The organism is Pseudomonas sp. B21-035 (assembly GCF_024748945.1).
GTDB lineage: Bacteria > Pseudomonadota > Gammaproteobacteria > Pseudomonadales > Pseudomonadaceae > Aquipseudomonas.
Window position 1 is genome coordinate 5449199 of sequence record NZ_CP087179.1, and the last position, 57198, is coordinate 5506396.

At 61.9% G+C, this 57198-nt stretch carries 55 protein-coding genes and 2 tRNA genes (2 of these 57 only partly in view); 33 read left to right on the plus strand and 24 right to left on the minus strand.

Features of this window, described 5'->3' with window-relative positions; translation table 11 throughout:
• Both hisB and LOY22_RS24965 read right to left on the minus strand, forming a co-directional pair.
• Positions 1-541: the 5' portion of an imidazoleglycerol-phosphate dehydratase HisB gene (gene hisB / locus LOY22_RS24960; protein WP_028942262.1), read on the minus strand. 53 nt of this gene lie to the left of the window's left edge; the window shows 541 of its 594 coding nt (coding positions 1-541); it begins with the start codon at positions 539-541; its stop codon lies beyond the left edge, outside the window.
• Positions 542-736: 195 nt separating this feature from the next.
• On the minus strand, positions 737-2398 hold the full coding sequence (locus LOY22_RS24965; protein ID WP_195885213.1) for an OFA family MFS transporter: 1662 nt from the start codon (positions 2396-2398) through the stop codon (positions 737-739).
• Positions 2399-2737: 339 nt separating this feature from the next.
• Between LOY22_RS24965 and LOY22_RS24970 the strand changes: the two genes are divergently transcribed.
• The 5 genes from LOY22_RS24970 (at position 2738) to LOY22_RS24990 (ending at position 7001) form a co-directional block, all read left to right on the plus strand.
• A complete protein-coding gene (locus LOY22_RS24970) occupies positions 2738-4978 on the plus strand; it encodes an AsmA family protein (RefSeq protein ID WP_093378616.1) in 2241 nt (746 codons plus the stop codon).
• Positions 4975-6042, plus strand: coding sequence for an A/G-specific adenine glycosylase (mutY, locus tag LOY22_RS24975; protein ID WP_093378613.1), 1068 nt, complete (start codon positions 4975-4977; stop codon positions 6040-6042). The genes LOY22_RS24970 and mutY overlap by 4 nt, the downstream gene beginning before the upstream one ends.
• Positions 6039-6311, plus strand: coding sequence for an oxidative damage protection protein (locus LOY22_RS24980; protein WP_045202346.1), 273 nt, complete (start codon positions 6039-6041; stop codon positions 6309-6311). Before mutY ends, LOY22_RS24980 begins: the two co-directional genes overlap by 4 nt.
• A gap of 91 nt (positions 6312-6402) precedes the next feature.
• Positions 6403-6478 (plus strand) — tRNA-Phe (locus LOY22_RS24985).
• 118 nt (positions 6479-6596) lie between these two features.
• Positions 6597-7001: a hypothetical protein gene (locus tag LOY22_RS24990; RefSeq protein WP_045202348.1), complete on the plus strand. Its 405-nt coding sequence runs from the start codon at positions 6597-6599 to the stop codon at positions 6999-7001.
• Here the strand turns inward: LOY22_RS24990 and LOY22_RS24995 are convergent.
• Positions 6977-7531: a TetR/AcrR family transcriptional regulator gene (locus LOY22_RS24995; protein ID WP_093378611.1), complete on the minus strand. Its 555-nt coding sequence runs from the start codon at positions 7529-7531 to the stop codon at positions 6977-6979. The genes LOY22_RS24990 and LOY22_RS24995 overlap by 25 nt on opposite strands.
• A gap of 109 nt (positions 7532-7640) precedes the next feature.
• Between LOY22_RS24995 and LOY22_RS25000 the strand changes: the two genes are divergently transcribed.
• The 5 genes from LOY22_RS25000 (at position 7641) to LOY22_RS25020 (ending at position 10468) form a co-directional block, all read left to right on the plus strand.
• Positions 7641-8129, plus strand: coding sequence for an HPP family protein (locus LOY22_RS25000; RefSeq protein ID WP_258595233.1), 489 nt, complete (start codon positions 7641-7643; stop codon positions 8127-8129).
• A 98-nt stretch (positions 8130-8227) separates the two neighbouring features.
• Complete coding sequence (ppk2, locus tag LOY22_RS25005; protein WP_045202354.1) at positions 8228-9271, plus strand: polyphosphate kinase 2; 1044 nt, start codon at positions 8228-8230, stop codon at positions 9269-9271.
• Positions 9272-9362: 91 nt separating this feature from the next.
• Positions 9363-9800, plus strand: coding sequence for a hypothetical protein (locus LOY22_RS25010; protein WP_045202356.1), 438 nt, complete (start codon positions 9363-9365; stop codon positions 9798-9800).
• A gap of 151 nt (positions 9801-9951) precedes the next feature.
• Positions 9952-10209 carry a CopG family ribbon-helix-helix protein gene (locus LOY22_RS25015; protein WP_045202358.1) on the plus strand — a complete coding sequence of 86 codons (258 nt, stop codon included), beginning with the start codon at positions 9952-9954 and terminating at the stop codon, positions 10207-10209.
• A complete protein-coding gene (locus LOY22_RS25020) occupies positions 10184-10468 on the plus strand; it encodes a type II toxin-antitoxin system RelE/ParE family toxin (protein ID WP_258595236.1) in 285 nt (94 codons plus the stop codon). The genes LOY22_RS25015 and LOY22_RS25020 overlap by 26 nt, the downstream gene beginning before the upstream one ends.
• Before the next feature lie 96 nt (positions 10469-10564).
• Here the strand turns inward: LOY22_RS25020 and gabP are convergent, their stop codons facing one another.
• Complete coding sequence (gene gabP / locus LOY22_RS25025) at positions 10565-11959, minus strand: GABA permease (protein ID WP_258595238.1); 1395 nt, start codon at positions 11957-11959, stop codon at positions 10565-10567.
• Between the two features lie 609 nt (positions 11960-12568).
• On the opposite strand from gabP, the gene LOY22_RS25030 reads away from it, so the two are divergent.
• From LOY22_RS25030 to LOY22_RS25050, 5 genes are read left to right on the plus strand one after another with little or no spacing between them, the layout of a single operon-like run.
• Positions 12569-13342 (plus strand): ABC transporter ATP-binding protein, encoded by a 774-nt coding sequence (locus LOY22_RS25030; RefSeq protein WP_093378597.1) that lies wholly within the window; start codon positions 12569-12571, stop codon positions 13340-13342.
• Positions 13343-13355: 13 nt separating this feature from the next.
• Complete coding sequence (locus LOY22_RS25035; RefSeq protein WP_093378594.1) at positions 13356-14117, plus strand: ABC transporter substrate-binding protein; 762 nt, start codon at positions 13356-13358, stop codon at positions 14115-14117.
• A 57-nt stretch (positions 14118-14174) separates the two neighbouring features.
• A complete protein-coding gene (locus LOY22_RS25040) occupies positions 14175-14870 on the plus strand; it encodes an ABC transporter permease (protein ID WP_045202307.1) in 696 nt (231 codons plus the stop codon).
• Positions 14867-15556: an ABC transporter permease gene (locus LOY22_RS25045; RefSeq protein ID WP_093378590.1), complete on the plus strand. Its 690-nt coding sequence runs from the start codon at positions 14867-14869 to the stop codon at positions 15554-15556. The genes LOY22_RS25040 and LOY22_RS25045 overlap by 4 nt, the downstream gene beginning before the upstream one ends.
• A 45-nt stretch (positions 15557-15601) precedes the next feature.
• Positions 15602-16822, plus strand: coding sequence for an SAM-dependent methyltransferase (locus LOY22_RS25050; RefSeq protein WP_258595241.1), 1221 nt, complete (start codon positions 15602-15604; stop codon positions 16820-16822).
• A gap of 230 nt (positions 16823-17052) precedes the next feature.
• Here the strand turns inward: LOY22_RS25050 and mdtI are convergent, their stop codons facing one another.
• Together mdtI and LOY22_RS25060 are read right to left on the minus strand one after the other, a co-directional pair.
• Entirely contained in the window at positions 17053-17382 is a 330-nt protein-coding gene (gene mdtI / locus LOY22_RS25055; protein WP_038998274.1) for a multidrug/spermidine efflux SMR transporter subunit MdtI, read from the minus strand.
• Positions 17376-17735 carry a multidrug/spermidine efflux SMR transporter subunit MdtJ gene (locus tag LOY22_RS25060; protein ID WP_093378584.1) on the minus strand — a complete coding sequence of 120 codons (360 nt, stop codon included), beginning with the start codon at positions 17733-17735 and terminating at the stop codon, positions 17376-17378. The genes mdtI and LOY22_RS25060 overlap by 7 nt, the downstream gene beginning before the upstream one ends.
• Positions 17736-18231: 496 nt before the next feature.
• On the opposite strand from LOY22_RS25060, the gene LOY22_RS25065 reads away from it, so the two are divergent.
• The 9 genes from LOY22_RS25065 to LOY22_RS25105 all read left to right on the plus strand — a co-directional run bounded on the left by LOY22_RS25065 (position 18232) and on the right by LOY22_RS25105 (position 25093).
• Entirely contained in the window at positions 18232-18810 is a 579-nt protein-coding gene (locus LOY22_RS25065; protein ID WP_010221300.1) for a hypothetical protein, read from the plus strand.
• A 9-nt stretch (positions 18811-18819) separates the two neighbouring features.
• On the plus strand, positions 18820-19026 hold the full coding sequence (locus LOY22_RS25070) for a helix-turn-helix transcriptional regulator (protein ID WP_010221299.1): 207 nt from the start codon (positions 18820-18822) through the stop codon (positions 19024-19026).
• Between the two features lie 18 nt (positions 19027-19044).
• Positions 19045-19425, plus strand: a complete 381-nt coding sequence (locus tag LOY22_RS25075; RefSeq protein WP_093378578.1) for a hypothetical protein — start codon at positions 19045-19047, stop codon at positions 19423-19425.
• Positions 19426-19449: 24 nt separating this feature from the next.
• On the plus strand, positions 19450-19656 hold the full coding sequence (locus LOY22_RS25080) for a hypothetical protein (RefSeq protein ID WP_093378575.1): 207 nt from the start codon (positions 19450-19452) through the stop codon (positions 19654-19656).
• Between the two features lie 24 nt (positions 19657-19680).
• Positions 19681-19947 carry a hypothetical protein gene (locus LOY22_RS25085; RefSeq protein WP_093378572.1) on the plus strand — a complete coding sequence of 89 codons (267 nt, stop codon included), beginning with the start codon at positions 19681-19683 and terminating at the stop codon, positions 19945-19947.
• A gap of 97 nt (positions 19948-20044) precedes the next feature.
• A tRNA-Thr gene (locus LOY22_RS25090) sits at positions 20045-20120 on the plus strand.
• 581 nt (positions 20121-20701) lie between these two features.
• Positions 20702-21919, plus strand: a complete 1218-nt coding sequence (locus LOY22_RS25095; RefSeq protein ID WP_258595245.1) for a YcaO-like family protein — start codon at positions 20702-20704, stop codon at positions 21917-21919.
• A gap of 128 nt (positions 21920-22047) precedes the next feature.
• Positions 22048-23298: a PLP-dependent aspartate aminotransferase family protein gene (locus tag LOY22_RS25100; protein ID WP_093378566.1), complete on the plus strand. Its 1251-nt coding sequence runs from the start codon at positions 22048-22050 to the stop codon at positions 23296-23298.
• Between the two features lie 415 nt (positions 23299-23713).
• On the plus strand, positions 23714-25093 hold the full coding sequence (locus LOY22_RS25105) for an NAD(P)-binding domain-containing protein (protein ID WP_258595248.1): 1380 nt from the start codon (positions 23714-23716) through the stop codon (positions 25091-25093).
• On the opposite strand, the gene rfaD is transcribed toward LOY22_RS25105, so the two are convergent.
• The 18 genes from rfaD to tagH form a co-directional block, all read right to left on the minus strand.
• Positions 25094-26086: an ADP-glyceromanno-heptose 6-epimerase gene (gene rfaD / locus LOY22_RS25110; RefSeq protein ID WP_258595250.1), complete on the minus strand. Its 993-nt coding sequence runs from the start codon at positions 26084-26086 to the stop codon at positions 25094-25096.
• A 70-nt stretch (positions 26087-26156) separates the two neighbouring features.
• Positions 26157-26591: a hypothetical protein gene (locus LOY22_RS25115; protein ID WP_213603010.1), complete on the minus strand. Its 435-nt coding sequence runs from the start codon at positions 26589-26591 to the stop codon at positions 26157-26159.
• Positions 26588-27496, minus strand: a complete 909-nt coding sequence (locus LOY22_RS25120; RefSeq protein ID WP_213603008.1) for an NAD synthetase — start codon at positions 27494-27496, stop codon at positions 26588-26590. The genes LOY22_RS25115 and LOY22_RS25120 overlap by 4 nt, the downstream gene beginning before the upstream one ends.
• 164 nt (positions 27497-27660) lie before the next feature.
• Positions 27661-28134 (minus strand): hypothetical protein, encoded by a 474-nt coding sequence (locus tag LOY22_RS25125; protein ID WP_258595254.1) that lies wholly within the window; start codon positions 28132-28134, stop codon positions 27661-27663.
• An 18-nt stretch (positions 28135-28152) separates the two neighbouring features.
• Positions 28153-28599: a hypothetical protein gene (locus LOY22_RS25130; protein WP_213603004.1), complete on the minus strand. Its 447-nt coding sequence runs from the start codon at positions 28597-28599 to the stop codon at positions 28153-28155.
• On the minus strand, positions 28599-29501 hold the full coding sequence (locus LOY22_RS25135) for an NAD synthetase (protein ID WP_213603002.1): 903 nt from the start codon (positions 29499-29501) through the stop codon (positions 28599-28601). The genes LOY22_RS25130 and LOY22_RS25135 overlap by 1 nt, the downstream gene beginning before the upstream one ends.
• A 76-nt stretch (positions 29502-29577) precedes the next feature.
• On the minus strand, positions 29578-30531 hold the full coding sequence (tagQ, locus tag LOY22_RS25140) for a type VI secretion system-associated lipoprotein TagQ (RefSeq protein WP_093378542.1): 954 nt from the start codon (positions 30529-30531) through the stop codon (positions 29578-29580).
• Positions 30532-30612: 81 nt separating this feature from the next.
• Positions 30613-32352 carry an SUMF1/EgtB/PvdO family nonheme iron enzyme gene (locus tag LOY22_RS25145; protein ID WP_213603000.1) on the minus strand — a complete coding sequence of 580 codons (1740 nt, stop codon included), beginning with the start codon at positions 32350-32352 and terminating at the stop codon, positions 30613-30615.
• Positions 32345-33547 carry an FtsX-like permease family protein gene (locus LOY22_RS25150; protein ID WP_045202330.1) on the minus strand — a complete coding sequence of 401 codons (1203 nt, stop codon included), beginning with the start codon at positions 33545-33547 and terminating at the stop codon, positions 32345-32347. The genes LOY22_RS25145 and LOY22_RS25150 overlap by 8 nt, the downstream gene beginning before the upstream one ends.
• Positions 33547-34263, minus strand: a complete 717-nt coding sequence (locus tag LOY22_RS25155; RefSeq protein WP_283817212.1) for an ABC transporter ATP-binding protein — start codon at positions 34261-34263, stop codon at positions 33547-33549. The genes LOY22_RS25150 and LOY22_RS25155 overlap by 1 nt, the downstream gene beginning before the upstream one ends.
• A complete protein-coding gene (locus LOY22_RS25160) occupies positions 34263-37205 on the minus strand; it encodes a serine/threonine-protein kinase (RefSeq protein ID WP_258595259.1) in 2943 nt (980 codons plus the stop codon). Before LOY22_RS25160 ends, LOY22_RS25155 begins: the two co-directional genes overlap by 1 nt.
• A gap of 11 nt (positions 37206-37216) precedes the next feature.
• Complete coding sequence (locus tag LOY22_RS25165; RefSeq protein WP_093378531.1) at positions 37217-37936, minus strand: PP2C family serine/threonine-protein phosphatase; 720 nt, start codon at positions 37934-37936, stop codon at positions 37217-37219.
• On the minus strand, positions 37937-38587 hold the full coding sequence (gene tagF / locus LOY22_RS25170; RefSeq protein WP_258595262.1) for a type VI secretion system-associated protein TagF: 651 nt from the start codon (positions 38585-38587) through the stop codon (positions 37937-37939).
• Positions 38587-42090 (minus strand): type VI secretion system membrane subunit TssM, encoded by a 3504-nt coding sequence (tssM, locus tag LOY22_RS25175; protein WP_258595264.1) that lies wholly within the window; start codon positions 42088-42090, stop codon positions 38587-38589. The genes tagF and tssM overlap by 1 nt, the downstream gene beginning before the upstream one ends.
• Positions 42087-43397, minus strand: coding sequence for a DotU family type VI secretion system protein (locus LOY22_RS25180; protein WP_258595270.1), 1311 nt, complete (start codon positions 43395-43397; stop codon positions 42087-42089). Before LOY22_RS25180 ends, tssM begins: the two co-directional genes overlap by 4 nt.
• Positions 43398-43403: 6 nt before the next feature.
• Entirely contained in the window at positions 43404-44738 is a 1335-nt protein-coding gene (gene tssK, locus LOY22_RS25185) for a type VI secretion system baseplate subunit TssK (protein ID WP_093378512.1), read from the minus strand.
• Between the two features lie 15 nt (positions 44739-44753).
• Complete coding sequence (gene tssJ, locus LOY22_RS25190; RefSeq protein ID WP_093378507.1) at positions 44754-45251, minus strand: type VI secretion system lipoprotein TssJ; 498 nt, start codon at positions 45249-45251, stop codon at positions 44754-44756.
• A 36-nt stretch (positions 45252-45287) separates the two neighbouring features.
• Positions 45288-46619, minus strand: a complete 1332-nt coding sequence (gene tagH, locus LOY22_RS25195; RefSeq protein ID WP_258595273.1) for a type VI secretion system-associated FHA domain protein TagH — start codon at positions 46617-46619, stop codon at positions 45288-45290.
• A gap of 390 nt (positions 46620-47009) precedes the next feature.
• Between tagH and tssA the strand changes: the two genes are divergently transcribed.
• The 9 genes from tssA to LOY22_RS25240 all read left to right on the plus strand — a co-directional run.
• Entirely contained in the window at positions 47010-48044 is a 1035-nt protein-coding gene (tssA, locus tag LOY22_RS25200; protein WP_408980952.1) for a type VI secretion system protein TssA, read from the plus strand.
• A gap of 95 nt (positions 48045-48139) precedes the next feature.
• On the plus strand, positions 48140-48655 hold the full coding sequence (tssB, locus tag LOY22_RS25205) for a type VI secretion system contractile sheath small subunit (RefSeq protein ID WP_010221277.1): 516 nt from the start codon (positions 48140-48142) through the stop codon (positions 48653-48655).
• Positions 48656-48670: 15 nt separating this feature from the next.
• On the plus strand, positions 48671-50164 hold the full coding sequence (gene tssC / locus LOY22_RS25210) for a type VI secretion system contractile sheath large subunit (protein ID WP_258595276.1): 1494 nt from the start codon (positions 48671-48673) through the stop codon (positions 50162-50164).
• A gap of 81 nt (positions 50165-50245) precedes the next feature.
• Positions 50246-50734, plus strand: coding sequence for a type VI secretion system tube protein Hcp (locus tag LOY22_RS25215; RefSeq protein WP_038998241.1), 489 nt, complete (start codon positions 50246-50248; stop codon positions 50732-50734).
• A gap of 106 nt (positions 50735-50840) precedes the next feature.
• On the plus strand, positions 50841-51356 hold the full coding sequence (tssE, locus tag LOY22_RS25220) for a type VI secretion system baseplate subunit TssE (RefSeq protein ID WP_258595278.1): 516 nt from the start codon (positions 50841-50843) through the stop codon (positions 51354-51356).
• Positions 51353-53212 carry a type VI secretion system baseplate subunit TssF gene (tssF, locus tag LOY22_RS25225; RefSeq protein ID WP_258595280.1) on the plus strand — a complete coding sequence of 620 codons (1860 nt, stop codon included), beginning with the start codon at positions 51353-51355 and terminating at the stop codon, positions 53210-53212. Before tssE ends, tssF begins: the two co-directional genes overlap by 4 nt.
• A complete protein-coding gene (tssG, locus tag LOY22_RS25230) occupies positions 53176-54225 on the plus strand; it encodes a type VI secretion system baseplate subunit TssG (protein ID WP_258595282.1) in 1050 nt (349 codons plus the stop codon). The genes tssF and tssG overlap by 37 nt, the downstream gene beginning before the upstream one ends.
• Complete coding sequence (tssH, locus tag LOY22_RS25235; RefSeq protein ID WP_258595284.1) at positions 54218-56896, plus strand: type VI secretion system ATPase TssH; 2679 nt, start codon at positions 54218-54220, stop codon at positions 56894-56896. Before tssG ends, tssH begins: the two co-directional genes overlap by 8 nt.
• A gap of 23 nt (positions 56897-56919) precedes the next feature.
• On the plus strand, positions 56920-57198 hold the start of the coding sequence (locus tag LOY22_RS25240; protein ID WP_195885249.1) for a type VI secretion system tip protein VgrG. Its footprint extends 1665 nt past the window's final position; only the first 279 of its 1944 coding nucleotides appear in the window; the start codon lies at positions 56920-56922; its stop codon lies beyond the right edge, outside the window.

Below are 57198 nucleotides of genomic sequence, written 5' to 3' on the forward strand. Positions count from 1 at the left end.
CGATGGCCATGCGCAGCGCGCGGCCGAAGGCCTTGAACACGGTCTCGATCTGGTGGTGGGTGTTGTGCCCACGCAGGTTGTCGATGTGCAGGGTGACGTTGGCGTGGTTGACGAAGCCCTGGAAGAACTCCTGGAACAGGTCGACATCAAAGCCGCCCACCGAAGCGCGGGTATACGGTACGTGCATCTGCAGGCCGGGGCGGCCGGAGAAGTCGATGACCACCCGCGACAGCGCTTCGTCCAGCGGCACGTAGGCATGGCCGTAGCGGCGGATGCCCTTTTTGTCGCCGATGGCCTGGTTGAAGGCCTGGCCGAGGGTGATACCGACGTCTTCGACAGTATGGTGATCGTCGATATGCAGGTCGCCCTTGCACTCGATATCGAGGTCGATCAGCCCATGTCGGGCGATCTGGTCGAGCATATGTTCAAGGAAAGGCACACCGATATCGAATCGGGCCTTGCCGCTGCCATCCAGGTTGATCGAGGCCTTGATCTGGGTCTCCAGAGTATTGCGCTCGACGGAAGCCTTACGTTCGACCATCACCAGCTCCGCAAAATCATTGGGCGAAAAAGGTGACCATTATAGGCCCAGAAGCACGCGGCTTGAAACGCAGATGACGCGTGGCAGGGAATTTACCTGCGATCCGGCAATTTTCAGCTACTTCTGTAGGAGCGGGCTTGCCCCGCGATCGAATGCGGGTTCATCGCGGGGCAAGCCCGCTCCTATAGGGCAGACCTAGTTGAACAACACCGCAGTCTTCTGCAACGTCACCCAGATCCCCCAGGCCAGCGGCACCCCGACCACCAGCCAGGCCGCCAGCACCAAAGGCTTGCTGGCCGGGTCGGCCTTCCACTCCAGTACGCGCTCGCTGGCGCTGCCCTGGTCGTGGCTCAGGGCCCGCTCGGCGGCAAGCTCGGCATCGGTCATGAAGTACTTGTCGGCCACCGGCCGCACCAGCGCATTGCAAACAAAGCCCAGCACCAGCAGCCCGGCGAGGATGTACAGAGTGATGTCATAGGCCGCCGCCCGCGGCACGCCCAGCGCCAGCTGGTACTCTCGCAGGTAGGTGATCAGCACCGGGCCCAGCACCCCGGCTGCGGCCCAGGCAGTCAGCAGGCGACCGTGAATGGCGCCGACCATCTGCGTGCCGAACAGGTCGGCCAGGTACGCCGGCACCGTGGCAAAACCGCCGCCGTACATCGACAGGATGATGCAGAACGCCGCCACGAACAGGGCGATATTGCCCAGGTGGCCCATGTTCGGCACCAGCGCATACAGAGCCACGCCCAGGGCGAAGAAGGCGAAATAGGTGTTTTTGCGCCCGATATAGTCGGAGAACGACGCCCAGAAGAAGCGCCCGCCAATGTTGAACAGGCTGAGCAAACCGGTAAAACCGGCGGCAATCGCGGCGATCTGGCCCAATTGCGCGGCGTTGAGCTGGCTGAAACTCAGGTCATTGCCCAGCAGCTTGCCGGCAAAAACCTCCTGCAGCAGCGGCGAAGCCATGCCGAGAATGCCGATACCTGCCGAAACGTTCAGGCACAAAACCAGCCAGATCAACACAAACTGCGGGGTTTTCCACGCCACACTGACATGCACATGGCGATGGGTGATCATCGCGTTGCCGGCTTTTTTCAGCGGCGCAGTCCAGCCTTCAGGCTTCCAGCCGGTAGGCGGCACGCGATAGGCCAGGGCGCCGCCGAGCATGAACACGAAGTAGATCACCGCCATGACCACAAAGCTCTGCCAGACCCCAACGTCGCCGGGCGTAGCGAAGTGGTTCATCAGCGCTGCCGCCAGCGGCGCGCCGACCATGGCGCCGCCGCCAAAACCCATGATCGCCATGCCGGTGGCCATGCCGCGTTTGTCCGGGAACCACTTGATCAGGGTCGAGACCGGGGAAATATAGCCAAGCCCCAGGCCAATACCGCCGATCACCCCGGAGCCCAGCCACATCAGCCACAGTTGGTGGGTATAGACGCCGAAGGCGGAAATCAGCAGGCCGCCGCACCAGCACAGGGTCGAGACCACCCCGGCCTTGCGCGGCCCGGCGTGCTCCAGCCAGCCGCCCCAGATGGCCGCCGAGCACCCCAGGAAGACAAAGAACAGCGTGTAGATCCAGCTGAGCATCGAGATCGGCCAGTCGCACTCGGTGGTGAACATGCGCATCAGGAAGTGGGTCTGTTCCGAGCAGACAACCGGCGCACTGATGCCGATGGCCTGCGACAGCGGCAACCAGAACACCGAAAAACCGTAGGCCATGCCGATGCACAGGTGGATGGCCAGGGCCGCTGGCGGTACCAGCCAGCGGTTGAAGCCCGGACGGGCGATGATCCGCTCCTTGGACAGGAAGCCGGGCGCGCTGGCGACGGTTCCGGCCGTGATGCTGCTGCTCATTGTTGTGTTCCCCTCGTAGGAATGAAGCGCTTACCGCCCGCGACCTTGGCGCTTTGGCAACTGGTCGTTGTTATTGGCGAACGGCCCCGTTTGCGCGACAAATGGCCGCAGCAGGGCCTGAGAGCGGCGAGAGAGTAGCATTTGCCGTGGTCACTTAGCGCTAACTGATACCGTCGTTTGTTCTGCAACTGATCCCCCCGGCAAGGAACTGTCATGCCATGTGTTGTCGAATCCGACACTTATGCAGGACTAAACCTTCGCCCCATATCACCCAGCGGTGATAACCGCAGCGCTATACTCTGCGGCTGAATTTAGAAATCGGACTACAAGGACTCGCCCATGAAAGCGTTCGGCAAAATCCTGGGGCTGGTGCTTCTCGGGTTGTTGCTGATCATTGTGGCTCTGGGCTTCGCCCTGACCCACCTCTTCGATCCCAACGACTACAAAGACGAGATTCGCCAGCTGGCACGCGACAAGGCCCACGTCGAGCTGACGCTCAATGGCGACATTGGCTGGAGCCTGTTCCCGTGGCTGGGCCTTGAGCTGCATGAAGCCAGCATCGCCACCCTGAACAACCCGAAAGTGCCGTTTGCCGACCTGCAGATGCTTGGCCTGTCGGTACGCGTGCTGCCGTTGCTGCGCCGTGAAGTGCAAATGAGCGATGTGCGCGTCGAGGGCCTGAACCTGACCCTGAGCCGTGACGAAAATGGCCACGGCAACTGGGAAGACATCGGCAAGCCACTGCCCGCTGCCACCCCGGCCCCGGCCCCGGCCGAAAGCGCCGGCACTGCCCCGGCCCAGGCTAGCAGCGACAGCGCCAGCGAGCGCCCGGTCAAGCTCGATATCGACAGCCTGACCGTCAACAACGCCCGCGTGCAGTACAACGATGCCCGCAGCGGCCAGAGCTTCGGCGCCGAAAGCATCCAGCTGAGCACCGGCGCGGTGCATGAAGGGGTGAACATCCCGCTGAAGATGACCGCCTTCCTCAGTTCCGGCCAGCCAGTGGTCAAAGCGCGCACCGAGCTTAACGGCGAGCTGCGCTTCGATCGCCGGCTCAAGCGCTACCAGTTCGAAGACATGAAACTCAGCGGCGAAGCCTCGGGCGAGCCGCTGCAAGGCAAGACCATGACCTTCGCCGCCCAGGGCCAGTTGCTGGTCGATCTGGCGGCCAACGTCGCCGAATGGAACGGCCTCAAGCTCTCGGCCAACCAACTGCGCGCCCTCGGCGAGCTGAACCTGCGCGACCTCGACAAAACCCCGCAACTGAGCGGCGGCCTGTCGATTGCCCAATTCGACCTGCGCAACTTCCTCGACAGCATCGGCCACCCGCTGCCGGCCTCGGCCGACGCCAGCACCCTGGGCAAGGTCGAGCTGGTCACCCGCCTGCAAGGCACGCCGAACAGCCTGGCCCTGGAAGACCTGGCGATCAAGCTCGACGACAGCACCTTCAGCGGCCGCCTGGCCATTGAAGACTTCGCCAAGCAGGCCCTGCGCGTGCAGCTCAAGGCCGACAAGTTCGACGCCGACCGCTACCTGCTGGCCAAGAGCGAGGCAGCCCAGGGCGCCAAGGCCGCACGCCAGGCCGAAGTGCAGAGCAAAGAGGCCGGTGCCCTCGCCGGTGCCGGTACCACGCCGCTGCCCGACGCGCCGACCCAGGTGGCCTGGAGCAACGACAAGCTGCTGCCGGTTGACCGCCTGCGCAAGGTCGACCTGCAGGCCGACCTGACATTTGGCCAGCTGACTCTGGACAAGCTGCCGATCGAAAACGCCCACCTCAAGGCCCAGGGCCAAGGCGGCCTGATCACCCTGGAAACCCTGCGCGGCGGCTTGTACAACGGCGACTTCGAAAGCAAGGGCACCCTCGATGTACGCCCAGCCGTGCCGCAGATTGGTCTTAACACCCGCATCAACCGGGTGCCGGTCGAGCACTTCATCAAGAGCGAAACCGGCACGCCACCGGTCAAGGGTCTGTTGACCCTCAACAGCGACCTGACCGCCACTGGCAACAGCCAGAAAGCCCTGGTCGACACCCTCAACGGCAACGCCAGCTTCGTCATCAACGACGGTATCCTGGTCAACGCCAACCTCGAACAGCAACTGTGCCAGGCCATCGCCACCCTCAACCGCAAGGCCCTGAGTGGCGAGCCACGCGGCAAGGACACGCCGTTCCAGGAGCTCAAGGGCAGCCTGGTAATGCGTAACGGCGTGGCCAGCAACCCTGACCTCAAGGCACGCATTCCCGGCCTGACCGTCAACGGCCATGGCGACCTCGACCTGCGCGTGCTGGGCATGGACTACCGCATTGGCGTGATCGTCGAGGGCGACAAGCGCGATATGCCCGACCCAGCCTGCCAGGTCGGCGAGCGCTATGTCGGCCTCGAACTGCCGCTGCGCTGCCGTGGCCCGCTGGAGCTGGGCGCCAAGGCTTGCCGCCTGGATAAAGACGGCCTGGGCAAGGTCGCGGCCAAGCTGGCTGGCGACAAGGTCAGCGAAAAGCTCAGCGAGAAGATCGACGAGAAGCTCGGTGACAAGGTCAGCCCGGAACTCAAGGACGCGCTCAAGGGGTTGTTCAAGCGATGAGCCCCGAGCAGTTTTCCAGCGCCGTGCTGGATTGGTACGACCGTAACGGCCGCCACGACCTGCCCTGGCAACAGGGCATCACCCCCTACCGGGTCTGGGTCTCGGAGATCATGTTGCAGCAGACCCAGGTGAGCACCGTGCTCAACTACTTCGACCGCTTCATGCAGGCGCTGCCGACGGTCCAGGCCCTGGCCGAAGCGCCCGAGGATGAGGTGCTGCACCTGTGGACGGGCCTGGGTTACTACACCCGGGCGCGCAACCTGCAAAAGACCGCGAAGATCGTTGTCGAGCAATATGGCGGAGAATTCCCCCGCGATGTCGAGAAACTCACCGACCTGCCCGGCATTGGCCTGTCCACTGCCGGCGCTATTGCCAGCATCAGCATGGGCCTGCGTGCGCCGATCCTCGACGGCAACGTCAAGCGCGTGCTGGCCCGCTACACCGCGCAAGAGGGCTACCCCGGCGAGCCGAAAGTGGCCAAGGCGCTGTGGGCCAATGCCGAGCGCTATACCCCGCACAGCCGGGTGAACCACTACACCCAGGCGATGATGGACCTGGGCGCGACCTTGTGTACCCGCAGCAAGCCCAGTTGCCTGCTGTGCCCGCTCAAGGTCGGTTGCGAGGCGCACATGCTCGGCCAGGAAATCCGCTACCCGGTGCCCAAGCCGCGCAAGGAGCTGCCACAAAAGCGCACGCTGATGCCACTGCTGGCCAACCACCAAGGCGCCATCCTGCTTTACCGGCGGCCTTCCACGGGCCTGTGGGGCGGGTTGTGGAGCCTGCCGGAACTGGACAACCTCGCGCAGATCGACGAGCTGGCCGACCAGCACGGCCTGAGCCTGGCCGGCAGCCAGGCGCTGGACGGCCTGACCCACACCTTCAGCCACTTCCAGCTGGCCATCGAGCCCTGGCTGGTGCGCGTCAATGCCACCAGCGACCACGTGGCCGAGGCCGACTGGCTCTGGTATAACCTCGCCACCCCGCCGCGCCTGGGCCTTGCCGCCCCGGTGAAAAAACTGCTTAAACGCGCGGCCGACGTATTGCTTACAGGAGAGTCGCGATGACCCGCACCGTAATGTGCCGCAAGTACAAAGAACAATTGCCAGGCCTCGAGCGTCCACCCTACCCGGGCGCCAAGGGCCAGGACATCTTCGAGAACATCTCGCAGCAAGCCTGGGCCGACTGGCAGAAAGAGCAGACCATGCTGATCAACGAGAAGCGCCTGAACATGATGAACGCCGAGGACCGCAAATTTCTCCAGGGCGAGATGGACAAGTTCTTCTCCGGCCAGGATTACGAGAAGGCCGAAGGCTACGTTCCACCTAGCGAATAACCCCGGAAAATCGTAAGCGACGGAATTAATTTAAAAAATTTTCAAAAAGTCGTTGACGTAAATCCGAAAAACCCTTTTAATGCGCCCCGTTGCCCAGATAGCTCAGTCGGTAGAGCAGGGGATTGAAAATCCCCGTGTCGGCGGTTCGATTCCGTCTCTGGGCACCACTAATACCGAAAAGCCCCAAGCGAAGTGATTCCTTGGGGCTTTTTTCATGCCTGCGATTTATCAACGAACGCAGGCCTGCTCGCGCACGGAAATGCCGCGAGCTTGTCGGAGCCAGGGATGAAATCGATTGCCGTCGCCGTCGCCATGCTGCTGAGCCTGACCGGCTGTGTCGGCGCCACCGTGGTGCTGCCGCACAAAGACACCTACCCCACCGCGGCCCATCGCATCCTGCGCCTGAAGAACATCACCCCCAAGGTCAGCAAATCGGAGAAATCCGACGTCACCCGCGAATGGTGCGGCGTCACCCTCTGGGCTGTGGTCGTGCCGGTGCCTTTACTACTGCCGGTGTGCAGGACCTACAGTGAAGTGGCCTATGGCCCGGACATCGATGGCGACCAGGTCGTGCTGTTCAACGCCAGGCAGACCATCAGCTCGCCCATGTACGCCTGTGGCCCGATGATGATCCTGGCGCCGATCATCCATGGTTACGAAGGCAATCAGATCTGCGGGATGCTGCGATAGGCCAGCGCAGCCACTATCAACCGCGCCGCTTCGAACAGCGGCACCTGCACCCCGCCGACCTGCGACGCAACAATCAACCCCTCGCCCAGCAAAAACAGCTGCTGCGCAGCGCCCTGCTTGCACCCCGCCTGCTGGCAGGCCTGCTCAAGTGCGGCCATGACCTTGTCCTTGTGCAACCTGGCCAGCACATGGGGTGGCTCGGCCGGCCCGGCATACTCGGCCGAGGCGTTGATGAAGGCGCAGCCGTAGAAGTCTTCAGAGCGCGCCCAGGCCTCGATGAAATCGATATAGGCCAGCGGCCGCGCTTTTGCCTCAACGGCCGCCAGAGCGCTTTGCAGGCGCGCCATGAAATCGTGATCGCGACGTTCCAGCGCCGCCTCGATCAACAGCTCCTTGCTGGGGAAATGCCGGTACAGGGTTTTCTTGGTCACCCCGGCCTCCTGGCTCAACTGCTCGACGCCGGTGCCGTGGTAACCCTGGCGGTAGAACAACTGCAGCGCCGACTCGGCGATTTTCTCGGACGTGCTCATGCCACACCTTCGATCAGGACAGTTGCCAACAGTGTATACCGATCGGTTGACCTGCAGGTAAACCGATCGGCATCCTCGGCGCAAATCGCCCACCCGGAGAACTGTACCCATGCCATTCAAATCCAAGGCGCCCGCCACCCCTTCCCTGCATTTCAGCCTGCTGTCACTGATCGGCGCGGCCCTGGCGATCGGCGCCACCGGCTGGCTCAGCCAGGTGTCCGGCGCGCTGTGGCTGATGGCCCCGTTTGGCGCCAGCTGCGTGCTGGCCTTCGGCATGCCCGACTCGCCGCTGGCGCAGCCGCGCAACATCATCGGCGGCCACGTAATTGCCACCCTGGTGGGCCTGGCAGTGCTGCATACCCTCGGCGACAGTTGGTGGAGCGCAGCCCTGGCCGTCGGCCTGGCCCTGGCTGCCATGCAGCAAACCCGCACCCTGCACGCACCAGCCGGGGCCAACCCGCTGGTGGTGATCGCCAGCCACGCACCACTGAGCTTCGTGATTACCCCGGTACTGGCCGGCTCGCTGGTGATCGTCGCCGTGGCCTGGTGCCTGAACAATGCGCGCCAGGCCAACAGCTACCCGAAATACTGGTACTGATGGCGCTATGCCAAGGGCTGTTGACCACCGTCAATATGCCCTTGGCCGGCGTCGATAAAATGCTCTGAGGATATTAGAAGGAACCAACAGGCCTCCCCATGAGCGAAGAATCCACTGCCCTGCCCCTGCCCTCGCCTGCCGCTGAAACACCTGCGAGCCCCAGCCCAAGCCCGGCACGCAAAGCTGCCACCCCCCGTCCACGGCGTCCACGCACGCCGCGCAAGCCTGCTGTCAGCGCCGCTGCCGAAAGCGAAATCAGCGCCATCAGCCAGCAACCGGCGGCCCTGAAAGTCGCCTCGGCGCCGCGCGGCTCCAACGAGGACAGCGCCTCGGCCAAGCTGCCGGCCAGCTACCCGTACAGCAACCGCATGCGCCGCGCCGAGTACGAAAAGGCCAAGCACGAACTGCAGATCGAACTGCTCAAGGTGCAAAGCTGGGTCAAGGAAACCGGTCAGCGCATCGTCGTGCTGTTCGAAGGCCGCGACGCCGCCGGCAAGGGTGGCACCATCAAGCGCTTCATGGAGCACCTCAACCCGCGTGGTGCGCGGATTGTCGCCCTGGAGAAGCCTTCCGAGCAGGAGAAGGGCCAGTGGTACTTTCAGCGCTACGTCCAGCACCTGCCCACGTCCGGTGAAATGGTCTTCTTCGACCGCTCCTGGTACAACCGCGCCGGGGTCGAGCGGGTCATGGATTTTTGCTCGCCGCTGCAATACCTGGAGTTCATGCGCCAGGCGCCGGAGCTCGAACGCATGCTGTGCAACAGCGGCATCCTGCTGTTCAAGTACTGGTTCTCGGTGAACCGCGAAGAGCAGCTGCGCCGCTTCATCTCCCGCCGCGACGACCCGCTCAAGCACTGGAAGCTGTCGCCGATCGACATCAAGTCGCTGGACAAGTGGGACGAATACACCGCTGCCAAGGAGGCAATGTTCTTCCACACCGACACCGCCGATGCACCGTGGACGGTAATCAAATCCGACGACAAAAAACGCGCGCGGATCAACTGCATCCGCCACTTCCTGCACTCGCTGGACTACCCCGGCAAGGACTTGAGTGTCGCCCACCAGCCTGACCCGCTGCTGGTGGACCGCGCCGCGCGCGTACTCGAAGAGGAAGACCGCGGCGAGCTGGCGCAACCAGCCTGAGCTTGCTCCAGGCCGTCGGCGGCACTTGGGTTTCCCGGCCAACTGCGATTCAATACGCAGAATTTATCCGGCTCAGCACAAGGGTTCACCGATGGCCTCCAGCAGCAAACAACAGAAACGCGCCAAGCGCGCCGCCAACAAGGCCCGCGAAAACCGCATGGTGCGTAGCGGCCAAGCGGTCAAGAGCTCGGGCGAAAGCTCCAGCGCCAGCGTCGAGCAGGTCTTCAACAAAGCCATGGAGTCGGGCAGCTATACCGCCCTGTTCGAAAAAATGAAGCAAGCCCAGGAAACCGGCCTGGTCGCGCTGATTTCGGTGTTCCTGGTCGACCCGCTGCTGACCCTGGTGCTCAAGGGCCACAAGGAAGAACACGCCACCGACTACATCGTCATGGTCTTCACTGCCTACCGCAAGTGGCTGGACGGCGCCGACGAAGCCACAACCATGGCCTGGCTCGAGAGCGACGAGTTCCAGGAAGCCTACATCAGCGCGTCCGAGGCGGTGGCCAAGCAGCAGAAGAAGTTTGGCTGACAGCTTGCCTGGCTCCTGATTCCTCGGGGGCCAGATCCCCTCAAAGAAAAATCCTACATCGACCACAGGTCCCTGGCCGATTGACCATCGCCTCGACGCCACCTAACCTTTGTTGACCGTTTACAACGTATACAAAGTCAGGAGCGTAGACATGGCTTCCCCGGTTCTGTCGTTTCGCGTCGAAGCATCCCTCGCCGAAAAGCTCGATCAACTGGCAGCCGCCACCGATCGAGATCGCCAATATCACCTCAAGCGCGCTTTGCTGCGCTATGTCGAAGCCGAGTCATGGCACGTGCAGGCGATTGCTGCCGGCATCAGCGATGCCGACACTGGCAACCTGACCGACCTCTCTGAGGTCAAGGCAAAGTGGGTGAAACGCGAAGATGATTGCACTGACGGCGAAGGCTGAAAGCGACCTGGATTCGATTTTCGAGCACCATCAGCTCAAGGCAGGCAGCAAAACGGCCTTTGCAATGGTTCAGGGCATATTGAGCAGCCTGGAAATACTCGAACACTTCCCAGGTGCAGGCCGCCCCTCGCCAGTGCCGGATGTGCGTGAGCTGGTGCTCGCCCACATCGCCTTTATTGCCCCGTACCGCTTGCTCGACGGACGGGTCCAGGTATTGCGATTTCTGCATCAGCGCAGTGAGCGACCTGAGCACTGGTAAAGCCCACCGCGTGAGCCGCGATGAGCCCGCTACGGCCAAAACAAAAAGGCCGCGATCCTCACAGATCGCGGCCTTTGTCATTGCATCCGCATCACATCAGTTGTTCAGCACCGCCCGCCCGGCCGCCTCGGCCTTGCGCTTGCGCGCCACCAGCAGCCCGGCGGCGACCACGGCAATCGACAACAAGCCGGTCGCGACGATTTCAATACGATGGTCCGGACGGATCAGCATCACCGTCAGGATGCCGACGATGAAGGCAATGGTCGCCCAGGTCAGGCCCGGGAACAGCCACATCTTGAAGGCGATCTTCTCGCCGCGCTGCATGCGCTGACGGCGCATGCGCAGTTGCGACACGGCGATCACCAGGTACACCAGCAAGGCAATGGCGCCGGAGCTCGCCAGCAGGAACTCGAATACCTGGGCAGGTGCCAGGTAGTTGGCGATCACGGTGAGGAACGCCGCCGCAGTTGACAGCACCACCGCCACGTACGGTGTGCCGCTGGAGGTGGTGCGCTGGGCCATGGCCGGCGCATCGCCACGCTTGCTCAGGGAGAAGAGCATGCGCGAGGAGGTGTACAGCGCCGAGTTCAGGCAGCTGGTCACAGCGATCAGCACGACGATGTCGACGATCAGCTTGGCGTTGGGGATGCCCATCAGGTTGAGCACGGTCTGGTACGAACCGACTTCGGCCAGGTCACTGTTGGTCCACGGCACCAGGGCCACGACCACGAAGATCGACACCAGGTAGAACAGAAAGATCCGCCAGATCACCGAGTTGGTGGCCTTGGTGATCTGCTTGCCCGGGTCTTTCGACTCGGCGGCAGCGATGGTGACGATTTCAGTACCCATGAACGAGAACATGGTGGTCAGCATCGCCGCCAGCACCGCGCCCATGCCGTTGGGCATGAAGCCCTGGGTGTCGAACAGGTGGCTGACGCCGCTGACCTGGCTGTTGGGCAGCAGGCCGAAGATCGCAGCCACACCAAGGATGATGAAGCCAATGATCGCCACTACCTTGAGCAACGCGAACCAGAACTCGAATTCACCGTAGTTCTTCACACTGAACAGGTTGGTCGCGGTCAGCAGCAAGGTGATCACCAAGGTAAACACCCAGATGCCGATATCGGGGAACCAGGCATGCAGAATGGTTGCGGCGGCGTTGGCCTCCAGCGGAATCACCAGAACCCAGAACCACCAGTACAGCCAGCCGATAGTAAAGCCGGCCCAGTGGCCGATGGCTTTGTCGGCATACGTCGAAAACGAACCGGTATCCGGCGAGGCAACGGCCATTTCGGCCAGCATGCGCATCACCAGCACCACCAGGGTCCCGGCCGCGGCATAGGCCAGCAAGACCGCAGGGCCGGCTTCGGCGATGGCGTGGCCGGAGCCGACGAACAGCCCGGCACCGATGACACCGGCAATCGACAGCATGGTCACATGCCGCTGCTTGAGCCCCTGAGCGAGGTCATTGGAATTGTGCGTACCGCTCATAAAACTACCTTTGCGAGAAATGGCGTTTTGATCCTGCTACTCGAGTCGCGCTCTTCAAAAAGAGTGCTACATCCTGTTGCCGATCGATAACGCAATTACCGCGCCAGGCCGATGACCGTTCGTTCGAAAATTCTCACAGCCCCGTTTAACAAGGCTTACAGGTCTTTCGGCCAAGACTTGACCGAAAGACCCTGAAAAACCGGCGGAATAGACCAATTACTGAAATACCCACTTACAAATGCCCCGGGTGCACCACACTTCGTCACCGGTAACACCTCATGCACTTCCTACGACCAAAAAGGTACAACCCAAAGGTACAACCAAAGCCGTAGATAAAGGTCCGAACCTGTGCACAAGGTCAGAAACGACTTCCCAGAAACGGCCAAAACTGGCACCATCGCGCCTTTTTTCATCAAGGCTCCGGCCCTGGAAACGAGGGTAGGCGGACATCTGCGCGACAGTCCACTGCAGCGATGCGACACCCGCCCTCCCACCAACCGATTGCCTCTCCCGACGTTATTGGCTGTCTTCGGACCGCTATGCTAGCTTGGCGCCTCGCCAGGAAGGCCGCTAACAGCAGGAGCGCACCAGAACACATGAGGACCGCACATGGCTGAGGCCACGCCCGCGCTGGAAATCCGCAACCTGCACAAACGCTACGGCGACCAGGAAATCCTCAAGGGAATTTCGCTGACCGCGCGTGATGGCGACGTGATCTCGATCCTGGGATCCTCCGGCTCCGGCAAGTCCACTCTGCTGCGCTGCATCAACCTGCTGGAAAACCCGCACCAGGGCCAGATCCTGGTGGCCGGCGAAGAGCTGCGGCTCAAGGCGGCAAAAAACGGTGAACTGGTGGCCGCCGACAACAAGCAGATCAATCGCCTGCGCAGCGAGATCGGCTTTGTCTTCCAGAATTTCAACCTGTGGCCGCACATGAGCATCCTCGACAACATCATCGAGGCGCCGCGCCGGGTGCTCGGCCAGAGCAAGGCCGAGGCCACCGAGCATGCCGAAGCGCTGCTGAACAAGGTTGGCATCCACAACAAGCGTCACAGCTACCCGGCCGAGCTGTCCGGTGGCCAGCAACAGCGTGCGGCCATTGCCCGCACCCTGGCAATGAAGCCCAAGGTTATCCTGTTCGACGAGCCGACCTCGGCCCTGGACCCGGAAATGGTCCAGGAAGTGCTCAACGTTATCCGTGCCCTCGCCGAAGAAGGCCGTACCATGCTACTGGTTACCCACGAAATGGGCTTTGCCCGCCAGGTGTCCAGCGAAGTCGTCTTCCTGCACCAGGGGCTGGTCGAAGAGCAAGGAACGCCGCAGCAGGTTTTCGAAAACCCGACCTCGGCGCGTTGTAAACAATTCATGTCCAGCAACCGCTAACGGAGCAACACGCATGCAGACCTATAAGAAATTCCTCCTGGCCGCTGCCGCCACGCTGGTGTTCTCGGCCAATGCCATGGCTGCCGAGAAACTGAAGATGGGCATCGAGGCGGCCTACCCGCCGTTCAACAACAAGGACGCCAGTGGCCAGGTCGTCGGTTTCGACAAAGACATCGGCGACGCCCTGTGCGCGAAGATGAAGGTCGAGTGTGAAGTGGTGGTTTCTGACTGGGACGGCATCATTCCCGCCCTGAACGCGAAGAAGTCCGACTTCATCATCTCCTCGCTGTCGATCACCGACGAGCGCAAGCAGGCGGTGGACTTCACCGACCCGTACTACTCGAACAAGCAGCAGTTCATCGCCCCGAAAAACGTCGACTTCAAGACTGATCCCAAGTCGCTCGAAGGCAAGACCCTCGGCACTCAGCGCGCCACCCAGGCAGCTATCTGGCTGGACGATAACGGCGGCATGGACAACAAGTTCAAGGTCAGCCTGTACGACACCCAGGAAAACGCCTACCTGGACCTGACCTCGGGCCGCGTCGACGCCCTGCTGGCTGACAAATACGCCAACTACGACTGGCTCAAGTCCGACGCCGGTAAAAACTACGAGTTCAAAGGCGATCCGGTGAACGAAAGCGACAAGGTTGGTATCGCTGTGCGCAAAGGTGACAACGAACTGCGCAACAAGCTCAACGCCGCCCTGAAAGAAATCGTTGCCGACGGCACCTACGAGAAGATCAACAACAAGTACTTCCCGTTCAGCATCTATTGATTCGCCCCGACCGGCATTGCCCTGCAGGCAATGCCGGTCCCTTGAACAAACCTGCCCATGAATATTGATCTTTACGGATTCGGTCCGGCCCTGATGGCCGGGACGCTGATGACCGTCAAACTCGCATTGTCGGCCCTGCTCCTGGGGCTGGTACTGGGACTGCTTGGCGCCCTGGCCAAGACCTCACCCTACAAACCCCTGCAATGGCTGGGTGGTTTCTACTCCACACTGGTTCGCGGCGTGCCGGAACTGCTCTGGGTGCTGTTGATCTACTTTGGCACCGTCAGCCTGATGAACCGGCTGGGCGAGCTTCTGAATATTCCCGGCCTTGAGCTCAATGCCTTTGCCGCAGGCGTGATTGCCCTGGGCCTGTGCTTCGGCGCCTATGCCACGGAAGTGTTCCGTGGTGCGCTGCTGGCGATCCCCAAGGGCCACCGTGAAGCCGGCCTGGCGCTCGGTCTGTCCAAGGGGCGGATCTTCTCCAGGCTGGTGCTGCCGCAAATGTGGCGCATCGCCCTGCCGGGGCTGGGCAATCTGTTCATGATCCTGATGAAAGACACCGCGCTGGTCTCGGTAATCGGCCTGGAAGAAATCATGCGTCATTCGCAAATCGCCGTGACCGTGAGCAAGCAACCCTTCACCTTCTACATGGTCGCCGCCATCATTTACCTGGGCCTTACCGTCCTGGCCATGACCGGCATGCACTTCATGGAAAAACGCGCCGGTCGCGGCTTCGCGAGGGCCAACCAATGAACTGGGAAGTCATCATCAAGTGGCTGCCACGCCTGGCCCAGGGCGCCACGCTGACGCTCGAGCTGGTCGCCATCGCGGTCATCGCCGGGCTGATCCTCGCCATTCCACTGGGTATCGCCCGCTCTTCGCGGCTCTGGTACGTACGGGCCCTGCCTTACGGCTACATTTTCTTCTTCCGCGGTACGCCGCTGCTGGTGCAGCTGTTTTTGGTGTATTACGGGCTGGCCCAGTTCGATGCCGTGCGCAACAGCGCCTTGTGGCCGTACCTGCGCGATCCGTTCTGGTGCACGGTGCTGACCATGACCCTGCACACTGCCGCCTACATCGCAGAAATTCTGCGTGGCGCGCTGCAGGCCATCCCCCGTGGCGAGATCGAAGCGGCGCGGGCCCTGGGCATGTCCCGGGCCAAGGCAATGCTCTACATCATGCTGCCGCGTGCCGCCCGCATCGGCCTGCCGGCCTACAGCAACGAAGTGATCCTGATGCTCAAGGCCAGTGCCCTGGCGAGTACCGTTACCCTGCTGGAGCTGACCGGCATGGCACGGACGATCATCGCCCGGACCTACCTGCCGGTGGAGATCTTCTTCGCGGCGGGACTGTTCTACCTGCTGATCTCCTTCTTGCTGGTGCAAGCCTTCAAGCAGCTGGAACGCTGGCTGCGCGTCGACGCCTGCCAGGGTCGATAAACCTGTATAACGGGGCTGATCTCAGCCCCGTTTTCGTATCCGCTCATGACCACTGCCCTCCCCCTCTGCGCCGACCAACTGCTCAGCCGCTTCCAGGCGCTGGACGACTTTCTGCGCGAGCATCAGGCGCTGTGGCGGCCACGGCCTTTCACCCAGTTGCAACTGCCGTGGGAAACCGAATACCGCGCCCTCGCCGACTGGTTGCGCCAGCGCTCGTTGAGCGAGGCGGAAGCGGCGCACAATCACCCCGAGCAACTCGCTGCACCGGCGCCTTTTCCTCAGCTGGCACGCCGGGCGGCAGCGCTGTCTGCCATCGGCGAGTTATCCACCGTTGCCCTGCCCCCTGCTGGCCCTCGCCTGAATGTCGACGTGCCGGGGCGCAAATGGCAGCAGATCGAAGCCTTCGCCAGCCACCTGGGTTTTATCCACAGCCCACGGCACTGGCTGGACTGGTGCGCCGGCAAAGGTCATCTGGGCCGGCGCTTGCTGCAGCCTCATAGTCAGCAACTGACCTGCCTGGAATACGACCCGGCGCTGGTCGAAGCCGGCAGCGCCCTCAGCCAGCATCACCAACTGCCCGCCGAGCACCGCCTGCAGGATGTACTGGCCGATAGCGCCGCCCAGCAACTGAGCGCCGAGCACACCGCAGTGGCCCTGCACGCCTGTGGCGACCTGCATGTACGCCTGATGCAACTGGCAAGCCTCAAGGGTTGCCGCCAACTGGCCATCGCGCCGTGCTGCTACAACCGCATCCAGGCGCCGCAGTACCAGCCGTTATCCACAGCCGCCAAGGCATCTGGCCTGCAGTTGTCGATTGATGATCTTGGCTTGCCGCTCAGCGAAACCGTTACCGCAGGTGCGCGGGTACGCCGCCAGCGTGACGAGTCCATGGCCAGGCGCCTGGGTTTCGATCTGTGGCAACGGCAGTTGCGTGGGGTAGATGAGTACCTGCCGACGCCTTCGCTGCCGGTCAGTTGGCTGCACAAGCCGTTCGCCGACTACTGCTGGGGCCTTGCCGAACTCAAGGAATTGCAGCCAGGTGCCGAGCCTGATTGGCCAGCATTGGAAGCGGCCGGCTGGCAGCGCCTGGCCCAGGTGCGCAACCTGGAATTGCTGCGCAATCTGTTCCGCCGCTCGCTGGAATTATGGCTGGTGCTGGATCGCGCACTGTTCCTGGAGGAACAGTCCTACCAGGTACAGCTCGGGGTGTTTTGCGAACAGCCTCTCACCCCGCGCAACCTGCTGCTGTTGGCCGAACGCCGGTAACGGCGCTCAGCCTGTGGATAAGTCTGTGCGCAACCTTGCGCCGAACCCCAGCAAATTCGTGGATCCAAGCGCTTTCACAGGCTGGTCATTTTTTGTTCACTGATTAATCGCCAGCAAAAACAGCCATTTGCGCAAAGACCAACGGCGGGCGTTGCTCCGATGCAATGCGCACCTGTTTGGCATGCGGCTTGTGCATAAGCCTTCGCGCGAATAGCACTAAGCAGGTTGAATCAGGCCAGTTTCAGCAGGCTCATGCCCACCAGCAACAGCGCCAGGCCCAACCAGCCGCGGCCTACCAGGCGCTGACCGAACAGTGCCCAACCCATGGCCACGGTGGCGAGGATGCCGAAGCCACCCCAGATGGCGTAAGCCAGCGACAGTTCGATATCTCGCACAGCCTGGGCTAGTGCGGTAAAGGCGGCCAGCACACAGAGAATCGAAGCAATGCCCAGGCCGCGCTTTTTAAAACCGTCGGAATACTTGAGCAGCAGGTTGGCGATCACTTCCAGCACGATCGCCAGGCCCAGCCAGGCGAAGGGAATCCAGTTCATGCTCAGCATGGCAGGGCCTCCATATTGCGCGGGGCAGGTGCGGCGCGGGTACCCGACTTGATCAGCAGGATACCGGCGATCATCACGCCCAGGCCGGCGGCTTTGAGCAGGCCCAGGCTCTCGCCCAGCCAGGTGACGCTGATCAGGGTGATCAACACGATGCCGATGCCTTCCCACAGGGCGTAGGCCACGCCCACCGGTACGCGTTTTACCGCCAGTGCCAGGAAAAAGTACGACAGGCCGATCATCAGGTACATCAACCCGTGACCAAGAATGGGGAAATGACTGGCGGCGAATTTCATCGACGCGGTGCCGACCACCTCGGCGGTGATGGCGATAAACAGATAGATCCAGGAACGCATGATGCCCTCCCACGGGCGACACAAACCGAGCGAAATCGCGCTGACGGCTACAGACAAAGAGAAGAAAAAGGCTGTTTGTCGGGGGAGGCGCTAGAGGTCGCCGGTCCAGTGACGTTCACGGGAAACCAGGCGGGAGGTTAGGAGCGGAAACGCTTTAGTGTTCAACATAATGAACAACAAATTAGCTCAAGGCATCGCTAAAGTCAAATCGATAGAAAATGACTAATTAATTTTCGCGTCTTTCAGTCCGTATTTAGGTGAAAGCCCTTAAAGGTTGCAGAAAGGTTCGTAAATTATATTACCCGGCCTGATAAAGGCATCGCGGGGCAAGCCCGCTCCCACCCTGTAGGAGCGGGCTTGCCCCGCGATCCCCCGTAAGATCCCACCTCACCCTCGTGTCAAAACGCCGCACCTTCGGCAAAATCACAATTAATTATTGTAATACGATAATTTTTCACAAATAATGCACCCCGCTCAACTAGCACGGAGGGAAACCATGAACAGTAAGACAGTGGCTTACGCGAGATCGCGTCTGCGAGTGATCGGTGCATTCGCCGCGGTACTCGCCTGGGGTACAGGGATCGTCGAGTTCGGCGGCAACGTACTATTGTGGGTGTTCGAAAAAGCCCAGGTGCAAGGCGCCTACCTGCAAAGCTTCGGTGAAAACATGCCGCTGCTGCTGGCCCCGGATTACCAGCCTTCGCACCTGGCCCTGGGCCTGGTGATCGGCCTGGAACTGATCCCCGCCAGCCTCTCGGCCTTTGCCTTGTACCTGACCGGCTTGTTCTTCCTGCGCCTGTCCCGGGGTGAAACCTGGACGACGCAAAACATCAAGATGCTCTGGTGGGTGGGCTTGCTGTGCATCGGCTTGCCGATGGTCTGGCCGATGATCGGCACCTTGCAGGGCCTGGCGTTCTCCATCGACCTGCCCAAAGGCGAGAGAAGCTTCAGCGTATCGATCGGTGTATCATCCCAGGCGGTTTACGAGATCATGAAAGGCATTTTCCTCTGCGCCTTCTCACTCCTCATGCGTGACGCCAAAACCATCAGCGATGAACACAACTGTTATGTCTAGCCTGCCCCTATGCCGATAATTATTCGACTCGATGTAGTCATGGCCAAGAACAAGATCCGCTCCAAGGATCTGGCCGAGATTATCGGTATTACGGAGGCGAACCTGTCGTTGCTGAAAAACGGCAAGATCAAGGGTTTCAAGATGGAAACCCTCGAGAAGCTCTGTCGCGCGTTGAACTGCCAGCCAGGTGACCTGCTGGAGTTCAGCGAGGAATGAACAAGGAACTGGCAACTCGTGAGCAATTCACTCAAATGGCGCGCTGCGCTAGTGCTGGCCGTCGGCCTGCTCGGCGGCTGCGGCCCCAGCTATACCTATAGATACTCCCCACCGCCCAGCATGGCGGGCATGAACTGCATCAACTCCTGCTCGATGGAACGCAACCACTGCAAACAGATGGCGCGCCTGCAGGAAAACAGCGACCACGCCCTGTACCAGGCCAACTACAGAAACTACCAGCTGTGCCAGGCCGGCAAGAGCAAAAAAGAAGCGCGCAAAAGCTGCTACTACCCCAGCTACCCGTTCAACAGCGGCTCCAGCTACTCGTGCGGCAGCGACTACGACAGCTGCTACCAATCTTGCGGCGGCACCATCCAGCGCATCCTCAACAAAGACTGACGCCTCGAATAAACGGAATTGACTGTGGATATCATCAGATCCATCGCCCTGCTTGCGTTCGCGTTTTACCTCAGCGGCTGCGCCTTCATGTCCGACTGGCAAGTCCCGCCACCCCGGTCCGACTGGCAAGTGCCGCCCATGCAGATGTACGGCAACCAGAGCTTCCCCGGGCCGGACTTCAGCAGAGACCGCCACGCCATCCAGCACTACCTCGACACACACAAACACTGACACTTCGACCAAACGGAATTGCCTGTGGCCATTATCAGATCCTTCCTCCTGCTGGCGTGCGCGCTCTACCTGAGCGGCTGCACCAGCGGCGACTACACCCCGATGTCTGGCTGGGAAATCCCGCAGATGCAGATATACGGCGACAAGGGCTACACCGGCCCGGCCTACAGCTGCAAGAAAAAGCACGGCTGCCGAGAGCACTGTAAAAAGCATGATTGCCGCTACAAACCGCTGATATTCGACCCCACCAAAGCCGAACCCAGCGCCACCACAATGCACCGCGGCTGGTAACAAAACACCCCGCGATGCCCGCTGAAACCGGGTATCGCGAGGAATGTTGCAGAAGTGGTTTACAGACGCAAACTGATCGCTATAATGACGCCCCTGTGCCGGTATAGCTCAGATGGTAGAGCAACTGACTTGTAATCAGTAGGTCCCGGGTTCGATTCCTGGTGCCGGCACCATACACAGTAAAAAAAGGCTCACCGCAAGGTGGGCCTTTTTTGTTTGCGTGGGCACACCCGCCGGTTGGGAGCAGGCTTGCCCGCAATGAGCTGCTGAAGGCGGCGTCTAAATCGCAACCGCAGTGCGCTTGATCACCTCCGCTGATCAACCCAGTTTGTCACATTCGCCACTGCACCTACCCCCTAAGAACTTGGCCCGATCCGGTGTCAACGCCGATGCCCCAAGCCAGAGTCTTATTTCTGAGTAGTGCAGAAATAAATAGCACCCTCAAAAAAACATAATCACTCATAGAATCGGGATTTTTCCTATGTGCAGCCAAAGCCATACGAACTAATCTCTCATTGCACCTGTTAAAAAGTGCACACTTAAATCAAATAAAAAAAGGATATTCCCATGGGTATGTGGTGCTGCATGTATATCAACGAATTCAAAGTCGACCAACCCACTGACGACGAAGTAGAGTCTGTCATAGCAGAAGAAGATTTCACCCCGGAAGAGCTCTCCATACTGGCTGAGTAACGAAAATGAATGAGGCGATTTTTTCGCCTCATTTTTTGGCTTATATGGAAACTTCCTGCCTATGAAAACAATTGCCCCAGAGCGTACGTTGTCACTGGACGATGCAGAAAGCGCAATCGATCAGCACTTTTCCAGCGAAGGAATTCATTTAACCCTACGCCGTTACGGTAGTCCGCTGTCCAGCACTGTTGCCACCCTTCACCTCCCCTATGACAGTAGCGGCATAGAATGTGTCGGTTGTGGCAAAGGCTATGAAGCAGAGGCTCGTGTGGGTGCGAAGTTCGAGGCTTATGAGCATTACATGGGCCCCTTTCAACTACGAAAGCATAGCGCACTGCATTGTTTTGATTCGGTTGTTTCTCAACCGTCCTTGCAAAACATACTGCCGATGCAAATGCTTCGCCACGCCGGCGCATCACAGATGGCTGTACTTTCCTTCGAGGCGCATGAAGCATCCGCAGGCGTTGAGTTACTCTATCCGTCATTTCTGATTAACCATCAGTATGCCAACGAGTCGCTTCCCGGCGATGATACCGACTATAGCGCTGCGCGCCGATACTCCTGCGGTACCGGTGTGGCGGCGGGTGTGGGATTTACGGAAGCGGCAATTCATGCCGCGAGCGAAGTCATAGAGCGCCATGGCATTGGGCGCTTTATTGCACAACATTTCTTTTATGATTCAAAAGAGCCGATAAGAAAGATTATTGACAATTCAATGCCAGAGCATCTGTTAAACACCTTGCGTGATGCAGAAACTGCCATAGGTGCTTCAATCGAGGTATTTGACGCCTCTAGTCAAATAGACTATCCCGTTTTTATTGCCTACTGCCCGGAGAAGACGATCGCTGATATTCATGTCGTTGGTGGCGGCTGTTCACTTTACCCGAGCCATGCCGCAGCACGTGCGATCAAGGAGCTGGTGCAGCAATACAAAGTCGCTGAAGGTGTGCAGCACGTCACACAAGAGTGGACCAGTTCAAAAAACAACCTGGCCAAAAACCCAAAGTTGCTGCGCTGCTTACGCATGGCGTTTGGGGCTACCCAGCGTGCCAAAACAGTACCTTACCCGATCCCTCAAGACCCGGAAAAAATTCCACTGGCGCTACACTTGTCCCATTTAAAAAATGAGTGTTTTAAAGCCAATCATCCCCTTTGGATAAAAGAACTACATTCCAGCCCCAACCAGGTTAGCCTGGCCTGTGCGGTCATGCCAAAAATGGAAAGATTTTCGATTGTCTCACTGGGCGGAAAAGTTGTCCCCTGCTATCAATACGAGTAAACAGCAAAGCCGTCGTGGCCATGACGGCCTGGTCATTGTCAAACGAGCTTTAAATCTCGTCATACGCCCCTCTGACGTAACCATTGCCGTCAAAGCGTCTCTCATTACCTTTCGGAACCAGGCCTTTCATGAGCCCAGCAGAAAAAAAGTGCCCACGCGAACTACCATGCCGTGACTATTTTCTTTCTCCTTCTTTAGGTATCGCTACCCAGGCGATCCATTTAGGGCAACATGAGAATGGCCTGAGTCAGTTTCCAGTTCCAGCGCTCATTTGTAACTCTGCAACACTCCTGAATTCAATTGAAGAAGGCAGAGAGATGCTAGGCAATGCAGAGCAGGAGAATTTTGCCTACCAACGTTATGCAAACCCTACCGTTTCAATTTTAGAAGCGAAATTTCGAGCCATTGAACACTGCTCCTATAGCCTCGCGGTCAATAGCGGAATGACCGCCTGCCTGCTTGCTTTTCGCGCCCTGTTGAGCGCAGGCGATCATGTCATCGTGCCCCACAGTGTATTTTACGAAATCATTGAGCAGCTTAATTATGAAGTCAACCATCGCGGGATTGAAATGTCGCTTATCGACAAATACCAAGCGGCGACATTTGAGTGCGCGATCCAAGCCAACACGAAAATGATCTTTATCGAAGCCCCCACCAACCCAGCATTTTTAGATATCAACATTCCTGACTTGGCAGAGCTTTGCAACAAGCGTGGCATTCTTCTTGTTGTTGATAACACCTTTCTTACACCTGCCTGCCAAAAGCCACTTTCCCTGGGGGCTGCAGTAACATTATATTCCATCACCAAACACATCAACGGTCACGGCGATGTGATGGGCGGCATGCTCAGTACCAATGAACCGGACCTGTTCAAGGCATTGAAGTATCACAGGGACAGTGCAGGGCTCATAGTAGATCCGTTCTCAGCCTGGCTCACTATACGAGGACTAAGGACACTGCCACTGCGATTAAAAAAACATACCGATAATGCACATGCGGTGATCGCCATGCTGCGCGAGGAGTTTCCGAAGCTGGAGTGGCGTGCAGTCTGGTCGACTAAAAGTGCGCAAACCAACGGAATTTCTCCGTCATTGCATACAGGCCTTATCGCCATTGTTTTTCCATCGCGAGAAACGGCTACAAGCTTTGTTCGTCATCTGCAGCTTATCCGAATAGGTACAACCTTCGGCAATATTGAGTCCTTATGTTATCACTACGGTAGTTTTAGCAGGGAGGGCAGCACCGACCTGGAAAAAATAGGCGTGCCGGACGGCTTGGTGCGAATCTCTGTTGGCCTGGAAGATAGCGATGATATTAATGCAGACATCCGACGTGCACTGCGCCTTGCAATGCAAATCAGAACCACTGCGCGAGGGTGAAGCGCAAGTCCGTCAGCGGTCGAGTATGAGATTCTGCCAAGCCCCCACCTTGTAATCCTCTCCCCCATCCGTTATAGCTAAAAAGGCATCCATAACCAAAAAGAGGCAGAATCAGCCCGCCATGTACGAGACCACACGTATCTTTCGCCCTTCAGGCCCGTTTGCCGCGCTGTTCGGCAAGCCTTACGGGCCCAACGCTGTCGCTAGCCCTTCGCTGACCAGCTCCCCCCTCTCGACGCTGTTCCACACCTTGTCGATTCCACCTCGCGACGTTTTGCTCGCGCACAAGCGCAAGCGCCCTGTCCCTCCACCTGCCAGCTGACACCTGAAGTTTCCGCTTCCTCTCGCCCTCGGTTCTGCCGTTCAGGGCTGGAGTCGCTTTGCATTTTTTCAGTGTTTTCTGTCAGGAAATCTTATGACTATTCGTATTGCCATTATCGGCGCAGGCCCGTCCGGCCTGGCGCAGTTGCGTGCCTTTCAATCCGCTCATGCCCAGGGTGCCGAGATGCCCGAGGTGGTGTGCTTCGAGAAACAGGCCGACTGGGGCGGGATGTGGAACTACACCTGGCGCACCGGCCTGGACGAGCATGGCGAGCCGGTGCACGGCAGCATGTACCGCTACCTGTGGTCGAACGGGCCGAAGGAATGCCTGGAGTTCGCCGACTACAGCTTTGATGAACATTTCGGGCGGCCGATTTCGTCTTATCCACCGCGCGAGGTGCTCTGGGATTACATCCAGGGCCGGGTAAAAAAGGCCGGTGTGCGGGATTACATTCGCTTCAATACCGCCGTCAAGGCAGTACGCTTTGATCAGGCCAGCCGCACCTTTACCGTCAGTGCCTATGACTACGGCATCGACCAGGGGATCGAGCAGGTGTTCGACTTCGTGGTGGTCGCCAGCGGGCATTTTTCTACCCCGCATGTGCCGGAATTCGACGGCTTCGAGCGCTTCTCCGGGCGCATCCTTCACGCTCACGATTTTCGTGAGGCGGTGGAGTTTAAGGGCAAGGATGTGCTGATTGTCGGCAGCAGCTATTCGGCCGAAGACATCGGCTCGCAATGCTTCAAGTACGGTGCGCGCTCGATCACCAGTGCCTACCGCACCCAGCCCATGGGCTACAAATGGCCCAAAGGCTGGGAAGAGCGGCCGCAGTTGCTGCGGGTCGAGGGCGAGATGGCGTTCTTTGCCGACGGTTCGAGCAAGCGCGTGGATGCGATCATCCTCTGCACCGGCTACCAGCATCACTTCCCGTTCCTGCCCGACGAGCTGACGCTCAAGACCAGCAACCGCCTGTGGCCTGCCGGGCTGTACCAAGGGGTTGTCTGGGAACACAACCCGCAGCTGATCTACCTCGGCATGCAAGACCTCTGGTACAGCTTCAATCTGTTCGACGCTCAGGCCTGGTTTGCCCGCGACTACATGCTCGGGCGCATCAAGCTGCCGCAGCCGGCGGCAATGGCTGCCGACAGCGCACAGTGGCGGGCCGAGGAACTGGCGCTGGAGTCGACCGCCTCGATGTACGAGTTCCAGGGCCGCTATATCAAGCACCTGATCGAGCAGACCGATTACCCGAGCTTCGATATCGACGCAGTGAACCGGATTTTCCTCAAATGGAAGTCGGACAAAAAGCAGGACATTATGGGTTACCGCGACAAGTCCTACCGCTCGGTGATCACCGGTACCGCGGCCGTGCCGCACCATACCCGCTGGCTCAACGCGCTGGATGACTCACTGCAGGAGTACCTGCGCGAGACCTCGGGCAAGGGCGACCTGAAGACCTTGCGCCAGCACTGACTATGGCGTGCGCTGCAACCAGTCGCAGTAACGCGCCACACCCTGCTCCACCGTCAGCGTTGGCTGCTCATAGCCAACGCTGCGCAAGCGCTCAAGGTCGGCGCAGGTGTAGCACTGGTACTTGCCGCGCAGGTGCTCGGGAAATTCGCTGTATTCAAGAATGCCCTCCAGCAGGGCCATCTCCAGCGACAGCGGCGGCTGGTCCTGCTGCTCGCGCAGGCGGTTGATCACTGCCAAGGCCACGTCATTGAAAGGCTGGGCGCGGCCGCTGCCGACGTTGAAGAGGCCGCTCAGCTGCGGCCGGTCGAGGAAGAACAGGTTGACCTTGACCACATCCTCGACCGCCACGAAATCGCGCAGGTGGCCGCCGCTGGGGTAGTCGCCATAGCTGCCGAACAGGCTGACCTTGCCGTTGGCCTGGTACTGGTTGAAGCAGTGCAGGGCCACCGAGGCCATGGCGCCCTTGTGCTGCTCGTGGGGGCCGTAGACGTTGAAGTAACGCAGGCCGACGATCTGGCTGCGCGCCTGGGGCAGTTGCCGGCGCACGCGCTGGTCGAAGAGGAATTTCGAGTAGCCATATACGTTCAATGGCCGCTCGCACTCGCGCTGTTCGCGAAAGTCGCGCCCGGCGCCATACACCGCCGCCGACGAGGCATACAGCAGCGGCACCTGCAGGCCTTGAGCGGCGTCGAGCAGGTCGCGGCTGTAGCGGTAGTTGTTGTCCATCATCAAGCGCCCGTCGCCTTCGACGGTGCTCGAGCAAGCGCCCTGGTGCAGCACCGCGCGCACCTTGCCGAACTGGCCGCGAGCGAAGCGTTCGAGAAAATCGTCCTTGTCCAGGTAGTCGGCGATCTCGCTGTCAGCCAGGTTGCGAAACTTGTCGCCATCGCTCAAGTCATCGACCGCGATGATCTCGGTTTCGCCGCGTTGGTTGAGGGCCTGAACCAGGTTGCTACCGATAAAACCGGCAGCGCCGGTGACGATAATGGTCATGCCATGTCCCCCTTTGAGGGTGCAGAGTCCTCAGTTTAGGGGGTGGTGATTGTGCAAATATTAACCAGGGTCAATGATGTTGGCGTTTTTGCCGGCGTTCGTGGTGAAGCTTCTCGAGAGACTCGCGCATTTGACGATGGCCGGTGCTGTTCAGCAGGAGCAGACCAATAAGGGGGAACAGCAACCCCAGCATATACACGCCGCGATGGGGTTGAAACGAGTAAGTAGGTACTACCGTAATCAAGCTCGCACAGTACAGAAAGGCAATAATCCAAACTGCCCAGCGACGCCCTCGGACCATCAAGAAGTGACCAATAAAAACCAATACGGCAAGCACCAGCAAGGAAAAGGTACTGTAATCACTCCGATCCGCGTAGCCCGCAAAATAGGTAGCCGAAGCCAAGGACACCGCACACCCAATTGACAGGCACGCCATGAAGAATGCCGCCATGAAGTAGGGGAAGTAGCGCGCTTTGAAGCCTTCCGGGCTGTGATTTGGATTCATTCCGAAAACTCCTCATACAAACCAATTGCAATGCTTTTCGAGTAGCTGCTGCCCGCAACGCTGAGCGTGGCACCCAACGAGTCTTTGATCAGGTTGATCGTTCCATGCCTGAATTCGGTGGGTGTGTATCGTTTCGGCAATTCGCCCAAGCTTTGCTTTAGCCGCAGCTGTTTGGCTGTCAATGATGGATGTTTAAGCTTCAACAACTCGTCGGTGAGCGCCTTACGTTGCTGTCGACTCAAACGTTGCGACAAGTCGTTCCAGCTGCGCCCTGTAGTGGCTTTGCGAAGTTGCAGATACTTGATGGTAGTGGCTCCAGAAACACCTGCACCGAGTAGCGAAACAGCCTCAAGCATCGATGACATATTTCGGTACCATTCCAGAGAATCGAGGCGATCATTCTCGGCAGGATCCAGCACCTCGTTGAAAACTCTCTGCACACCTATTAAGCACTGGGCGGAGCTGGCAGCAGCAGCGGCCGCACCTATTGGTACCAGCACTGCGCTGACGCCAGCAGTAAAGGGGACTGCTACCGTACCGCTGAACACCACACTCCAGCCCAACCAGGCACTCACACAGGCAACCGAAGCACTCAATGCTTCTGCAATAACGCGGGATTCACGCGGATTATTCCGCAACTGATCCAAGAACTGTACAGGGGTCAGATATTTCTTGGTTTCGCGAAGAATCACCCGTTTGGGCGACACACTACACAGTGGCTGAAATTCACGCAGAATGATGATGTTGTAATCTGCATCGATATAGACCACTCCTGCCCCGACAATACCGGGGTCGGCATCAATGGCGGCAAACAGCTTGGGCAGATTAGTTTGGCTTTCGACACGTTGGCGCGCAAAGTACCTCGAGGGGCTGGCGCCCAGCCCACTCATCCTTGAGTCGGTCATGGGGTCTCCTTGAACCTAACACCCGTACTCCAAAGCTGACGAAGCAGATTGGGTCACCCGGGCAAAGAAGCCCTATTCATAGCAGCTCCAGCCAGCAACCTCAGTGCACTTTGGTTTCTTGATGTATCCATGACTCTAGAGCAATAGGTTAACCAAGCGCTTGCTCAACGGCAGGCTCGACTCCGAGCTCGAACTTTGGCCGCACGCACGGCCTTGAACAACTTGTTACGCGATTTGCGGATCGCCACCAGACGACTGCGCATTTCTCGCTGGCGTTGGCTGTTGAACATCAACATTGCCAACAATGGCGACATTGTCGCTAGCAAAAATCCGAAGTTACTTGAGCGCGGTGCGTAACTGAAAAGTAGCGCCAGCAGGTTGAACGCCAGCAAAGCCACCACCACCCATACCCCCCAGGGCCGCCCTCGCACTACCAGAAAATTGCCCAGGCACAACACCAAGGACGATACCAGCATAAGGAAGTAGGCAACTTTTACCTGATCGGAGCGGCTGCCGAAGCGTTGATCAACCACCAGTATTGCGGTGATTACGCATGAAAATGCGACGAGGAAGAAGGCGCCGATAAAGCTTGGAAAGTAACGCCGTAAAAACCCTGGTACGTCATGCAGATGAACCATGGAATAGTGCTCTCTTCGTCAACGACGTGCCTTGCTTTGCTGCGTCTCTTCGAACCGCACCTTGCGCAGGTCAACCAGGAAGCTGCGCAGCTCCCGATGACGTTTGCTGTTGAACAAAAGAAAGCCCAACAAAGGAAACAGCAGCGCAAAGGTAAATACACCCGCGTGTATGTGATGGCTGTAGGTGGATAGGGAAACCAGCATCGCCACCAGCATTACTGCCAGGATCGGCCAGAGGCTCCAGGCACGGCCTCGAACCAGCAACATATGACTACCACTGATGACCAGGGCCAGAACCATGAGCGACACCAGCGTGTAATTGGCCCGGTCCGGATTGTGGTTCAGGTAGGCGGCAGCGGCCAGCACCACCGCAAGCGACGCAGAGAAGCACGCCAGGAAGAATCCACCCAGAAAGGTTGGAAAGAAATGCGTCATGAAGTGCTTCCAGCGCTCATACGAATTCATCACTCCAACTCCTCATACAAGCCCACCGCAATGGTCTGGACGGTGTTACTTCCCGCAAAGCCGAACGTTGCGGCAATGGAGTCTTTGATCAGGGTTTTGGTCGCATGTTGCAGCTGTGTCGGGGTGTACCGTTTGGGCAATGCGCCAGAGCTCTGTTGCAACTTCAACTGTTTGGCCGTTAGTGACGGATGCTTGATCGACAGCAACTCTGTCGTCAGGGCCTTGCGTTGCTGCCTGCTCAGACTTCGGGACAGTTCATACCAACTGCTGCCTGTTGCAGCCTTGCGCATCTGTAGAAACTTGACCGTGGTCAGGCCGGAAGCACCCACTCCCATCAGTGACACGGCATCCAGGACGTTCGAGGTGTGACGAAACCACTCCTGCGCATCCAGTTCGTCGTTCAACGATGGATCGATAATTTCCTGGCCGGTTCTGGCGACGCCGATCATGCATTGCATCGCACCTGCTGCAATTGCGGCCTTGCCCGCAATCGCCACCACAGCGCCCAACCCACCACTGAACGGGACAGCGATGGTGCCGCTGACCATAACGAACCACCCAAGAATCGCACTGGCACAGGCAAGCGTGGTATTGACCGCTTCTTTCACCACTCGCGCTTCACGGGGGTTGTTCTGCAGTTGATCGGCAAACTGCGCAGGCGCCAGATACTTCTTCGCCTCACGCAAAATCACCCGCTTGGGTAGCACACTGCATATCGGCTGAAACTCACGCAGCGTCACCACGTTGTAATCCGCATCGATATACACCACCCCAGCACCGACAATGCCCGGATCGGCATCGATGGCGGCAAAGAGTTTCGGCAGGTTGATGCTGCTTTCGATGCGCTGCCTTGCGAAAAATTGCGACGGATTGTTATCCAGTCGGTTGAGTAACTCACTCATGAACGGTCTTCCTTGAAACGGCGCACAGGTCGCCCGGCCTTATGGCACCGAGCCGGGCGACGCTGTGGCTCAAGCCTTACACGTTAGGGCAAGGCACCGGTGCCCAGTCACCCATGTCCGGGTTCTTGCACATGTTGTTGACCTGGCTCTGGCCGGCGCTGGCAACCTTCTGGCTTTCAGCCTTCTTGGCGTTGGCGTCCTGCAGGGTCTTCTCGGTGGCGACGGCTTCCTTCGGTACCTCTGGCAGCTTTTTCTTCGCCGGTGGCGGGGTCTTGGTCTTGCCGGTATTGGTCTTCTTGGCGTTACCGGTGGCCAGCACCGGCGCCTGGGCTTCGGCGACGATCACCACATCGTTGCGCGGTACGCCGACCTGCTTGAGGTCTTGCTCGTAAGCCTGGGTGTAGTTGTTGAGGTTCTCACCCAGACGGCCGTTGACCGCGGTGATCAGGTTGTTCGACTCCTGCAGGCCGGCGATGATTTCCGCCAGGCGCTTGCGGCCTTCGCCATCGCTGATCTTGTTGCTCTTGCGGCCATCCATCAGGTTGGCGAACTCACGCTGGTAGCACGCCTGGGAGGCTTTGGCGTAAGCGGTGCTGCGGTCCATGTCGGCCGCGCTTTTGTTGATGTCGGTGGCGTAGGAGCCGATGCGCTGGTTGTCGTCGCTGATCTGCTTCTGGCGCTCGGTGTAGTAACCGGCTGCACCGCCGACCAGAGCACCACCGGCAGCACCGATGGCAGCATTGCGGCCACGGTTGTCGGAGTTGCCGGTCAGGGCGCCGGTCAGCGCGCCGCCGACGGCACCGATCAGGGCACCGGTGGCGACCGACTTGGTCATGTCCGAATCGGTGGCGCGCAGGTGCTGCACCGGCTCGTAGCAGCTCGGGTAGTACTCGACCTTGGTCGTCGCACCGACCTTGGACGCCGGCGAGCTGGCGCAGCCAGTCAGCAGGACGGTGCTGAAACCGGCCGCCAGCAGCAGCGCGGCCCGGCCGTTGGAAGCAGTGAAGAAGGGCTTGCGAGTTGAAAGCATGGTCAGGTTCTCTCTTTGTTTAAACACGCCCGGGACAACCTCATGTCGCCCCGGTCACTACGATGCTCGCTCGACAGCCGCTCAAGGTTGCGGGGCGGCTGATGCGAGCAGTTCTTTCAAAATCGTCGCCGGGTCGGCGCGCCGTTGCTGGCGATAGTCCCCGACATGACGGACGAACAGGGTCGCGCGGCTGAGCAGGCTCTTGCCCAGCACTGGCTTGCGATTGAGCTCTTCCTTGACCCGCTGGAACTGCGCCTGGATCACCGCGTCGGTGTAGCGCGTGCCGGTGGCAAGGTTGTCGATGTAGATCGCCACGGCGCCGTCGAGGGCGCTGCGGCCGTTGTTGATGGCAGCGGCAAACAGCTTGGCGCTGGTCTCGTCACCAGAAGCCTTGGCCTGCTGCTGGGTTTTCTGCAGGTTGGTCAGGCGGATGTTGTAGTTATTGATGGTTTCGGCCACCAGCGCCGCCGACTGGATCAGGTTGCCGGCGGCTTCTTCGCGCTGCTGGGCGATCAGCGAGACGTTGCGCTTGAGCTCTTCGTTGACCAGGCCAAGCTCGGCTTGCAGGCGCGGGTCGGCGCTGGCGGCGATGATGCTGTCCAGGCGCTTGGTCGGGTCCTGGGCGTCGTCGATGGCATCGGTCAGCGCGGCCAGGCGGCCCTCTTTCTGCCATTGTTCGAACAGTTCCTCATAACGCGAACGCGGCGCCGACAGCGCGCCGATGGCGACACGAAAACCTGTGGTCTCGTTGCTTTGCTCGGTACCATCGGCGCCGAACAGCGGGTACTCGCGGCGCATGCCGGTAAACAGCGTGCCCTCGCCTTCAAGGTAATTGCCGCCCTTGACCACAAACCCGCCATAAGCGCCCTGGCGCCGCCCGGCGTGCACCAGCTGGAACGATTCCTGGACCATCTCTGCGGCGTTGCCGAGTACGTCGAACATACCCAGCGGGTTGGGCAGCTTGGTGCCGATCGGGGTCAGGCGCGCGGCCTGGCCGGTGCCGCCGGCGACCTGGTTGAACACCGCCCAGTCGGCCAGCGGGCCGTCGCTTTCGCTGCCCTCGAGGCGGCGCGGGAACAGCCGCCCTTCCAGCTCCTGGCGGCTGACGGCGGAGCCGCCACGGGCAGCGAACTCCCACTCCACTTCGGTGGGCAGGCGCACAAAGCCTACACCGCCGTCTTCGGCCTTGTTGCCACGGCCACTGACCGGCAGCAGGTCACGATGGTTCTTCATCAACCAGGCGCTGTACACCGCGGAAAAACGCTCGGCCTCAAAGCGCGACAGTTTGACCTTGGGCAAACGCCCGGCCATGCCACTCGGTGCTTCACAGGCCGGCGCCGGTTCGCCGCTGGCCAGCGACTGGGCCTGGGCCATCACCTGAGCGTACTGGCGGGCGGTGACTTCGTACTTGCCGATGAAGTACATCATCGGCTTCAGCGGGCTGCCGGCGTCGGTCCTCGGCAGACTCGGGCTAATGCGTTTTTTCCAGTCGGCAGACAGGTCCTGGAGGCTGAACTGGCCGTTGATAAAGTCACGGCGATAGCCGGAAATGAACGACTGCTTGTAGCCCGCTTCGCCTTCGCTGAAGGGGTAGCCAAGGTTCACCTCACGGTCGTCCAGGCTGCCCTGGGCCAGCACGTAGACGTGGCGGAAGACCATCTCGCCGTCGCACGGCAGCGGCAGGCTGATGTCGTCGGCCAGTGGCTTGGGATTGTCCAGTTTATTGCTGGCAGGCTTGCTGTCGTCCTCGGCCTGGGCGCAGGACACCAGGCTCAGGGCGGCGACGATCAGCGCCAGGACGGGTAAGCGGCGGTCAAACATCTCGAATTCCTTCACAAGCGTCTATTCGCGCCACGCGCCAGCCCCCCAGGGCGGCAGCGGCCGCGCTGGCCAGCAGCACAGCGAGCAAGGCAACGAGGTAATGCGACGGGAGCAGATGGCTGGCGTACTCGCCGGGCATCTGCATGAACAACTGGTTGAGGCCACTTTCGGCCAGGGCGTACAGCGCCGCGCCGATGACAGCGGCAAACACCCCGCTGTACAACGCCTGCAGCACGACAAATGCAAGCAAGGCAGCGGTGCTGAAACCGAGCAGGCGCAACACCGACAGCTCGCGGCGCTTGCGCTCGACCGCCGCCAGGGCGCCGGCGCAGATCGCCGCAAACGCGCCCGCCACGGCCAGCGCGGCAATGATCCAGAACACCAGGGTCAGGTTGCGGCTCAGCGACTGCACCTGGGCAATCGCCGGGGCCTGGGTCGAGACCAGCAACTGGCGATCGGCAAAAAAGCGCCGCAGCGGCTCGACATCGGTGAGGTTGCGCGCGTACAGCCGGAAGGCCGGATAAACCCGTTGCACCTCACCGGTATGGCGCTCACCTTCCCAGCCGAAAGCGGGCACGGCGCGACCATCACGGTAGTCTTCGGCGGCTTCCAGCAGCGCCAGCGGCGCAAACAAGGCATCGCGCTCGAAGGCTTCCAGCGGCAGCACGGCGACGACCTTCAAGGTGGTGCGCTGGGCCTGGATCTGCCCGGCAAGCTGGCGGCTGAACGAAGCATCAAGCTGATCACCCGCCTTCGCGCCAAGCTTTTCTGCCGCCGTACGGCTGAGGACGATCTGGTCGACCGCACCGGGGACGGCCAGCCCTTGCAGCAACGGATCGTTAAGCGCAGTGGGGATCATCTCGACATTGACCACGACCTTGCGCGCAGCCAGCACCAGGTCGGCGGTCGCGGCAATCTGCCGGGTACGCGGCAAGGCGAAGGCGACGTCGTTACGCGCCGCCAGTTCAGCGACGAAGTCGGCACTGAAACGACCGCCACCCAAGGGGATGACTTCCCGCACGGCCGGGTCGCGCTGCAAACGCTCGGTAAGGCTGCTGACCAGGCCGAATTTCAGACCGAACAGCACCAGCAACGGCGCAATCACCGCCACCAGGGCCAGCACGCTGCAAACGGACAGACGCGCGTCGTTGCGATAGTCCCGCCAGGCCAGGCTTGCGATCAGCATCGGGCGCATTACGGCTGGCCCTCCAACGTGGCGGTGACACCACCGTCGGCATCGCGGCGGCAGACCATGCGCAACACCTGCAAGCCGGCATCACGGGCCAGCGCCTCGTCGTGGGTGGCGACCAGGCAGGTCACCTGCCGTGCTTGCGCCTGGCGCAGCAGCAGTTGCATCACCCGTTGGGCATTGAGCGGGTCCAGGGCCGCGGTCGGCTCATCGGCCAGTAGCAGGTCGGGGTTGTGCGCCAGGGCACGGGCACAGCTGACCCGCTGGCGCTGGCCGACCGACAAGGCGCCTGGCTGCTTGTCGAGCTGATCGTCAATCTCCAGTTGCTCGGCCAGGCGCTGCACGCTGCCGTCATTGCCCAGGCCAAGCACCTGGCGCGGCAGGGCGATGTTGCTGCGCACATCGAGAAAGCCGAGCAAGCCCCCCGCTTGCAGCACATAGCCCAGATGCCGGCGGCGCAGGTGCGCCAGGTGCTCCTGGCGTTGTTCACGCCACAGCTGCTGAACGTCGTAGGTGTGCGAGTCGGTGCTGAACACAAAGCGCTCGGCCTGATCGGGCTGCAGCACCAAGGCCAGCAGGTCGAGCAAGGTGCTCTTGCCGCAGCCACTGGGGCCGACCAGCGCCAGCTGCTGACCGGCACGCAGCTCCAGGCGCTCGATCTCCAGGCTGTAGCGCTGGTTGCCGAGGCCGCGGGTTTTGCGCAGCGCGTGCAGGTTGATCATCATGGCAGCGTCGACAACGGCACACGGTACAAGGCGTCACCGGGCTCGGCATTGCCGAAGCGCACCCAGTTGGCCATGTCGTTGTGGAAGGTTTCGTACAGGCGGATCTTCGAATCGAGCTCGTCGATGAAGTCTTCCTGTTCGCCAACGCTGAGCGACAACCACAGGTCCTGGGTCATGCTCAGGGACTTGCTGCGGTACGGCAGGCCCTCCAGGTATTCGCCCAGCACACCGCCTTCGGCGAGGTTGGCGCCTTTGCGCAGGGCGGCCGGGTCGCGGCTCATGTAGGCACTGGCGCTGGCGATTTCCTGGAAGAAATCCTTGGGCGAAGTGCGGGTCTTGCGCGCGGCATCGACGATCAGCTTCAGTGACTGCTGCAGGTCGTTGAGTTGCAGCTTGGTGAGCATCACGCAGACCTGCAGGGTCGGCAGCGCCGGGTTGGTCAGGTCACGATCTGAGGTCCAGGCGCTGACCAGTTGCGGCGCCTGGCTGGCACTCTTGCGGCCAAGAAAATCCATGTGCATGGCATAGCCGATGGCGGCGGATTTGTCGGCGATGCTCGGCGAAGCCGCCAGCAGCGGCGCCGGTTGCACGGTGTTGCTGCGCACCTGGTGGACCAGATCGGCGAAGGTCGAACCGATCTCGCGCACCCGCTCGCCAAACTTGTGCACATCGCCACCGGGTACCGATACATACAGGTCGCCGATCTGCGGGTTGGCATCGGCCGTAAGCACCCGATACTGCTGCTCGGCGTAGGCGTGGTTCTTCTTGCCGGCCTCGGTGCGCAGGTGCAGGGCGTAGATCTTGATCTGCTTGCTCAAGGCCGCCTGGCGCACTTCGGCTTCGTTCATCTGGGTGCTGCTGTAGCGGTCGTTCTTGCGCAGGGAGCCGGCGTCACTGACCAGCAGGATCAGGCGCCCGCCGTAGCCGGACCAGTCCATGCCGTCGACCGCCTGCATGATCCCGGCAAAAGCGTCTTCGTTGAACGAATGGCTGGAGACGTTGGTGGCTTTCACCTGCTCGGCCAGCTTCAAAAAACGCTCGGGATCGCGGCCTTCATCGAGTGTTACCAGGGTCTTGGTCAGGTACTCCAGGGCAGGCGTGCGCGTGGTGTTGTTGCGAAAGCCGACCAGGCCGAAGCTGACGTTGCCCAGCTCGCCACGGCGCGAAATCTGCCCGTGCAGCTCGTGCACCACCTGGCGGACCTGATCGATATAAGGCTGCATCGATACCGAGGTATCCACCACCAGCACCACGGCGGTACGGAAGGCGTCGCCTGAGGTGGCCATGCCGGCGGCTTTCGCTTCGCCGGCGGGTGCGCTGTTGCCCGGGTCGATGGAGGCGACATTGAGCAGCTGCAGCGGCTGGCCGTTTTCGTCGAAGCTCTCGCGCGCCTCGAAGATCGGCATCAGGTAGAACTGCTCTTGGGGCACGGCGCTGGCGCTGGGTTCCAGGGCCATCACTTGCGGCACTTCGTCGGGGTTGTTCTGCGCCTTGAGCAGCTCGGCACGGGCGGCCGAAGTGTCGCCAAGCAAACGCTCAAGCTCATCGGCCTGGCGCAGGAACATTACCGGCGCACGCCCCGAGCGTTCGGTGAACTTCAATACCAGGCTCTGCTTCCAGTCGCTGACCTGGGAGGCTGGCAACCAGCCGTCGCGGCGACCGTCACTGGCGGTGCCGACCTCAAGCCAGGGGCTGCCGTTGACGTCCTGGCGCTGGTAGACATAGAGCACGGTAAAGGCCGGCAAGGTATCGCTGGGCGTGGCGCCCGGCTGCTTGACGACCTGCGCGCCCGGCCGGCTCAGCACGCGCTGGAACAGGGTTTTCTTGCCGGCCATCAGCAATGGCCGGTCACTGTCGTTGCTCGCGGTTGCAACGGTGGACGCTATTGGCTCGCGGGCTTGTACCGGCTGCGCCTCCACTACCTGTTCGTCGCCACTCATGGCCCAGTAGCCAATCCCGCCCAGGCCCAGTGCGGCAGCAACGGCAATGGCGAGCAAGGCCGGTGTCGGGCGCTTGCGCGGGGCTGCAGGTGGCGAGGCCTTGGTGACCGGTTCTGGTTGCGTCGCTGGCGGTGCTGGCTCTACGGCTAGGGGTGGCACCGGCGCTGCAATCGGCAGCGGCTGGATCAGGGTGCTTTCGGTGTCTTGCACGGGTAGCCGGTCGAGCGCCGCCAGCAAGGTCTCGGCATCGGCAAAGCGCTCGGCCGGGTCCTTGGCCAGCAGGCCACGGAGAATGTCCTGATAGCGGCCGTGCTCGATCGGCAGCTCCGGCAACGGCTCGGTCAAATGCGCCAAGGCCGTCGACAGCGCGTCGTTGCCGCTGTAGGGCAGTTTGCCAACCAGCATCTCGTAAAACACCACGCCCAGGGCATAGAGGTCGGCGCGGCCGTCGATTTCCTGGCCGCGCGCCTGCTCCGGGCTCATGTAGCTGGGGGTGCCGACGGCAAACCCGGCCTGGGTGAACTGGGTGCGGTCATCCAGCGACTTGGCGATGCCAAAGTCCGACAGCACCGCAGTGCCGTCAGCACGAAAAAGAATGTTGGCCGGTTTCACATCCCGGTGCACCAGGCCCTGGGCATGGGCATAACCCAGCGCCGAAGCGATCTGGCGGATGTACAGCAGGCCCTGCTCCGGCGTGACCCCGGCGGCGATACGCTCCTTGAGCGTACCGTTGGGCAGGTACTCCATGGCCATGTAGTACAGCTCGCCGACATTGCCGATGTCGTGGATGGTCACCGTGTGCGGGTGCGACAAGCGCGCCAGGGTGCGGCCTTCACGCAGGAAGCGCTCGCAGAAGGTCGGGTCGGCAGCCAGCGCCGCGGCCATGACCTTCAAGGCCACCTTGCGCTCCAGCGAGCGCTGGGTGGCAAGGTAGACGGTGGCCATGGCGCCTTCGCCAATCTCGCCGTCGATGTCGTATCCGGGGATCACTTTGTCCATGTGCTTGGTCTTCAACCGGCCTTGATGACGACGGCGGTAATGTTATCGGGGGCGCCCCGGGTCAGGCCGAGGTGCACCAGGCTGCGGACCACCTGGTAGGGGTCGCTGTGGCCCAGCACTTCGCGAATTTCATGGTCTTCGGCGGTCTTGTTCAGACCATCGCTGCACAGCAGATAGGTATCGCCAGGGAGGACCTGCAGGTGCACGGCCTCAAGTTCGAGCTCGGGCTCGACGCCAATTGCCCGGGTGACGATGTTGGCCCGCGGGTGCACCCGCGCTTCGGCCTCGCTGAGCAGGCCGCTGTCCTGCAGTTCCTGCACGTAGCTGTGATCGCGCGAGATACCTTCCAGGCGCCCGTCGCGCAGGCGATACAGGCGGCTGTCCCCGGCCCACAGGCAGATACCCTGGTCAGCGCGCACCGCCAGCAGCACCAGGGTGCTGCCCATCATCGCCACGCCACGCCGGGCGCTTTCTTCGCGCACTGCCGCGTTGACCGCCGACAGCCGCTGGCGCAGCACTTGGGCGAAGTCATTGAGGGACGCCGTGGTCGGCAACTGGCGCAAAGTATCGACGATCAGGCAACTGACGTAGTCGCCCGCCGCATGCCCGCCCATGCCATCGGCAACTGCCCACAGGCCTTCGCTGGCAAGGTCCAGGCAAGCGTCTTCATTGATGCTGCGCACCAGGCCGACATGGCTGTAGCTGGCTGCGGTGTAATGCAAAGCCGTCATCTAGCGCGCCGCCTCACTACCCAAAAGAAAACTGGCGAAATCCTCGCTGTGCGGCAGGCCCGCACAGCGCAGCATTCCCGCCTCGATATGCTCCGAGCCGCGCCCCCACCACAGGCTCATGCCGGCGCAGGCGCTTTCGGCCAAGGCTGCCTGGCGCGCCTGCGAGGTCACCGCTGCAAAGCGTTGCAACCCACCCACAACCGGGCTTGAAACAACAGCACTACGAGGGGCATCAATGCCCTGCACTGCTGCATCGAACGCCTCAAAAGCGGCTTGCGGCTCGAGGGTTGCCAGTAACTGGGTTTCACACTGCTCGAACCAGTTATCCGGGCCACTCACCACTGCCGCCAGCGACTCATCCGGCGCCAGAACCTGGGCCAGGATAAGAGGGAAATAGCGCCCTACCCGGTCAATGCTGGGCATCAACACCCCCACTACAGCGTCGGGCCCGCATACTCCCGGGGCCAGGGCGAAGCGCCACAAGGGGCTGACCAGATAGGCCGGCAACCAGCGCTCGGCCAGTTGCTGCTGGCTGGCCACAAGCCCGGCCGCCAGCCACTGGTCCCAGGGCTGGATAAAGCTTTGCGGCAATCCGCGACTGACAAAGTCGCCGCGGCTGGCCAGCTTGCCGTAGAAGCCGACGCCCGCCATCACAACCGCTCCGGCAGGCTGAAGCCGCTGAGCACGCGGCTCTTGAACGGGTTGAAGGCGCTGTTGGCGCGCAGCTCGTACGACACGCTGGCGCCATCGACGCGCAGGCGCAGGCTGAAGCGATCCGGGCCGTTGCCGGCCACCAGGTCGGATTGATCGAGCAAGCGGAACCAGGCCCACGGCCCTTCCAGGGTCAGCCCGGAACGACCGCTGGCCGATGGCGGCATGATCGACAGGCGCACCACGCCGATGCTGTTGGGGTTTGGCCACTGCATCGCAACCGGGCGGCTCGGGCCGTGGTCATAGCTGATCTGCTGGCCATCGAGGTCGAGCAAGAACTGGGTGACCGAGGCGTCCATGGCCACCGGCTTGAGCTCGAAGCGCACGGTCGGCTGCATGCCGCCCGAGCGGAAGAACGCATCGCGAATCGCCGCCGAACGCTGAAAGGTGTGCAACACGCCAGAGCCAATGCCGAGCTTCTGCGCCGCGCCCGGCTGCCAGCGCCAAGGGTTGGCCGAGGTATCGACATAAGGCTGCAGGTACTTGCGAAAATAACTGTCCATCACCCCGCCGACGCCGAAGAACTGGCCGAAATCGTCCAGCGTGGCATCCCGCGAGCTGCCCGCTGCCAGCGGATAACGACCGCTCAGCGACTGGCGATAAACGTTGACCACTTCGCTGGTCCAGGCGGCGTTCAGTTGATTGCGCACGCCGCCCATCATGGTGTTGGTGGTCGAGTTGACCACCGACTTGACCAGGCCCTGAACCATCGGCGGCTGGCGCTGCGCGGTGAGGCTGACGCGGTTGGCGGCGGCCGTGGCCTGGTTCTTGGCCTCGCCGAGCAGGGCGTCGCCACTGGCACCGACCATGGCACTGACCTGCACGTACAAGGCGTTCATGTCGGTGAGCAGGCCGTCGATGGCGGCCGGCTCGCCCTCGCCCTTGCTGACCAGGCTGGCGAGGTCGGCAAAGTGCGCGGTGACCGGGTCCTGGTCTTGCTGCGCCTGGCGGCTATCGGCCGGAGCATCCTGGCCCAGCAAGTTACCCAGGCGCTGCTTGAGCTGGTCGACACCAGCCTCGCTGGCTTTGGCCTGGGCCGCGGCAAGCGGGTCTTGCTGTTGCAGGTTAGTTTCCTTGGCCACGGCGCTCAGCAGCTTTTTCAGCGGCGAGGTCGGCCCGGAAATCACCCGCAGAACATCGGCGGCCTGGGCCACGCTGGTGATCGGCACAAAGTCGATATCGGCCAGCAGCGCGTCCCAGTGGCGGATGTAGTCGGCGAAATACAAACGGCGCACGTCGGCGGCTAGGCTAGTCACATCACCTTCATCGGCTTGCTCGCGGCCCAGCACCCAACGCTCTTCAGCCAGGGTATTGCTGTGTTGCAGGCTGGTGGCAAGAAACGCCTTGCGATAGCCATCGAGGGTAAACAGCCCGCTCAAGGGTTCACCCAAAGGCTTGCCGCTCTTGCGGCTGAACACCAGCGCGGCGTCGCGGCCAGCCGCTTCGCTCAGGCGAAAATCGCTGACGCCCTTGGGCAACTGCTGGCGTTTGACCCGGTCATAGACGCGCTGGGCCACCGGCAACTGCTGCAATTGGCGACGCAGGTCTTCGATCAGGTTGGCATCCAGGCGCGCATTCGGCGGACGCTTTTCAAACAGCGCCTGCAGATGCTCGCCCAATGCCGCACGCTGCTCCGGGGCCAGGTCGCGAGGCAGGCTCTGCTCCCAGTCGAGGCTGACCCAGGCCTTGATGAAGTCCGGGTCGTAATGCTCGCCGTCAGCCAGCATCAGGTAGGCCTTGAGGCCTTCGTAGAGAAAGTCCGAACCACCGCCGCTGTGCAGTTGCTCTTCGATACGGGTGACCAGGCGCGGAGCGAACACGGCAATCAGCAACTTGCGGTAGACGCTGGCCGACTCGGCTTCGAGCATGTCGCCCTGGTACAGCCCCAACCCCTCGGCCCAACTGGGCGGATCCTCGGCCAGATGGCGCACGGCATTGAGTAACGGCAGTACCGCCAGTACATCGCGCTGGGCCGGGCTCAAGGTTTGCAGGACTGGCCCCAGCGGCGCGAGCTTACGCTCGACCTGGGCGATGTAAGCCTGGTTTGCGCGATAGCTCAGCGCCCACACGCTGCCGACCAGCACTACCAGGGCAACGCTGGCGGCGAGTGCAGCACGGGCCAACCATTTGCGCCGGCGCTCGACTTGCGGGTTGACCCCGACCAGCCCGCGCTCGGCAAACGCCACGGCGCTGAACAGTTTTTCAATGAAGTAGCTGCGCCCGGTGCCGCTCTGGCGTGCCAGATGCTGACGGTCCAGGCCCATGCTCTGGGCCATGGCGCCGATCAGGCGATCGATCGGGCTGCCTTCCTGGGTGCCGCTGGTGAAGTACACGCCGCGCAACAGGGCGCGTTCTTCATAGGCATTGGGCTTGAACACGCCGTCGAGAAAGCCCTGCAGGTTGGAGCGCAAGGCAGCGAACTGCTGGACAAAGCCGTAAACCAGATCGCGCCGCGCCGGGTCGCGCTCCTGCTGCAGGCGCTCGACCAGGCGCTCGTTGAGGCGTTGCTCAAGGCCGGCGAACTCGCTGTGGAACTGCGCCAGCGGCCCTTCGACCGACTTGTCGTCGTCCAGGGCAAAGGTCATACCCCACACTTGAGCGCGCTCTTCCTTGCTCAGGGTGTCGAAGAACTCCATGAAACCCGGCACCAGGTCGAGCTTGGTCAGCATCAGGTAAATCGGAAAACGCACGCCAAGCTGGCTGTACAACTCCTGGATACGCGAGCGGATGGCCGCAGCATGGGCAGCACGTTCGGCGTCGCTGCCCAGCAACAGGTCGGACAGGCTGATGGCAATGAAAGCGCCATCGATCGGCCGGCGCGCGCGCTGCTTTTTCAGCAGATCGAGAAAGCCCAGCCAGGCCGCCTTGTCGACCTGGGCGTGGCTGTCCTGGGTGGTATAGCGGCCAGCGGTGTCGAGCAACACCGCCTGGTCGGTAAACCACCAGTCGCAGTTGCGCGTGCCGCCGACGCCGCGAATCGCCCCGGCGCCAAGCTGCGCCGCCAGCGGAAAGTGCAGGCCGGAATTGACCAGCGCCGTGGTCTTGCCCGAGCCCGGCGGGCCGATGATCACGTACCACGGCAGCTCGTACAAGTTGCGCCGCTCATCGCCACCCAGGCGCGCCTTTTTCAGCAGGGCCAGGGCCTCGTCCATGCGCTGGCGCAGGGTTGCCAGTTCTTCGGCGGTGGCCACGCTGGCAGGGTCAGGAGCTGTTTCTGCAGCCAGGCTGCGCATGACTTCTGCCGCCTGGCGGCGGGCCTCGATGAAGCGCCACAGGCGATAGCCGAGCCACACTGCAAACAGCAGGGCAATCAGCGCCCAGCGCCGCCCTGCCGGGATCAGCATGTCCCACAGCGGGCCGACGAACCAAATGATCAGACTCAGGGCGATCAGGCCCAGCAGCGGAATGACCCAGCGAATGACAAATCCGAAAAACGCCTTCACTCGACCCCCTCCGCCAATACAGTGATTTCAACCCGGCGGTTCTTTGCCCGGCCTTCGGCCGTGTTGTTCGCTGCCAGTGGTTCGGTGTCGCTCAGGCCCTGCGCGGTAAAGCGCGCGGGCTGGCCGGTCTTGGCGGCCAGGATCTGCAGCACCTGCTCGGCGCGGGCCTGGGACAGCGCCCAGTTGGACGGGAAGCGCAAGGTCGCGATCGGCCGGTTGTCGCTGTGGCCGGTGATGCGCACCTGGCCCTTGACCTGGCCGATGGCGTCAGCAATGCGCAGCATCAGTGGCTGCAGGCTGTCGTTGATGCTGGTGCTGGCCGAGGCGAACAATTCGTCGCCACGGATGGTCACCACCGAACGGTCGACGGCGTCTTCGACGCTGACCCGCCCGGCCTTGATATCGCTGGCCAGAAAACCCGCCAGGCGTGGGCGTTCCACCGGCTTGGGCTGGGTCACCGGACGGTCGATGGCCTGCACCGGGATTTCGCCCAGGGCATGAATGTTCTTGAACACAGGCTCCGCGTCGGCGGCGAGCATCATGCGCAGGGCAAACAGCAGAGCCACAAGCAACGCCAGGGCGATGGCCAGGCCCACCCAGGGCGGGATGAACTGCGACAGCCGATCTCGGCTGACGCTGACCCCGCGCCAGTGCGGCGACAGTTCGCGCTCGAACTCGCCCCGGGCGCTGCGGATAGCGGCAGCAGTGCGTTCGCGCAAGGCTTCGAGCTGGGCGCGGCCACCGTTGATAACCCGGTAACGGCCCTCGAAGCCCAGGCACATGCACAGGTACAACAACTCCAGCAGGTACAGGCGTTCGCGCGGGCTCTGCAGGCAGTGCTCGAGCAGCTGGAAGACCTTCTCGCCCCCCCAGGCTTCGTTGTGCACAGTGATCAGCAGGCTCTGCTTGCCCCAGTCACTGCTGCTGCCCCACGGCGTGCTGAGCACCGCTTCATCGAGCGCAGTGCACAGTGCGTAACGGGCCAGCATGACTTCGTTACGGGCCACGCCGGCGGCTTCGGCGCGCTCTTCGAACTGACGCAGATAGGCCAGCAACTGCGCACGCAGGCTGGCCGGGGCCGGATGGGCGATGGTGCTGCGCAAGCGGGTCAGCAAGGCCAGCAACGGCCCGGCGGCGCTTTCCAGTGGGTTGAGGCCCAGCGCCTGGCCGGCGGGCAGCGGCTGCGCCGGCATCGACGGCGCCGCCACAGGCTCCGGCGTACCAGCCTGCGGGCTGCGGCCACCGGGGCGCGGCATGAACTGGGTGCGGTCGTTGGCCGGTGGCGCCGACGGGTCGTTAGGCTGCATTGCGGCTTATCCTCGGATGGCCCAGAAGGCCAGGTTCAGCCCCGGGAATTCGCCTGCGACGTAGAAGGCAAAGCCGCCGGCGTTCTGCAGTTGCTGCCAGTGCTCGCTGCCGCGATCGAGCTCGTAGTAGGTGGAGCCGGCATGGAACGGGATCTGCCGTGGTGCCACCGGCAGCGGCAGCAGGCCGATGCCCGGCAGTTGCAGGTTGACCAGGTCACGGATGTGCTCGACCGCGCCGATCTTGCTTTGCTGGGCGAAGCGCCCGCGCAGGGTTTCGCTCGGTACGTCGGCACGCACCACGAGAATGAAACTGGCATTGTCGAGCAGGCTGCGGTCGGCAAGCATGGCGACATGAATGCCATAGGCCTTTTCGACAATCGGGATCGGCGTGGCCTTGCTGTCGATCAGCATCGACAGGGCTTCGCGCAGCGCCTGCATGACCGGGGCGAAGCTCGCCGCCAGGTCGTCATGCTGGTACACCGGGAACTCACCCGGGCGGCGGTTGCTGGCACAGAAGGTGGCAAACTCACCGGCCAGGCTGACCAGCTCGCTGTACAGCCGCTCCGGGTGCAACGGGCTCAACTGGCTCAGGTGCTCGACCAGCGGTTGCGCGCGATTGACCAGTTGCAGGAGCATGAAGTCGGCGATCTCCGAAGCACCACCGGCACCGGAGGCCACCACCCGCCCGGCCAGTGCTTCACCGCGTTGATGCAAAAGGCCCAGCAGTTCGCTGCGAAATGCCGACAGGCTTTTGCTCGCCGATACATCCAGCACCGGCGCGATATAGCTGTCATCCAGCACCAGGGCGCGGTCAGCGCGTTTTTCCTTGATACGTACCAGGCCCAGCGCGGCATAGTCGCTCAGGCCTTCTTCGGCGGTGATCAAGCGCAGCGCACGGGAGCCAAGGGCGACCGGGGCGCGGTTCTCGAACGGCGCGTTGTCGTCACGCACTTCGGCCACCCGGCTGACATAACGCGCGCCACCTGCGGCTTCGCCTTCGTCCACGGTATCGCGGGCACCGGCGCGCTTGAGCGGCAAGGCCAGGTACACCAGGCCATCACGCAGGTTGTCGTCGATGTTCAGCGGGCTGGGCGCCAGGTCATCGTGGGGGATGTTGAACGGCGTGCCATCGGGCAGCAGCCCGCGGGCAGAAACGATGGCCAGCTTGCCCTGGGCCAGCAGGCCCTGGTCGACCAGCAGCTCGGAGAAGCCCCAGGCGCCCGCCGACAGCGGCCGGCTGCGGGCATCGATAAGGTTCTCGAGATAACGGTCATGTTGTTGAAAGTGCTGGGTTCCGAGGAACATGCCTTCCGACCAGACCACACGATTGTTCCAGGACATGGCTTCTCCGATCGCCTATTGGGCGGTGCTGGTTGGGGAGGTATGGGCAACGCTGCGCACAGCGCGAACATCGAGGCTGATCTGGTAGTCCAGCGGCGGCACTGGCAGCAGGCTGCGCCATTGCGCCTGGTCGATTTCGCGGTAGCCGACCACCAGGCCGATCTGGCGCGTCAGCGGGTTCAACGGCCGGTCGATGCGCACTTGCTCACCGGGCTGCACCAGCACTTCGTCCTGATCTAGCAGGTCGGCGCCCAGGGTCGCCGGGCCGCGTTCGGCCAGGGCAAAATAATCGGCGCGGCTGAAACCTGCGCTGTTCTTCAGTTCGAGAATGCGCACGCGCACAGGCGCGGCCTGGCCGTTGGCGCCCGGGTTGAGCCCGGCGGCGGCACTGAAATACAAGGTGACGCTGGTAGGCCCCGCCACCTCGGGCTGGACCGGTGCTGCGACTTCATCCTTGCTACAACCACTGAGCAGCAGTGTGGTTACCGCTGCCATCAGCATTGTTCGAATCATCCTGCGTCCTCAATGACGTGGCACTTTCCGTTTGTTTCAGGAGCGCTGCAGACGCGCGCTGTGCTCCTCGTAGGCGCGACTGAATTCGCGCCCGAACAGGTCCTGGAAGTCGTCTTCGGCTTCCCGGGAAATCTTGCTGTACAGCTCGGTGAACTGCTGCCAGTACTGCGCCTGGCGCGAACCTGCGAACAGCTTCGACAGCCCTGCCGGTTCACCGAGCCGCGCCTCCAGCTGCGCCGGCTCGAAACGCCCGAGCAGGTGCTTGATCGCCGCTTCAACACCGGCCATCACTGCCAGCTGATGCGCGCGCAAGTCGTCGAAACTGTCGCGTACCGCCTGGTCCGGCGCCATGAACGCGTGGTTGCCATGGCGCAGCAGCAACAGCAGCGCTTCATCGGCATTGGGCGCGAACTTGAGCGGGTTGTTTTCTGCCGGGCGGATCATCGTCTGCTGCATGCGGAACTCGCCCTTGAGGCTGCTGCGCGCACGCAACACATCGATCAGGCCCTCGACCATCAAGCGATAACTGCGGCCAAGGGCTTCCATCTGCGCCTCGACCTGGGCGCTGTCGATACGCAGATGTTCAAGGCCCGCACCGCGCAGGAACGCCTGGGCCAGCACACTGGAGTCGCCAGCCTGCGCCGAGGCCTCGACAGGCGCGGGCATGGGTGCGGGCATGGCTGGTTCGACAGCTACAACGACAGGCGCGGGCGCCGCCGGCACCGGTTCGGCGAACGGGTCCCAGTCTTCGGGAATCACTCCAGGGCTTGCCGGTACCGGCTCAGGCGTCGACGCTACGGGCGTTGGCGGGCGAAAATCATGCTGCTGGGCAGGCACGTGATCGGCGCGGGTCACCGGCGCAATGCTCGCCGGTGCAAGAAAATCGAACAGGTCCGGCAAGGTGGCATTGCTCGACGCGCCCTGGATCAACGCTGGCGCAACAGCATTTTGGGGGGTCGCAGCGGCACCGGCCTGGTTGGCCATCAGCGCCTCGAAGCTGTTGGCGGCGTCAGCACCGTACGGGTTGCCATCGGCAATCTTGAAGCTTGAATCGATCCGTGCCTGGATTTCGTACTCGCCGATACGGATGACTTCGCCATCCATCAACGGCTCACTGTTACCGCGACGCAAGCGAATACCGGCGTGAATTAATTCGACACCATTAGTGCTGTTATCGGTCAGGTAATAACGGCCGTCTTTATATTGAATTACACAATGTTGCGAAGAAACCAGACGCTCCGGATCGGGCAGCACCCAATCATTATCGGGGCCGCGACCAATACTGATGGCACCTGACTCGATGAACTTTTCAGGACATTGGCCAGGGGTAATCTTGTGATAACTGGTAATAGTAAGACTCAGCGACATCACGCCTCCTTAGCAACATCCCGAATCGCCTGTGGGCCCGCTGGAGGCCTGCCACACTTGCCACGATTCGCTTCCAATCCCTGAAAAAGTCTACTGAATGTCCGAATTTCGTTCACTTTTCGCTGATGTTTATCAGTTTCAAATGACATCCACCGCTACCCTGACCAACAAGTCAATAAACCTGTACGGCCCAGTATGCAGGTCACGATGGGCCGCTAGCTTACCTTGACAGCCAATTGGAAATAAACCAAAAATGCGCAACTTGCTGAACAGGCGTGATATCACTTTGATATCAACTAAGGACAACTCAGCAAATTATGTGCGCTATGTCACAAAACCAACTAGCACACATTAGCCACCCCCACCACGGGACGATACGGAGATCGATATCTGGTGAACTCAGCGCATTTGCTCGCTGCCGTTTCGGAAAACTTTCCTTGCGGCGACGACCTTGAATACGACCCGGACTTCCTGCAATTGGAGCGTGATGCCCAAGGCCGGCCCGAGCGTGTCATGGGCGATGCCATCCAGCCTGCCGAAGCTCCGCAGTGGCGGCAGATCGAACAGTCCTGCACCGCCCTGCTGCAACGCAGCAAAGACCTTCGCGTCACTCATTTCCTCTTGCAAAGTGCCCTCGCCCTGCACGGCATTGCCGGCCTGGCCAACACTCTGCAACTGATCAACGAGCTGTTGCGCCAGTACTGGCCGCAGGTCCATCCGCAGCTCGACGCCGATGACGACAACGACCCGACAGTGCGTATCAACGCCCTCGCCGGTCTGGTCTGCGAGACCAACATCGCCCTGCTGCGCGAAAGCCTGCTGACCCGCTCCCGCGCCTTCGGCCCGGTCAGCCTGCGCGCAGCCCTGCACGCCAGCGGTTTGCAGCACTTTGCCAGCGAGACGCTCAACGCCGACGAACTCGGCGGCGCCCTGCGCGACAGCGATGGCGAGCAACTGCAGGCCACCCGCGAGGCGCTACAGCAAGCCCGCGAGGCCGCCGAGGCAATCGAGCAATACGTCAACGAGCAGGTCGGATCGGCCAGCGGAGTTGATCTGAGCGCGCTCAAGCAGCCACTGCGCCAGGCCGCACAGATTCTTGCCGAACATGCGCCGGCCAGCGAGCAGGCCGCCAACGACGCCAGCGAAATCAGCAGCGCTGCCAACAGCTCGACGCCGGTTGCCGAGGCCGCCCCCGCGCCCGCCATCGCCCGCGCTTCGGCCGATATCGCCAGCCGCGACGAAGTGCTGCGCAGCCTTGACCGAATTCTCAAGTACTACGCCCGCCACGAGCCCTCGAGCCCGCTGCCGGTGCTGCTCAACCGCGCGAAAAATCTGGTCAACGCCGATTTTGCCGCGATCGTCCGCGACTTGATCCCCGATGGGCTGTCGCAGTTCGAAACCCTGCGCGGACCCGAAGCTGACTGAGGCCTGCGGGCCTGACCTAACGCACATACGCAACACCGTTACCGGCAACGATCGATGACGCCAATACCGTCGCACCTGCGACCAGGAGGAACAACGTGGCGAACCCCAGTTCTCAGAAATTCATTGCGCGCAATCGCGCGCCGCGGGTGCAGATCGAGTATGACGTCGAGCTCTACGGCGCCGAAAAGAAGGTCCAGCTGCCTTTCGTCATGGGCGTCATGGCCGACCTCGCGGGCAAGCCTGCCGAGCCGCTGGCCCCGGTCGCCGAGCGCAAGTTCCTGGAAATCGACGTCGACAACTTCGACTCGCGCCTCAAGGCCATGCAGCCACGGGTGGCGTTCCACGTACCCAACGAGCTGACCGGCGAAGGCAACCTGAGCCTGGATATCACCTTCGAGAGCATGGACGACTTCAGCCCTGCCGCCGTGGCGCGCAAGGTCGATTCGCTGAACCAGCTGCTCGAAGCGCGGACCCAGCTGGCCAACCTGCTGACCTACATGGACGGCAAGACCGGCGCCGAAGAAATCATCATGAAAGCCATCAAGGATCCGGCCCTGCTCCAGGCCTTGGCCAGCGCGCCAAAGCCCCAGGATGCCGAGCCGAACGCTTAATCAGGACAAAGCCTCATGACCGATCCGATGCGTGATACCCAGGCCCAGCCAGCGGCCACCGAGCAAGCCAGCGAGTTCGCTTCGCTGCTGCTGCAAGAATTCAAACCCAAGACCGAGCGCGCCCGCGAGGCCGTCGAAACTGCGGTGCGCACCCTGGCCGAACAGGCCCTGGCGCAAACCGACCTGGTGTCCAATGACGCGATCAAGTCGATCGAATCGATCATTGCCGCCATCGACGCCAAGCTCACCGCCCAGGTCAACCAGGTGATCCACCACCCCGAGTTCCAGAAGCTGGAAAGCGCCTGGCGTGGCCTGCACTACCTGGTCAACAACACCGAGAGCGACGAGCAGCTGAAAATCCGCGTGCTCAACATCTCCAAGCCCGACCTGCACAAGACCCTGAAGAAATTCAAGGGCACAGCCTGGGACCAGAGCCCGCTGTTCAAGAAGATGTACGAAGAAGAGTACGGCCAGTTCGGCGGCGAGCCGTATGGTTGCCTGGTCGGCGACTACTACTTCAACCAGTCGCCACCGGACGTCGAGCTGCTCGGCGAGCTGTCCAAGGTGTGTGCCGCCATGCACTCGCCGTTCATCGCTGCGGCCTCGCCGACCGTGATGGGCATGGGCTCGTGGCAGGAGCTGTCGAACCCGCGCGACCTGACCAAAATCTTCACCACCCCCGAGTACGCCGGCTGGCGCTCGCTGCGTGAATCGGAAGACTCGCGCTACATCGGCCTGACCATGCCGCGCTTCCTGGCGCGCCTGCCGTATGGCGCCAAGACCGACCCGGTAGAAGCCTTCGCTTTCGAAGAAGACACCGATGGCGCCGACAGCGCCAAGTACACCTGGGCCAACGCCGCCTACGCGATGGCGGTGAACATCAACCGCTCGTTCAAGTACTACGGCTGGTGCTCGCGGATTCGCGGCGTCGAGTCCGGTGGCGAAGTGCAGAACCTGCCGGCGCACACCTTCCCTACCGATGACGGTGGCGTGGACATGAAGTGCCCGACTGAAATCGCCATCTCCGACCGCCGTGAAGCGGAACTGGCGAAGAACGGTTTCATGCCGCTGTTGCACAAGAAGAACACCGACTTCGCCGCCTTCATTGGCGCCCAGTCGCTGCAAAAACCTGCCGAGTACGACGACCCGGACGCCACCGCCAACGCCAACCTGGCCGCGCGCCTGCCGTACCTGTTCGCCACCTGCCGCTTCGCTCACTACCTGAAGTGCATCGTGCGCGACAAGATCGGCTCGTTCAAAGAGAAGGACGAGATGCAGCGCTGGCTGCAGGACTGGATCCTCAACTACGTCGATGGCGATCCGGCCCACTCCACCGAAACCACCAAGGCCCAGCACCCACTGGCAGCTGCCGAAGTGGTGGTCGAAGAAGTCGAAGGCAACCCGGGTTACTACAACTCGCGTTTCTACCTGCGCCCGCACTACCAGCTCGAAGGGCTGACCGTGTCGCTGCGCCTGGTATCGAAGTTGCCGTCGGCCAAGGGCGCCTGAGCCCAGGCTCGCTAGAACGCCCCGTGCTGCGGGGCGTGCACTGAAAAAATAATGTGGTAGATGCCACACTCTGGAGACAACATGGCAGTTGATATTTTCATCAAGATTGGCGACATCAAGGGCGAGTCCATGGACAAGGCCCACAAGGACGAAATCGATGTGCTGAACTGGAGCTGGGGCATGGCCCAGTCCGGCAACATGCACATGGGTGGTGGCGGCGGTGCCGGCAAGGTCAACATCCAGGACCTGTCGCTGACCAAGTACGTCGACAAATCCAGCCCCAACCTGATGATGCACTGCTCCAGCGGCAAGCACATCGACAAGGTCAAGCTGACCGTGCGCAAGGCCGGTGGCGAGAGCCAGGTCGAGTACCTGATCATCAACCTCGAAGAAGTGCTGATCAGCTCGCTGAGCACCGGTGGCTCGGGCGGCGATGACCGCCTGACCGAAAACGTCACCCTGAACTTCGGCAAAGTCACGGTCGATTACCAGCCGCAGAAAGCTGACGGCACCAAAGACGGCGGCCCGGTCAAGTACGGCTGGAACGTGCGCCAGAACGTCAAGATCTGATGCGTTTCGCCCTCTTCGCGGGGCAAACCCGCTCCCACCCTGTAGGAGCGGGCTTGCCCCGCGATAGGGATAACGCACTCACGCATATCACCACCGGAGCCGCCCCTTGGTAGCCGAAATCGCTGCACGTGACCGTCTGCAGCCTTCGCTGCTCGATCGTCTGACCGACGACGAGCCCGGCAACCTGCAAGAAGCCAACGACAAGCGCGTGCTTTCGCTGAGCCAGCTCAAGGCCTCGGTACTACGCGACCTCACCTGGCTGCTCAACACCACTTCACTGCTCGATGCGGCCGCCACCCTCAACACCCCGGCCGGCATTTCGGTGGTCAACTACGGCCTGCCGGCACTGGCCGGTAACAGCGCCTCGAACATTGATATCAGCGCACTGGAGAGCATCATTTACCAGGCCATCGCCACCTTCGAACCACGCATCCTGCGCAGCAGCCTGCGGGTGCGCGCCCAGGTCGCACCGGGGGAGATGAACAACAACGCCCTGAGTTTCGAGATCGAAGGCGACCTGTGGGCCCAGCCGGCGGCACTGCCGTTGCTGCTGCGCACCGACCTTGACCTGGAATCCGGGCATGTCCGGGTGGCCCCCGCCGAGCGCCGGAGACGTCCATGAACCCGCGCCTGCTCGAGCTGTACAACCAGGAACTGCAACACATCCGCGAAAGCGCGGCAGAATTTTCCAGAGAATACCCGAAGATCGCCGGGCGCCTGACCCTGTCCGGTATCGACTGCGCCGACCCCTATGTCGAGCGCCTGCTCGAAGGTTTTGCCTACCTGACCGCACGGGTGCAACTCAAGCTCGATGCCGAGTACCCGACCTTCACCCACAACCTGCTGGAGATCGCCTACCCGCACTACCTGGCGCCGACACCGTCGATGACGGTGGTGCAGATGCAGGCCGATCCAGATGAAGGTTCGCTAAGTGCCGGCTTCACCCTGCCGCGTGGCAGCGTGCTGCGCGCCACCCTTGGTCGCGATTCGCAAACGCCTTGCGAGTTTCGTAGTGCCCATGCCGTTACCCTGTGGCCGCTGCAAGTCGCCCAGGCGGAATACTTCGGCAACCCGGCAGCCCGCCTCGGGCGCCTGGCCGCCAGCGAACCGAAGGCCCGCGCCGGCTTGCGCATTACCTTGCGTACCGGCGCCGACCTGCCGTTCAACGCCCTCGACCTCAGCAGCCTGCCGCTGTACCTGAACGGCGCCGACGAACTGCCGTTTCGCCTGTACGAGCAGCTGCTGGGCAACGCCTGTGCGGTGTTCGCGCGCCAGCCTGGCAGCGACTGGGTCGAGCGCATCCCGACCTCGGCCCTGCGCCCTTGCGGCTTCGATGACCGCGAGGCGGCGCTACCGGTGGTGCCGCAGGCATTCCAGGGTTACCGCCTGCTGCAGGAGTACTTCGCCCTGCCGCAGCGTTTTCTGTTCGTAGAATTTGCCGAACTGGATCGCGCAGTAAAGCGTTGCGATGGTCAGGAGCTGGAGCTGATCGTGCTGTTCGAGCGCTACGACCAGAGCCTGGAAGGCAGCGTCGGCGCCGAGCAGTTCGTGCCCTTCTGCACACCGGCGATCAACCTGTTCCCGCGCCGGGTCGACCGCATCCACCTGAATGACCGGGTCAACGAACATCATGTGATTGCCGACCGCACCCGGCCAACGGATTTCGAGATCCACTCGTTGAGCAGCGTTACCGGCCACGGCACCGGCCCCGACCAGGCTTTCCTGCCCTTCTATGCCGTACGCGACCCGTCGCGCTACGGCCGTGACCAGGCCTATTACATCGTCCGCCGCGAGCCGCGCATGCTTTCCAGCGAGCAGCGCCGCAACGGTACCCGCTCGACCTACATGGGCAGCGAAACCTTCATCAGCCTGGTCGATGGCCAACAGGCGCCTTACCGCCACGACCTGCGACAACTGGGGGTCAGTGCCCTGTGCACCAACCGCGACCTGGCGCTGTTCATGAACGTCGGCGATGGCCGCAGTGATTTCACCCTGGCCGACAGCGCGCCGGTGGCCGCCATTCGCTGCCTGGCTGGGCCAAGCCGGCCACGGGCCAGCCATGCCCATGACAACAAGGCCTGGCGTCTGATCAGCCAGTTGTCGCTGAACTACCTGTCGCTGACCGAGCAAGGCCAGGGCGCCGCCGCCCTGCGCGAGTTGCTGCGCCTGTACGGCGACAGCCACGACGCCGCCCTGCAGCTGCAGATCGACGGCCTGCGCGAGGTCAGCAGCAAGGCCTGCACGCGACGCCTGCCGATGCCGGGGCCGATCGTCTTTGGCCGTGGCCTGGAGATCACCCTGGAATTCGACGAAAACGCCTTTCGCGGCACTGGCGTGTTCCTGCTCGGTGCGGTGTTCGAGCGCTTCCTGGCACGTTACGTGTCGATCAACAGCTTTACCGAGACGGTGCTCCGTACCACCGAACGCGGCGAGATCATGCGATGGAAAGCCAAGCCCGGACGCCGTCCGACCCTGTGAACATCCTCAGCGAAATGCAGGCCGAACCCTGGAACTACGATTTCTTCCAGGCCCTGCGCCGGCTGCAATGCGAGTCGCCGCAGCTGCCACGCTTCGGCCATTCGCTGCGCCTGGCCGATGATCCGGTGCGCCTTGGCCAGCAGCTCGACTGTGCGTTTGCGCCGGCCACCCTGGCGGCGCTGACGCCTGCCAGTGATCAGGGCCCGGCGCGCCTGGAGCAGTTCTTCTTTGGCCTCGGCGGCCCCAACGGCCCCTTGCCGCTGCACCTGACCGAGTACATGCGCGAGCGCCAGCGCAACAATGCCGACAGCACCAGCAAGCGCTTTCTCGATGTCTTTCATCACCGTCTGTTGAGCCTGTTCTACCGGGCCTGGGCCGAAGCGCGGCCGACGGTCAGCCATGACCGGCCCGATGACGACTACTGGGCCGCCCGCCTGGCCGCCCTGAGCGGGCGCGGCACCCCGGCGCTGCGTGATCAGGGCCCGTTGCCGGATACCGCCAAGTTGCACTACAGCGGCCACCTCGCCGCCCAGACCCGCTATCCGGATGGCCTGCGCGGTATTCTCGGGGCCTACTTCGGCGTGCCGGTAAGCATCGAGGAATACGTTGGCCAGTGGCTGCAACTGCCTGAACGCAGCCGCCTGGGCGCGAGCGCCAATCAGCTGGGCATGGATGTGTGCCTGGGCAGCCATGTCTGGGACCGCCAGCACAAGTTCCGCATCTGCCTGGGGCCGCTGAGCCTGGAGCAATACCTGTCGCTATTGCCCGATGGCAGTGCCTTCGCCGAGCTGGTGGCCTGGGTCGCCGAGCACCAGGGGCACGAGCTGGACTGGGACCTGCAACTGATTCTGCAGCAGGACGAAATACCCGCCCTGCAACTCAACACTGGCCGACGCCTGGGTTTCGATACCTGGCTCGGCCGCCCGCAACACGATGCCAGCGACCTGACACTGGCTCGGTACTACGCCGAGACGCGCGCATCGCAATCCACAAGGAGTCCGGAACATGGGTGAAATCAGTCGCGCCGCGCTGTTCGGCAAGCTCAACAGCGTCGCTTACAAGGCCATCGAGGCCGCCACGGTGTTCTGCAAACTGCGGGGCAACCCCTATGTGGAACTGGCCCACTGGTTTCATCAGTTGCTGCAACTGCAGGACTCGGACCTGCACCGCATCATTCGCCAGTTCAACCTGGAGCCAGCGCGCCTGGCCCGCGAACTGACCGAGGCCCTGGACCGCCTGCCGCGCGGCTCGACCTCGATCACCGACCTGTCGTCCCAGGTCGAAGAGGCGGTGGAGCGTGGCTGGGTGTATGGCAGCCTGATGTTCGGCGAAAGCCAGGTGCGCACCGGTTACCTGGTGCTCGGCATCCTCAAGACTCCGAGCCTGCGCAATGCCCTGCTCGGCCTGTCGTCGGAGTTTGCCAGGATCAAGGTCGAAGCCCTCAGCGAGCGCTTTGACGAGTACGTCGGCGACTCGCCGGAAAACGCCCTGGGCGCCAGCGACGGTTTCAATGCCGGCGCCGTGCCGGGCGAAGCCAGCGGCGCCATGGCCCCCAGCGCCCTGGGCAAGCAGGAAGCGCTCAAGCGCTTTACCGTCGACCTCACCGAGCAGGCGCGCAGCGGCAAGCTCGACCCGATCGTTGGTCGCGACGAAGAGATTCGCCAACTGGTGGATATCCTCATGCGTCGCCGGCAGAACAACCCGATCCTCACCGGTGAAGCCGGGGTGGGCAAAACCGCGGTGGTTGAAGGCTTTGCCCTGCGCATCGTTGCCGGCGATGTTCCGCCATCGCTCAAGGACGTCGAATTGCGCAGCCTGGATGTCGGCCTGCTACAGGCCGGGGCGAGCATGAAAGGCGAGTTCGAACAGCGCCTGCGCCAGGTCATCGAGGACGTGCAGGCCTCGCCCAGACCGATCATCCTGTTCATCGACGAAGCCCACACCCTGGTCGGTGCCGGTGGTGCCGCCGGCACCGGCGATGCTGCCAACCTGCTCAAGCCCGCGCTGGCCCGTGGCAGCTTGCGCACCGTGGCCGCCACCACCTGGGCCGAGTACAAGAAGCACATCGAGAAAGACCCGGCCCTGACCCGGCGTTTTCAGGTGGTGCAAGTCGCCGAGCCGAGCGAAGACAAGGCTCTGCTGATGATGCGCGGCGTGGCCTCGACCATGGAGCAGCACCATCAGGTGCAGATCCTCGATGAAGCCCTGGAAGCCTCGGTCAAGCTCTCCCACCGCTACATCCCGGCGCGCCAGTTGCCAGACAAGTCCGTCAGCCTGCTCGACACCGCCTGCGCCCGCGTCGCCATCAGCCTGCATGCGGTACCGGCCGAGGTCGACGACAGCCGTCGACGCATCGAGGCACTGCAAACCGAGCTGCAGATCATCGCCCGCGAGCAGGCCATCGGTATCGCCATCGGCAATCGCCAGCAACAGTCTGAAACCTTGCTGGCCACCGAGCGCGAGCGCCTGGCCGAACTGGAAAGCCGCTGGGCCGAAGAGAAGGCCCTGGTCGACGAGCTGCTGGCCACCCGCGCGCAGCTGCGCGAAAACGTTGGGGTGGTCGACCGCGACACCGGCAGCGAACAGAGCCATGAGCTGCGCGAAAAACTCATCGAGCTGCAGCAGCGCCTGAGCGCCCTGCAAGGTGAAACCCCGCTGATCCTGCCAACCGTCGACTATCAGGCGGTGGCCTCGGTGGTTGCCGACTGGACCGGCATCCCGGTCGGACGCATGGCCCGCAACGAGCTCGAGACCGTGCTCAAGCTCGACCAGCACCTGGCCAAGCGCATCATTGGCCAGGACCATGCGCTGCAGATGATCGCCAAGCGTATCCAGACCTCCCGCGCCGGCCTCGACAACCCCAACAAACCAATCGGCGTGTTCATGCTCGCCGGCACCTCCGGGGTAGGCAAGACCGAAACCGCCCTGGCCCTGGCCGAAGCCATGTACGGCGGTGAGCAGAACGTCATCACCATCAACATGAGCGAGTTCCAGGAAGCCCATACCGTCTCGACCCTCAAGGGCGCCCCGCCCGGCTATGTCGGTTATGGCGAAGGCGGCGTGCTGACCGAAGCGGTGCGGCGCAAGCCCTACAGCGTGGTGCTGCTCGACGAGGTGGAAAAAGCCCACCCGGACGTGCACGAAATTTTCTTCCAGGTGTTCGACAAGGGCGTGATGGAAGACGGCGAAGGCCGGGTGATCGACTTCAAGAACACCTTGATCCTGCTCACCACCAACGCCGGTACCGAGCTGATTTCCCGGGTGTGCAAAGACCCGCAGAACACCCCTGACCCCGAGGCCATCGCCAGCGCCCTGCGCCAACCGCTGCTGGAAATCTTCCCGCCGGCGCTGCTCGGCCGCCTGGTGACCATCCCCTACTACCCGCTCAGCGACGAGATGCTCAAGGCCATCACCCGCCTGCAGCTCGAGCGCATCCGCAAGCGCGTGCAAGGCACCCACAAAGTGGCCTTCGACTACGACGACGAAGTGGTCGACTTGATCGTTTCGCGCTGCAGCGAGACCGAGAGCGGCGGGCGGATGATCGACGCGATCCTGACCAACAGCCTGCTGCCGGACATGAGCCGCGAGTTCCTCACCCGCATGCTCGAAGGCAAGGCCCTGGCCGGGGTGCGCATCAGCCGCCGCGACAACGACCTGCACTACCACTTCAGCGACGCGCCGTGATGGCGCGTTTGACGAGATAAGCGATGCTATTCAAGCAATTCACCCGACTGGCGCAGATCAACAGCCCGCTGGGCCCGGATGCGCTGATCCTGGCGGAAATGGGCGGCGGCGAAGAGCTGGGGCGGCTGTTCGACTACGAGTTGCAACTGACCTCGGACAACTCGGCCATCGACCTCAACCAGTTGCTCGGCAAGCCCATGAGCCTCAGCCTGCAACTGGAGCTGGGCCGCTCGCGGTATTTTCACGGCATTGTTTCGCGCTGCAGCCAGAGCATCGACCGCGGCCAGTTCGCCAGTTACCGG

Bases quoted from the DNA above. Each gene is read 5' to 3' on its own strand.
- LOY22_RS24965 (WP_195885213.1), bottom strand. From the start codon at position 2,398: ATGAGCAGCAGCATCACGGCCGGAACCGTCGCCAGCGCGCCCGGCTTC.
- LOY22_RS24970 (WP_093378616.1), top strand. From the start codon at position 2,738: ATGAAAGCGTTCGGCAAAATCCTGGGGCTGGTGCTTCTCGGGTTGTTG.
- mutY (WP_093378613.1), top strand. From the start codon at position 4,975: ATGAGCCCCGAGCAGTTTTCCAGCGCCGTGCTGGATTGGTACGACCGT.
- LOY22_RS24980 (WP_045202346.1), top strand. From the start codon at position 6,039: ATGACCCGCACCGTAATGTGCCGCAAGTACAAAGAACAATTGCCAGGC.
- LOY22_RS24990 (WP_045202348.1), top strand. From the start codon at position 6,597: ATGAAATCGATTGCCGTCGCCGTCGCCATGCTGCTGAGCCTGACCGGC.
- LOY22_RS24995 (WP_093378611.1), bottom strand. From the start codon at position 7,531: ATGAGCACGTCCGAGAAAATCGCCGAGTCGGCGCTGCAGTTGTTCTAC.
- LOY22_RS25000 (WP_258595233.1), top strand. From the start codon at position 7,641: ATGCCATTCAAATCCAAGGCGCCCGCCACCCCTTCCCTGCATTTCAGC.
- ppk2 (WP_045202354.1), top strand. From the start codon at position 8,228: ATGAGCGAAGAATCCACTGCCCTGCCCCTGCCCTCGCCTGCCGCTGAA.
- LOY22_RS25010 (WP_045202356.1), top strand. From the start codon at position 9,363: ATGGCCTCCAGCAGCAAACAACAGAAACGCGCCAAGCGCGCCGCCAAC.
- LOY22_RS25015 (WP_045202358.1), top strand. From the start codon at position 9,952: ATGGCTTCCCCGGTTCTGTCGTTTCGCGTCGAAGCATCCCTCGCCGAA.
- LOY22_RS25020 (WP_258595236.1), top strand. From the start codon at position 10,184: ATGATTGCACTGACGGCGAAGGCTGAAAGCGACCTGGATTCGATTTTC.
- gabP (WP_258595238.1), bottom strand. From the start codon at position 11,959: ATGAGCGGTACGCACAATTCCAATGACCTCGCTCAGGGGCTCAAGCAG.
- LOY22_RS25030 (WP_093378597.1), top strand. From the start codon at position 12,569: ATGGCTGAGGCCACGCCCGCGCTGGAAATCCGCAACCTGCACAAACGC.
- LOY22_RS25035 (WP_093378594.1), top strand. From the start codon at position 13,356: ATGCAGACCTATAAGAAATTCCTCCTGGCCGCTGCCGCCACGCTGGTG.
- LOY22_RS25040 (WP_045202307.1), top strand. From the start codon at position 14,175: ATGAATATTGATCTTTACGGATTCGGTCCGGCCCTGATGGCCGGGACG.
- LOY22_RS25045 (WP_093378590.1), top strand. From the start codon at position 14,867: ATGAACTGGGAAGTCATCATCAAGTGGCTGCCACGCCTGGCCCAGGGC.
- LOY22_RS25050 (WP_258595241.1), top strand. From the start codon at position 15,602: ATGACCACTGCCCTCCCCCTCTGCGCCGACCAACTGCTCAGCCGCTTC.
- mdtI (WP_038998274.1), bottom strand. From the start codon at position 17,382: ATGCTGAGCATGAACTGGATTCCCTTCGCCTGGCTGGGCCTGGCGATC.
- LOY22_RS25060 (WP_093378584.1), bottom strand. From the start codon at position 17,735: ATGCGTTCCTGGATCTATCTGTTTATCGCCATCACCGCCGAGGTGGTC.
- LOY22_RS25065 (WP_010221300.1), top strand. From the start codon at position 18,232: ATGAACAGTAAGACAGTGGCTTACGCGAGATCGCGTCTGCGAGTGATC.
- LOY22_RS25070 (WP_010221299.1), top strand. From the start codon at position 18,820: ATGCCGATAATTATTCGACTCGATGTAGTCATGGCCAAGAACAAGATC.
- LOY22_RS25095 (WP_258595245.1), top strand. From the start codon at position 20,702: ATGAAAACAATTGCCCCAGAGCGTACGTTGTCACTGGACGATGCAGAA.
- LOY22_RS25100 (WP_093378566.1), top strand. From the start codon at position 22,048: ATGAGCCCAGCAGAAAAAAAGTGCCCACGCGAACTACCATGCCGTGAC.
- LOY22_RS25105 (WP_258595248.1), top strand. From the start codon at position 23,714: ATGACTATTCGTATTGCCATTATCGGCGCAGGCCCGTCCGGCCTGGCG.
- rfaD (WP_258595250.1), bottom strand. From the start codon at position 26,086: ATGACCATTATCGTCACCGGCGCTGCCGGTTTTATCGGTAGCAACCTG.
- LOY22_RS25115 (WP_213603010.1), bottom strand. From the start codon at position 26,591: ATGAATCCAAATCACAGCCCGGAAGGCTTCAAAGCGCGCTACTTCCCC.
- LOY22_RS25120 (WP_213603008.1), bottom strand. From the start codon at position 27,496: ATGACCGACTCAAGGATGAGTGGGCTGGGCGCCAGCCCCTCGAGGTAC.
- LOY22_RS25125 (WP_258595254.1), bottom strand. From the start codon at position 28,134: ATGGTTCATCTGCATGACGTACCAGGGTTTTTACGGCGTTACTTTCCA.
- LOY22_RS25130 (WP_213603004.1), bottom strand. From the start codon at position 28,599: ATGAATTCGTATGAGCGCTGGAAGCACTTCATGACGCATTTCTTTCCA.
- LOY22_RS25135 (WP_213603002.1), bottom strand. From the start codon at position 29,501: ATGAGTGAGTTACTCAACCGACTGGATAACAATCCGTCGCAATTTTTC.
- tagQ (WP_093378542.1), bottom strand. From the start codon at position 30,531: ATGCTTTCAACTCGCAAGCCCTTCTTCACTGCTTCCAACGGCCGGGCC.
- LOY22_RS25145 (WP_213603000.1), bottom strand. From the start codon at position 32,352: ATGTTTGACCGCCGCTTACCCGTCCTGGCGCTGATCGTCGCCGCCCTG.
- LOY22_RS25150 (WP_045202330.1), bottom strand. From the start codon at position 33,547: ATGCGCCCGATGCTGATCGCAAGCCTGGCCTGGCGGGACTATCGCAAC.
- LOY22_RS25155 (WP_283817212.1), bottom strand. From the start codon at position 34,263: ATGATCAACCTGCACGCGCTGCGCAAAACCCGCGGCCTCGGCAACCAG.
- LOY22_RS25160 (WP_258595259.1), bottom strand. From the start codon at position 37,205: ATGGACAAAGTGATCCCCGGATACGACATCGACGGCGAGATTGGCGAA.
- LOY22_RS25165 (WP_093378531.1), bottom strand. From the start codon at position 37,936: ATGACGGCTTTGCATTACACCGCAGCCAGCTACAGCCATGTCGGCCTG.
- tagF (WP_258595262.1), bottom strand. From the start codon at position 38,587: ATGGCGGGCGTCGGCTTCTACGGCAAGCTGGCCAGCCGCGGCGACTTT.
- LOY22_RS25180 (WP_258595270.1), bottom strand. From the start codon at position 43,397: ATGCAGCCTAACGACCCGTCGGCGCCACCGGCCAACGACCGCACCCAG.
- tssK (WP_093378512.1), bottom strand. From the start codon at position 44,738: ATGTCCTGGAACAATCGTGTGGTCTGGTCGGAAGGCATGTTCCTCGGA.
- tssJ (WP_093378507.1), bottom strand. From the start codon at position 45,251: ATGATTCGAACAATGCTGATGGCAGCGGTAACCACACTGCTGCTCAGT.
- tagH (WP_258595273.1), bottom strand. From the start codon at position 46,619: ATGTCGCTGAGTCTTACTATTACCAGTTATCACAAGATTACCCCTGGC.
- tssC (WP_258595276.1), top strand. From the start codon at position 48,671: ATGACCGATCCGATGCGTGATACCCAGGCCCAGCCAGCGGCCACCGAG.
- LOY22_RS25215 (WP_038998241.1), top strand. From the start codon at position 50,246: ATGGCAGTTGATATTTTCATCAAGATTGGCGACATCAAGGGCGAGTCC.
- tssF (WP_258595280.1), top strand. From the start codon at position 51,353: ATGAACCCGCGCCTGCTCGAGCTGTACAACCAGGAACTGCAACACATC.
- tssG (WP_258595282.1), top strand. From the start codon at position 53,176: ATGGAAAGCCAAGCCCGGACGCCGTCCGACCCTGTGAACATCCTCAGC.
- tssH (WP_258595284.1), top strand. From the start codon at position 54,218: ATGGGTGAAATCAGTCGCGCCGCGCTGTTCGGCAAGCTCAACAGCGTC.